Below are 57,671 nucleotides of genomic sequence, written 5' to 3'. Positions count from 1 at the left end.
TGATATGCCAGGAATAATACTTTTAAAAAATATAATTGATTATGGAATCAATAGGGAAGGTTTTGATGGTGATAGTTTTGTATTTGAACTAGCAGATGCAATTATTGGAGATAACTATCCAGTTCCAGATAGAATGTTAATTCATATAGAAAAAATCGTTCACGAATATTTAGTACAAGAATTGTGTTATAACAAACCTCCAGTGGGGAAATTTAATATTTTTGCTGTAGAGGGTGCTACGGCAGCAATGTGTTATGTTTTTGACAGCTTAATAGCTAATGAATTGTTACAAAAGAGAGATAAAGTTGCATTAATGGTTCCAGTTTTCACACCATATCTTGAAATACCGGAATTGCCACGTTACAATTTTGAGGTTGTACATATTAATGCTACAGAATTAACAAAAGAAGGAAATCATACTTGGCAATATCCAGAAACTGAGATTAATAAACTTAAAGATTCCAGTATAAAGGCATTATTTATCGTTAATCCTAGTAATCCTCCATCTGTTGCAATTAGACCAGAGACTGTTAAACAATTAGTAAATATAGTAGAAAAAGATAATCCAAATTTAATGATTATTTCAGATGATGTATATAGTACTTTTGTTGATAATTTTCGTTCTCTCATGGCTGATTTACCTTATAATACAATAGGAGTATATTCTTTTTCTAAATATTTTGGAGTGACTGGTTGGCGTTTAGGTACAATTTCACTTTATGAAAAAAATATTTTTGATAAATTATTAAAGGAATTACCAGAAGACAAAAAAAATGAGTTAAGGGAGCGTTATGAAGCGCTTTCTACTAAACCAGATAAGATACAATTTATAGATAGGATAGTAGCAGACAGTAGACAGGTTGCTCTTAATCATACAGCTGGTTTATCAACGCCTCAACAAGTTCAAATGGCCTTTTTTTGTGCATTTGCATTACTTGATAAAGAAAATAAATATAAAAATCAAACAAAATCTATTTGTAAACGTAGGCAGAAACTTTTATTTAAAGGGTTGGGTCTAGAATTAACAAATAATCCGTATGACGCTTCTTATTATACAGAATTTGATTTGCTAGAATGGGCTACATGTCATTATGGAAAAGAGTTTGGAGAATATTTGCAAAAAAAATACAAACCAGTAGACATTTTATATAGACTAGCTGAGGAGTCTTCTATAGTGTTATTAAGTGGTGGTGGATTTCAAGGTCCAGAATGGTCTATAAGAATATCTTTAGCAAATCTTAATGATGATGCTTATTCAAAAATTGGAGAAAAGCTTCATAAGATATTAGATGAATATGTAGACTCATGGAGAAGTTCATTATAATAAATAGTTAAAATTTTAATAGTTTGAATAAAGTAAAAAAAGGAATACACAAAATTAGGTGTATTCCTTTTGCCTATGAAGTAGTATCTAAAAACTTAGAACTGTTATTTGTTGAATTATTTAATACTTTTTGTAATAAGTCTGATATACCATTATTTGAATCTGTAGAACTTAAAGGATTAAGAGAATCTTGTAATTCTGTATCAGAATTTTCATCATCATCATTTCCAAAGTTTGTTGTTGCACTAGCTTTAGCAGACATTTGCATTATATCTAACATTTGAGCCAGCTTCTGAGGATTTAAAGATAAACTATCTAATCCATTTACAGTTTTAGATTCAAGGTTGATTTTATCAGAAGAATTTATGTTATTTGTTAAGGCCATATTATTAACATTGTTAATTGAGGCGGTATTATTAATCATGTCTTCATTCTTAATATTTTCAATCATTTCTTGTAGCATTAATTCAAATGAATTATTGCTATTAGTATTATTTGATTTGATGTCATTTACGTTAGGTTGCAATAATTGAGAAACTTTATTTATTTGCATAATGCTACTCCTTTAAAATTATTATTCAGTATAATGATTTTACTATTTATTAAGTTGTTTGTCTATGATTAGTATATACCAAAGCTTGAAAATTATATGAAAAAATTAAAATTAAAATAAAAGTTATAATATATATTTTTTATAGGGTAGTATAGATTTAAATTTAAATGAAAAATAAAAACTATTAGTTGAGAATTATGAGGATAATATTATATTAATAGCAAAGGTATAATATATTTTATAATTTTTTATATCAAAATAAATCTTTAAATAGTATTTTTGGTATAAGTTTTCATTAAATATGAATTTTATGCAATTTAATGATGGAAAAAATAGTTAATATTTATATGCCATAACATTAACAATTATTCATAATTAGCGTAAAATGTACTGTAAGTAATTATTAATGCAATTCTATTCATTGTCGTTTATATGAGTGCTCTTACAGAATCAGTTCACATTAGGAAAATTGAAATTCGAATTCTTACTTAAAGCAAAGTTAAAATACTTCCTCTATCCACAAGCTTACCTTCATTTAAATATATTGGAGTAACACCAGAGGATTCTAAAAACTCTTTTACTTGATTTCCATAAGTGTAATTATCTAGTGAACCGAAAAATGCCATTTTGGTTTTAGAAATTAATCCACAGGTTCCACCTATGAAGCCATAATCAAAACCTTCTAGAATTATATCGCCAGGGGGAAGAAGTAAAATGTTAAATCCTTTTTGAATTAAAGACTCATATATTTTTTTATCAGATGTAATTATTGAATTTTCATTAACTACTGCACAAGAACATTTAGTGTAACCTTGAGGTACATTAATTAAAGTTCTTTTTTGCATTTTATTTAATAAAATTTTATCTGTATATTTTAAGTTATGAACAAAAAAATTAGTAAATGATAATGCGTTTAATATTATGTTGTTTGGATATTTATTTTGCAGATAATTAGAACTTTCATAAATTTGCAACCCCATATCTTTTAAAGTAGATATAAAATCTGAATTTGTATTTTTAGCAACTATAATTTCTGAATTATTAATTATATGAAGCTGAATGTCTGGATGACCATTTATAGCAGTGTATAAATCATTACATTTTGGAACCTTTATAACTTTTAGACCATAGTTAGATAAGGTTCTTATATCATTAAATGGTGTTCTATAGTCTATAAAACAAGTCTTCATTTTGACCTCCTAAAAAATAATATAACATAATATTACAACAAAATTTAATTAGTTGTCGATTATTGAAGTTAAATTTTTGAATAGGTATAAAATTTTTATACATACTATAATTAGGAAGGAGTGAGACAGGATGCTTTTGATGAAATTGACTTACGATGGTGAGCAGAAATTTATTGAGGATATTCAAGAAATAAGGACATTATTAAAGGAAAAGAAAGTTAATGTTGGCATAGTGGAAAGTATAGAGGGGAATACTCACTTCGTTAAACTAATTTGTGATGATGATGTATATAGCAAAAAAGTAGAAAGTATAGTTGATATATATATAAGTAATATACTTTATAAGATTGTAATTGATAATTTTAGAAAACAAGAGATGTACGAATATTTAACGGATACTTATTTCTTTTTAAAACATGAAGAAATTATGGAAGTAGAAGAAAAATTAATGGAAGCACTTAGTTTTAAGGGAAGTATTTCAGATGAGACAAATATATATTGTATGAATAGAGTGAATAACATAGTAGAAAAGATAAAAGGTTGTTTAGAAGAAAATAGGGAAATAAATATAAACGGATTTCTCATATTTAGAATGAAGGATTTAGTAAATGATATAGAACTCATAATAGATAAAATAGTAGAAAAGTATATGGTAGAAAAGGAATACAAGGAATTTATTAAACTTTTACGATATTTTGTAGAAATTCAGGATAGCAAAATTGAAGAATTAAATATTATAATAAGCAAAACTGGATCTTACGAGATAACTGATAATCATGGAAAAGATATCTTTAAAGACTTTATAAGTGAATTAGCGGAATGTAAAATTGGAGATAGTATAAATATTGAAGATGTCATTATAAGTGGACTTATAACTAATGCACCCAAAAAAATTATAATTCATAAAAAAGAAAACTGTACAAATGAAGAATTTTTAGATACAATAATGAATGTATTTTGTGAAAGAGTTGAAATTTGTAATGATTGTACTCTTTGTACTACTAAAAAAATAAAAATATAAAAAGTATTGACATTGTAGAAGAACAATGGTAAAATATTTTTTGTCAAGTAGAAACAGCCGTTTCTCACCTTACAGCATTGCTAGTATGGTCATGTATGATTATTACAAAAAGATTTGTGGTAATAGAGGACGGCGAAAGCCGTCCTTTTATTATTTATATATGTTGGCTAAATTCTATCGGAGGTGAAAGATATTAATAAAAATTTTGCGGTAAATGAAGAAATCAGAGAAAAAGAAGTAAGACTTATAGGAGATGACGGTAGTCAGCTAGGAGTATTATCTTCAAGAGAAGCGCTAAAGTTAGCGGAAGAGAAGGAGTTAGATTTAGTGATGATATCACCAAATGCTAATCCTCCAGTTTGCAAAATAATGGACTTAGGAAAGTTTATTTATGAGCAATCAAAAAAAGAAAAAGAAGCAAAGAAAAAGCAAAAGGTTATCAATATTAAGGAAGTTAGATGTAGTCCAACTATTGAAGAACATGATATTAACATCAAGGCAAACAATGCCAAAAAATTCTTGCAAGAAGGGGACAAAGTCAAAATAACTGTAAGATTTAGAGGAAGAGAAGCAGATTATTCACATATTGGTGCAAAGATACTTGGAAAATTTGTAGCTTTGTTAGAAGAAGTATCTGTTATTGAAAAACCTGCTAAATTAGAAGGTAGAAACATGACGTTGATTTTGGCTCCTAAAAAAGCATAACTTGAGAGGAGGAAACGATTATGCCAAAAATGAAAACTCATAGAGGTGCAGCTAAAAGATTCAAAAAAACAGGAACAGGTAAGCTAAAGAGAGCTAAGGCTTTCAGAAAACATATCTTAACTAAGAAGAGCTCAAAGAGAAAAAGAAACTTAAGAAAAACTGCTTACGTTTCTACAACACAAGAAAAAGCAATGAAAAAATTATTACCATATCTATAATAGTTACGGAGTAGGAGGTTTACAAGATGGCAAGAGTTAAGAGAGCGGTTAATGCTCGTAAAAATCATAAAAAAGTATTAAAACTTGCAAAAGGTTATTACGGTGGAAAAAGCAAGTTATTCAGAACTGCTAATGAAACAGTAATCAGAGCATTAAGAAATGCTTATGTAGGTAGAAAATTAAAGAAGAGAGATTTCAGAAGATTATGGATAGCTAGAATAAATGCAGCTACAAGAATGAATGGTCTTTCTTATTCAAAATTCATGAATGGAATAAAATTAGCTGGCGTTGATATAAACAGAAAAATGCTTTCAGAAATCGCTATAAACGATCCAAAAGCATTCACTGAATTAGTTGAATTAGCTAAGAAAAGCTTAAACGCTTAATAAAGTGCGACTTTAGGGTCGCATTTTTTTCTATATCATAAGGTTTCTTTAATATGGTAAAGTGGGGGACGTGTTATGTATATTAACATAAATAAAAGAATAAAATTGAATCCTTTACAGATTTTAGCGCTCGGTTTTTTAATAGTAATTTTAGCGGGTGCAACAATATTAACACTACCTATATCATCAGCAAATGGGAGTACTACAAATTTTTTAGATAGTTTATTTACAGCTACTTCAGCTACCTGCGTAACGGGATTAGTTACTGTAGATACAGGGACACATTGGAGTTATTTTGGTAAAACGGTAATAATAATATTAATTCAAGTGGGAGGCTTAGGATTTATGTCCTTTGCTACTTTATTTGCATTATTGATTGGAAAAAAAATAACCTTAAAGGATAGATTATTATTACAAGAAGCTATGAACACTTTTGAAATTCAAGGTCTTGTAAGGCTTATGAAATATATTTTAGCATTTACTTTTACGGTTGAAGGAGTAGGAGCACTTATATATTCAACTAAATTTATACCTCAATTTGGTTGGGGAAAAGGAATATATTATAGTATTTGGCATGCTGTATCGTTTTTTTGTAATGCTGGTTTTGATCTTATGGGACATTTTAATAGTTTAACAGGATATTCTGATAATAAAATAGTAATACTTAATACAGCTATGTTAATAGTTATAGGCGGATTAGGTTTCGCTGTATCAAGTGAAGTCTATAATTATAGGAAAAGTAAAAGGAAATTCTCTCTACATTCTAAGGTTGTATTAACAGTTACATCAATACTTGTTTTTGGAGGAGCATTTGTAATATTTTTACTTGAATATAATAATCCGGGTACAATGAAAAATATGACCTTTATGGACAAGATTTGTAATTCGATTTTAGCTGCTGTTACACCTAGAACAGCTGGAGTTAACTCGGTATCTACTTCAGATATGGCGATGGCATCAAGAGTATTAACTATTATACTTATGTTTATAGGTGGATCACCAGGATCTACAGCAGGAGGAATTAAAACTACAACTTTTGGTGTTTTATTTTTAACTTTAAAATCTATGATAAAAGGCAGTGAAGATGTTGAAGTATATGGAAAGAGAATATCAAAAGATATAGTTTATAAATCATTTGCTTTATTTATGCTATGTTTTATGCTAGTAATTACAGTTTCAGGAATACTATCAATAACTGAAATTGGTGCTAGTTTTGAGTATATACTTTATGAAGTTGTATCAGCTTTTGGAACTGTTGGTCTTACTTTGGGACTTACAACAAAGTTAACAGCAGTAGGAAAATTTTTTATAATACTTACAATGTATTGTGGACGTGTTGGTCCTTTGACAGTTATATTAGCTTTAGCTAATATAAATAAAAAGAGTTCTATAAGATATCCAGAAGAAAAGATTTTAATAGGATAGATATATTTAAGGAGTAGTGAGATTATGTCAAAAAAACAATTTGCTATAATAGGTACAGGAAGATTTGGATCATCAGTTGCAAAAACTTTATATAATTTAGGTCATGATGTTTTAGCAATTGATATTGATGAAGAAATAGTTAATGAAATGGCTGATTATGTAACACATGCAGTACAATTGGATGCAACAGATGAAAATGCATTAAAAGCTATAGGTATAAGAAATTTTGATGTAGTAGTAGTAACTATTGGAGAAAATATACAATCAAGTATAATGACAACTCTTATAGTTAAAGAAACTGGAGTTAAGAAAATAATAGTTAAGGCAAATAGTGAGCTACATGAAAAAGTTTTATACAAAATTGGGGCAGATAGAGTTATATTACCAGAAAAAGAAATGGGAGTTAGGGTAGCTAATAATTTAGTTTCATCAAGTGTATTAGATTATATAGAATTATCTTCAGAATATAGTGTAGTAGAAATAGAAACATTAAAGGAGTGGCATAATAAGACTATTGGTGAATTAAGTCTTAGAAGTAAATATGGAATAAGTGTTATAGCTATTAAGAGAAATAATGAATTAAATATTTCACCATATGCTTCTGATATGTTTCAGCCAGGAGATATTATAGTTGCTCTTGGAAAAATTGCTCAGCTAAGTAAGTTAGATGGTAAGGTATCATACTAGTATAGAGGTGATATTTTGATAAAAATAGAAAGCAAAGAGAATACTTTATTTAAAGAGTTTAAAAAATTAAAAGAAAAAAAATATAGACAGCAAAAGCAAAGTTACATAGTAGAAGGATTTAGATTTGTAGAGGAAGCTATTAGAAGCTCAGCAAATATAGAATATATAGTTATAGATGAAAAAGTACTAGATAAAGCAGAAGAACTTTTAAATGAAAATAATATAAAAAGTATTAAAGTAATAGTTTTAGCTAGTAGTTTATTTAATCAACTTATATTTACAGAAACACCACAAGGTATTATTGCTATCACAAAGATGAAAGATTTTTCTTTAAGTGAAGGCGAAATATTCGTACTTGTAGATAAAGTACAGGATCCAGGGAATATGGGAACTATAATAAGAACAGCGCATGCAGTAAATGCAGCTGGTATTATATTAACTAAAGGTACGGTAGATGTATACAACGATAAAACGTTAAGGTCTACTATGGGATCGATATTTTATATGCCAATTATAGTTGATAATGATTTAAGTCTTATAAAAAAGCTTAAAGAAAAGAATTATAAACTTATAGTGAGTTCACTTCAAGGGAAAAATAACTTTTTTGAAGAAGATTTAAGTGGCAATATTATAATTGCAGTAGGCAATGAAGGTAGTGGAGTAAGTAAAGAAATAGAAGATTTAGCAGATATAAAGGTTAGGATACCAATGCCTGGTAATGCTGAATCTTTAAATGTTGCTGTGGCAACTTCTATTATGCTTTATGAGAAAATAAGACAAAATCTTATAAAATAGTATTGAATAATGCTTTCAATAAGGGTATAATTAGTTGTAATTTAATATAGAAAAGACTTTGATAGAGAGAGTAGTTATAATAAATACCTTTAAGGGAGAAAAAGCCATAGACTGTAAGCTTTTTTAAGGATTATATAATGAAGTTCACTCTGGAGTCCTAACTGTGAAATATTAGTAGTAGTTAGCGGTTATGCCGTTATATTTAAATCGAGTGAACAGTTTTGTTAACTAGGGTGGTACCGCGGAATACCCCGTCCCTTTTTTAGGGACGGGGTTTATATATTTTTATAAAGGAATATTGAAGAAATAATTAACTAATATAGAAGGTAAAAATATTATTTTTTCAATAAGACTAAGAGATGAAAGGAGTTATTAAAATGAAAGACAAATTGAATTTTATAAGAGAAGCTGCATTAAATGATTTAAAATCAGCTTTCAATAGTTCTGAAATTGAAAACATTAGAGTAAAGTACTTAGGTAAAAAGGGAGAACTTACTTCTATATTAAGAGGTATGGGGGGGCTAACATCAGAAGAAAGACCAATAGTTGGTAAGATAGCTAATGAGGTTAGAGCTTCTATAGAAAATGCTTTAGAAGAGCTAACTAAGGAAATAAAACATAAAGAAAAACAAGCTAAATTAAATAGTGAAGTAATAGATATTTCTATGCCAGGAAAGAAAAATTTAATAGGAAAAAGACATCCGTTAGATTTAACGTTAGAAAGCATGAAAGAAATATTTATATCAATGGGCTTTACAATTGAAGAAGGTCCAGAAGTTGAGCTTGACCATTATAATTTTGAAGCTTTAAATATTCCTAAAAATCATCCAGCTAGAAGTGAACAAGATACTTTCTATATTAATGATAATATAGTTTTAAGAACTCAAACTTCACCAGTTCAAATAAGAGTTATGGAAAATCAAAAACCACCAATAAAAATGATATCTCCAGGAAGAGTATTTAGATCAGATGCAGTAGATGCAACTCACTCACCAGTATTCTATCAAATGGAAGGGCTAGTAATAGATAAGAATATTACATTTGCGGATTTAAAAGGAACCTTAGAATTATTTGCAAAGAAGATGTTTGGAGATAAGGTTCAAACTAAGTTTAGGCCTCATCATTTTCCATTTACTGAACCATCAGCTGAAATGGATGCTACATGTTTTGTTTGTGAAGGTAAAGGCTGTAAAGTATGTAAAGGCAGTGGTTGGATAGAATTATTAGGATGTGGTATGGTACACCCTCAAGTACTAAGAAACTGTGGAATAGACCCAGAAGAATATAGTGGATTTGCTTTCGGTTTTGGTGTTGATAGAATGGTTATGCTTAAATATGGCATAGATGATATAAGACAATTATATGAAAGTGATATGAGATTTTTAAAACAATTTTAGGAGGGATTAGAGAATGAAAGTACCATTTAACTGGCTTAAAGATTATGTAAATATAGATGTTGAGGCTAAAGAGCTTGGCGATATGTTAACTCTTTCAGGATCACAATTAGAAGAAGTTATAACATCAGGAGATGGAATAGTAAATGTTGTTACAGGAAAAATAAATAAGATTGAACAACATCCGGATGCAGAAAAATTAGTTGTATGCGAAGTAAATATAGGAAAAGAAGAACCTATACAAATAGTTACAGCGGCTAAAAATATGAAGGAACAAGATGTAGTTCCAGTAGCACTTCATGGTGCAGTTTTAGCAGATGGAATGAAAATTAAAAAGGGTAAGCTTAGAGGTGTAGTTTCTAACGGAATGTTCTGTTCAGAAGAAGAGCTAGGTATAGCTGGAGATGAACCAGTACATGGCTTAATGATACTTCCACAAGATGCACCTTTAGGAATGGATATAGTTAAGTATTTAGATTTAAGTAAATCAGTTTTAGATTTTGAAATAACTTCAAATAGACCAGATTGTTTAAGTATGGTAGGAATGGCAAGGGAAGCAGCTGCAACTCTTGGAAGTAGCTACAAAATGCCAAACATTTCTTATAATGTAAAAGGAAATGGAAATATAACTGAAGAACTTAAAGTAGAAGTAAGGGATGCTCTTTGTAGAAGATATATGGCAAGAGGGGTTAAAAATGTTAAAGTAGAACCATCACCTAAGTGGATGCAAGAAAGACTTCTAGATGCAGGGGTTAGACCTATAAATAATATAGTAGATATAACTAATTTTGTTATGCTAGAGATTGGTCAGCCAATGCATGCTTTTGATAAAAGAGAATTAAAATCAGGCACTATAGTAGTAGAGAGAGCTAAAGATGGAGAAAAGTTCACAACATTAGATGAAATTGAGAGAGAATTAACTTCTGATGTTTTATGTATTAAAGACGGAAAAACTATTACTGCTTTAGCTGGAATTATGGGTGGATTAGAATCAGGAATTAAAGATGATACTACAGAGATAGTGTTTGAATCTGCTAACTTTGAAGGAGTAAATATAAGAGTTAATGCTAAGAAGTTAGGTATAAGAACAGAATCTTCTTCAAGATTTGAAAAAGACATAGATCCAAATTTAGCAGAGCTTGCTTTAAATAGAGCTTGCGCATTAATAGAAGAATTACAATGTGGTGAAATTATAAATGGAACTATAGATGTTTATAATGAAAAGAAAGAAGAAGGAAAATTAACAGTTTCTTCAATTTGGGTAAACAAATTCTTAGGAACAGATCTATCTCAAGAAGAAATGAAAAAATGTTTAGATAAATTAGATTTAAACACTGTAATTAATGGTGATAACTTAGAAATAACAGTTCCTACTTTTAGAGTAGACATAGCTATAAAAGAAGATATAGCTGAAGAAATAGCTAGAATCTATGGATATGACAATGTACCAGCAACAATAATAACTACAAATACTGAAAGAGAACCGAAAAGCAAAAAGCAAAGATTAGATGATTTGGTAATTGATACTATGATATCATCAGGATTAAATCAATCTATAAGCTACTCATTTGTAAGTCCTAAGGTTTTTGATCAAATTTCTTTACCACAGGATTCAGGTTTAAGAAATGTGGTTAAGATTAAGAACCCATTAGGTGAAGATTATAGTATAATGAGAACTACTACAATGCCTTCAATGATGGAGTGTTTAGCTAGAAATTATTCAAGAAGCAATGATATCTGCAGATTATTTGAAATGGGTAAAATATATATACCAAATGAAGATGAAAATAAATTACCTACAGAAACTAATATATTAACTATTGGTATTTATGGAGAAGTTGATTATTTTGATCTTAAAGGTGTAGTAGAAAATTTAATAGATGCTTTAGGTATTAAAAAGGTAAGTTTTGAAAGACTTACTACTAATGTAAGCTATCATCCAGGAAAGACTGCTGAGTTATTTGTAGGAAAGACTTCGGTTGGTACTTTAGGAGAAGTTCATCCAGATGTTACTGAAAATTACGGTATAGATGATTCTTGCTTTGTTGCAGAATTAAATTTAGACAAATTATATGAAGCAGCAGATACTATAAAAACTTATAAAGCTTTACCTAAGTTCCCAGCTGTTACAAGAGATATAGCTTTACTTGTAGACGATGAAGTATTAGTTCAAACTATAGAAGAGACTATTAAAAAGACAGGTGGAAATTATGTTGAAACTGTTAAATTATTTGATGTTTATAAAGGTAAGCAAATACCAGAAGGCAAAAAGAGTATAGCTTATGCAATAGTTTATAGAGATGCAACTAAAACTTTAGAAGATAAAGACATTAATAAAGTTCATGATAAAATATTAAAAGCTTTAGAATTTAAATTAGGCGCTCAGCTTAGATAAGATATATCTTGAAAAAATGATGAACCGATATGCTTTGGCATATTTGGTTCATTATTTTTTTTTACATATGGATAACAATTCTTTTATTATGTAGTACTTTATGATAAAATTAGAATAATGGAATAGTGTAAAATAAGTAAATAGAGGTGTTAATGATGGCTACAGTTACTGTTAAGATAAATGGAATCGAATATAATTTGAAAGGTGAGGCTAACGATGATTACCTTAAGCATGTGGCAGAGTATGTAGAAGGAAAGCTTAAGGATATTTCTAATAAAAATGCTAAGCTTAGTACTACAGCAGCAGCAGTTTTAACTGCTATAAATGTTGTTGATGAACTTTTTAAGGGAAATAAAGATTATAATGAACTTTTAAGTGATTATGATAATTTAAGAATTGAAAAAAAGTCATTGGTAAAGGATATAGAAGAGCTTAAATCAAAGCTTAAAGAACTAGAGGAAAGAGAAGAAATAGAAGCGTCTAAGGCTTTAGAAGAAGATGTTTCTAAGATTAATAATCTTGAAGAAGAAAATATTAAGTTTAAGGAGCAAATTGATTTATTAACAAAAGAATGTAAGGCTACAGTTGCAAAAAATAAAAGGCTTACAGAAAGTAATAAAGAGATGAAATTTAATAATCAGACACTAAAGTATAAAGTAATGGATTTGCAAAAGAAGTATGTAGACAGCCAAATAATTATAGCTAAAGAGAGAGTAAATAAAAATCCTTTATTAAATATAAATAAGGCGCAATAATAAAAACAACCAAATATTTGGTTGTTTTTTGTTTTAAAATCTAATAATGAAAAATTATAACAAAAATAATAAAAGTTATTATATATTAATTAATAAGGTGAATGATTTATTTTGTATATAAAATTAGTTTTCTAACATTAAAAGACAGCGATTTATTAAGTACTGTCTTTTAATATTAGAATTAGTTATTCTTAAACTATGATGCTTCAAAGTCAAGATCATTATCGCTTAAAAGTTCTTCAGAAGAAGTTTTAACTTTTCTTCTATTTATGATTTCATCAACTATCATTGCTATAGCACCATCACCACTAACGTTTGTAGCTGTTCCAAAACTATCTTGTGCGGCATGAAGTGCTATCATAATAGGCTTTTCCAAAGAACCAAAACCAAGCATAGCTTGTAAAAGTCCTAAGGCAGCCATAACACCACCACCAGGGATACCAGGTGCAGCAACCATAGTAATTCCAAGCATGAAGATGAAAGGGATAAATGTTCCAAATGTAGGTGTATTTCCGTTCATATACATAACACCCATAGAAGTTAAAACTAAGGTAATAGTATCACCAGCAAGATGAATAGTAGCAGTTAAAGGAATTACAAATTCTGCAATTTCTTCACTAACTTTATTATTTTTAGCTGATGCTAAAGTTACAGGTATAGTTGCTGCTGAGGATTGAGTTCCAACAGCAGTTAAAAAAGCTGGTATCATATTCTTAAATAACTTAAAGGGATTTTCACGTCTTAAAGCTCCTGCAATGCTATATTGAGCTAATATATATAGTGCTTGTAGACTAAAAAGAATTAAATATACTATTCCGAAAGCTTTTAAAGTTGAAAAAATCTCACCACTAAAGCTTAATTTAGCAAAAATACAAGCTATATAAAAGGGAACTACTGGGATCAATATGTTTTTTATAATCATTCCTACTATTAAACTAAATTCGTCCATAACTTTAAGCATAGAACTTTGTTTTATGCTAGATAGCCCGATACCTAAAATAAATGCAAATACTAATGCAGACATTACATCCATCATAGGAGGGATATCAATTTTGAAGATTGGAGAAACATCTACTTTATTTTGGTCTAATAAAATTCCTCCTTGTATAAGCTTAGGTAATAGCTTTGAACCAATTAAAAAGGTACAAAAACCAGCTGTGATAGTAGCTACATAAGCAATAATAGTTGTTAAAAGTAGAGTTTTACCAGATTTATTACCAAGTGATGCAATTCCAGGAACAATAAACCCTATAATTATTAACGGAATTACAAAAGATAAAAAACTTCCAAATAGGCTACTAAAGGTTGTTAGCATTTTTATAGGAAAGACTAAGTTAATGGATTTACAAACTAGTCCTAAGGTTATTCCTAATATAAGTGCGATAAATATTTTTGTGATTAATGATATTTTTTTCATGTGCCCCACCTCTTTGTCTTTTGTTAAAATACAAGTGTATTTTCTTTAAATACAATATACTATCTTCAGTGTATAAAGTCAAATGCTTTTTATAAATTTAATATTATTTTAAGGTTATTTTTATTAAAAAGATTATAAATAGAAAAAAGTAATTATAATGAATCTAGGGATATGTATTAACACGTATTATATATTTATAAATGAAGGGTACATTCTTGGTAAAGGTTTACTTAATCATGATGAATTGGTTTTTCTAGTATTTACATTTTAGGACAAATTATGATATACTAAAATAAAATTTTACTCCATATTGGTTAAAAATAACATATTTTAAAATCAAATATTAAATATTTGAAAAAATATATATTAAAATTTTAATTTTGTTTTAATAAAAAGCTTTTATAGAACTAATATTACGAAAGAGGTAAATATAATGAAAGAACAAAAGCAACAAGGATTTAATTTCAATTTGGTTAATAAAATTAATTTTTTAGTTATTACATCAATAATTCTAATATCTATAATATCAGCGTTTATTTTAGGTGGTAGTAAGGCGGGAACAGATGCTATTTATCAAGGGGTACCAGTGGAAGTAATTGCATTATTAATATTTAAGATAAATTTTAATAAAAATATAAAGGCTATATCTTTTGGAACTTTAGTACTTCTCTCAACCTTAGCTATTAGCTATTTTAATGAAAAGTTTGATTTATCAACATATTCTATTTTCTTTATTAGTTTCATTGTGGTAGCCCTTTATTTTGAAGAAAGATTAATATTGGCTCAAGGTGCTTTACTTAATATTAGTTGGATAGTTATATATATAATTGCTCCAGCTAAGCTTTTGGGTAGTAATTGGAATACTTTAATATTTATAAGTAATTTGATTATAGTAGATGGAATTATATTACTTCTGTTCTTTATGACAAAATGGGGGAATAATTTAGTTTTTTCTGTAAAACAGAAGGAAAAAGAAACCAATGACTTATTGAAGAGTTTACAAACGTCTATGGAGGTTGTTTCGGATACTTCTAACATATTAGATCAAAACATAAATATATTTAAAAATAGTTTGGATGGAGTTAAAAATAAGAGTAGATATATTACAAATTCTATTCATGATATGGCAAGTGGAACTGAAGAAGAAGCGGAAAGTGTTAATGAAATTGCAGGAGCTATACAAGATACTGTATTAAGTATGGAAAATATTCAGGGATTTTCAAAGGAAATTTCTCAAATAACTTTAGTTATGAATAGAGAAGTTGAAGAAGGTGCTAAAGATATTACTGATATGAACAGCAAAATGGCGACAGTAAATCAAGCAGTAGGAATTGCTTTATCTACTGTTATGAGGCTTCAAGATAATTTGAATGAAATAAATAGTTTTTTAGAAAGTATAACTCAAATCGCGAAACAAACAAATCTTTTGTCTTTAAATGCGGCTATTGAAGCGGCTAGGGCAGGAGAAGAAGGAAAAGGCTTTGCAGTTGTTGCTGATGAAATAAGAAAGCTAGCTGATAAAAGTACAAGCATCGTTGGTGATATTAATAAAATTATTGAGAATATAACTATTAATACTAATGATGCAGTAGATAAAGTTAAGGAAGGAGATTTAGCTGTTACTGAAGGAAGTAAAATTGTTAATAAAGTTTCAGAGAAGTTTAGTAAGATTCATGAATCCTTTGAAGAAACAAATGGATATATAATAAAACAAAATGAAACTATAAATATTGCTACAGGATTGTTTAAGAATATTGAATCCCAGGTAGATAATATTTCAGCTATATCAGAAGAACATGCAGCATCAACGGAAGAGATATTATCAAGTGCAGCTGAGCAAAATCAAGATATTTTAACTATGGTAGATTCCGTTAATGATATTTATGAATTAAGTCAAAAGTTGGTGGAAAATAAAATATAATTTCTAATACAAAAAGCTAGTTTAAACAAAGGATTAAACTAGTTTTTTATATTTATTAGGTGTGACCCCTTTATATTCCTTAAATTTTTTAATGAAATAGCTAAAATTATCAAAGCCAACTTCAAAACAAATGTCTAATATTCTTTTATCTTCTGTCTGAATTATCTTTACTGCTTTATTAATTCTATATTCATTAATATATTCTACAGGGGTTTTAGAAATATTATTTTTAAAGAATCTACAAAAGTATTGAGGATTCATATTTACTTCTTTGGCTAAATCCTCTATATATATTTTACTCATATAATTTTTATGGATGTAATTTAAAATTTTCTTTATAATATCTATTTTATTTCCTAGTTTAGAGGAGTCTAGGCCATCTTTAAAAGCAAGATTATTTTCTTTTATAAATATAGATAAGATTTTATAAATACTTATCTTTAGGTCTAATTCCCATGCAATTAGTTTATTATCATGAATATTAATTATTTCTTTTAGCTCACTTATAATTGATTTTCCCCAAGGATTTTCTTTATCTATTATCAAAGGAAATTTTAGTTCACCATCTAAAAGTGGTTTTATATATTTAGTTTGATAATAATCATCATAAGAGCTATTTAAAATATTTAAATCAAACAATATAGCATGATGTATGGATGGAACATCTTTAACACAATTTGCTGAATGTAAGCTACCACTATTTATAATTATAGCTTCACCTTCAGAAACTTTAATAGGTACGGTGTTAATATTGAAAATAATTTTCCCTTTTTCTACGTATATAAATTCAACTTCATTATGCCAATGAAGATATAAATTACAGTTAATCCAATTTTGTTTATAAACATAGAAGGGAATGGGTGAATTTTCACGAGAAACTGTTTCTCTTAAAGTATTTTTTTCAGTATTCATAGAAATCTCCTTAATACGTGAAAGTCAAAATAATGTTATTTTTAAGCTAAAATACAGCAAGTATTTAAATGCTTTAATATATATAATATTAATATAGTATTTAAATGAGAAATATACAATATAAATTTTAAGGAGTGATACTATGTTTGGAAAAATAATTAAGCGTAATATAGAAGGCAGCAAGGTGTTTTTTAAATTTGAAAATGGAGAAGGAAGGATTGAAGTAATAAATCCTTTTATCATAAATATTTTTTCAGGTTTAAAATATGATGATCATTATTCAAGAGCCATAGAAGATTTAAAGGTTGAAAATTGTGATTTTACAGTTCAAAATAAGGGGAATTATATTAAAATTAAAACTGATGAGTTAGAGGTTAGGGTTTATGATGAATTTAAAGTAGATTTTTATGACAAGAATGGAAAGGTTTTATGTGAGGATTATAAGGGTGAAAGAGATCCTTTCATTAGAAGAGGTAATGGAAGCATTGCTGAAGGGGAAGGGCATGCAGTAGAAGCTAATAAAGAAAAACATAAGATAGAAGTTGTTAAAAAGATATTTGGTGATGAAAAGTTTTATGGACTTGGAGATAAAACAGGACATTTAAACAAAAGGGGTTATGGTTATGAAATGTGGAATACAGACGATCCAAGTCCACATGTAGAAAGTCACAAATCACTTTATAAATCAATACCATTTTTTATAACTTTAAGAGAAGATTGTGTATTTGGTATGTTCTTTGATAATACTTTTAAATCATATTTTGATATGGCTAAGGAAAACTCAAATTATTATTATTTTGGAGCAGATGATGGTAATTTAGATTACTATTTTATAGGTGGAAATAATATTTGCGACATTTTAAGAAGATATACTGATTTAACAGGAAGAACTCCTCTTCCACAATTATGGACACTAGGATATCAACAAAGTAGATGGTCTTATGCACCAGAGACAAGAGTTAGAGAAATTGCTAAAAATTTTAGAGAAAATGATATTCCTTGTGATGTTATTCATTTAGATATAGATTATATGGATAATTATAAAGTATTTACTTGGGATAATGAAAAGTTTAAGGATGAAAAGAAAGCTTTAAAAGAGTTAAAAGAAGATGGTTTTAAGATAGTTACAATTATAGATCCAGGCGTTAAAAAAGAAAAAAATTATAATATTTATGAAGAAGGCTTAAAGAATGGTTACTTTGCGACAGATAAAGATGGAGTAACATATGTTAATAAGGTTTGGCCAGGAGATTCAGTATTTCCAGACTTTTCAGAAGAAGCTACTAGAAAATGGTGGGGAGAAAATCAAAAGATAATGTTAGATGCAGGAGTGTCTGGAATATGGAATGATATGAATGAGCCTGCTAGCTTTAATGGACCACTTCCAGATGATGTACAGTTTAAAAATGATGGAAGAAATTCAGATCATACAGAAATTCATAATATATATGGTCATCTTATGGCAAAAGCAACTTTTGAAGGAATTAAAAAACATAGTGGAAAGAGACCATATATTATAACAAGAGCTGCTTATGCAGGAATACAAAAATATTCAACAGTATGGACTGGAGATAACCAAAGCTTCTGGGAACATTTGAGAATGTCAGTACCTATGCTTTTAAATCTAGGTATGAGTGGGATGAGTTTCTGTGGAACTGATGTAGGAGGTTTTAGCTTTGATTGTACAGCAGAACTTTTATCAAGATGGGTTCAAGTAGGAACATTTACTCCTTTATTTAGAAATCATTCATGTATTCGTACTAGAGATCAAGAACCTTGGGCTTTTAATGGGGAAACTTTAAATATAAATAGAAAATATATTAAGCTTAGGTATAAATTACTTCCATATTTATATGATTTAATGTGGAAAGGAGAAAATACAGGATTACCAGTAATGAGACCGTTAGTTCTCCATTATTCAAATGATAAGAATGTTTATGAAATAAATGATCAATTCTTATTTGGTGAAAATATAATGGTAGCTCCAATCCTAGAACAAGGTAAGACTTATAGATCAGTATATATACCAGAAGGAACTTGGATTGATTATTGGACTAAAGAAAAAATAGAAGGTGGAAAAACTATATTAAAGAATGCCCCACTTGACACTTGTCCTATATACATTAAAGCAGGTAGCATAATACCAAACTATCCAGAACAAAACTATATAGGTGAAAAAGAAATAAAAGAATTAACTTTAGATATCTATAGTGGTAATGGAGAATATGAGCACTATATTGATGATGGTGAAAGCTTTAAATATAGAGATGGAGAATATACTTTATATAAGTTCTCTATAGAAGCTAAAGAAGAAACTATTATTAATGTAAGAAAAGTTAATGAAGGTTTTAAAGTTTATAAAAGTTTAAAGGTAGTTTATAATGATAATGCAAAAGAAGTATATTTTGGTAATAATAAGATAGAATTTGTAGAAAATAATAATGGTATAGAATTTAATATACCAGCAGAAGAAGGAACAATAGTGATAAAATAGGAGATGATATTTATGACAGAAAAAGAAAAAATGCTTTTAGGAATGATTTATAATCCTATGGATGAAGAACTTTTTAATGATAGAATAAGAGCTAAGAAACTATGTAAAAAATTTAATTCATTAGAGCCAGATGAATTTGAAGAAAGAGGGAGAGTATTAAAAGAACTTTTTAGAACAGAGAATACATGTCATATAGAACCAAATTTCTTTTGTGATTATGGATATAACATAGAAATAGGCAAAGACTTCTATGCTAATCATAATTGTACTATACTTGATGTTAACAAGGTTAAGATAGGAAATAATGTTTTATTTGCTCCTAACGTACAAGTTTATACAGCAACACATCCAGTAGAAGTAGAAAAGAGAGTTGATGGACAGGAAATGGGTTATGCCATTGAAATAGGAGATAATGTTTGGATAGGTGGGGGAGCAATTATTTGTCCAGGTGTAAAGATTGGAAAAAATACTGTAATAGGTGCAGGAAGCGTAGTTGCTAAGGATATTGAAGATAATGTTTTAGCAGTAGGAAATCCATGTAAAGTTATAAGAAAGATAAATTGTTGAATTACAAATTGTTGAATTTTTAGAGGGGAAGGATTTTAAAAATGATGTTTTCTAAGAAAAATTTATTTTGGATTAATGAGCCAAAAGAATATACAATTCTAAAAGAAAAAATTTCTATTGTTACTGAGCCTAGAACTGATTATTGGCAAAGAACTTATTATGGTTTTCGTAATGATAATGCACATACATTGCTTATAAAAAACAATGAAAAATTTTTTTCTTTTATAGTTAAAACTGAATTTAATAGTAAAAATCGTTTCGATCAATGTGGTGTTATAATATATCAAAATAGTGATAACTGGTTTAAGGCTTCTATTGAATATGAAAATGATAAAATTCAAAGACTTGGTAGCGTTGTTACAAACAATGGTTACTCTGATTGGGCTACCACTGATATTTCGGCATCAAACAAATCAATGTATTATAGACTTAGTCGTAGAGAAAGTGATTATTGTATTGAAAATTCTGAAGATGGAGTGAATTTTAAACAGATGAGAATTTTTCATTTGTTTGAGGGTAATGGTGAAATACAAATAGGGATTTATGCATGTAGTCCAGAGGAGTCTTCATTTACTGCAACTTTTACTGAATTTGAATTTACAAAATGTATATGGTTACCTCATAAATAGTTAAATAAATCATTTTCTATATAAAGACCATAAAATAAATATTTATTTTATGGTCTTCTTTCTTGTAATTCGAATTAAATCATATAGAATTTGAAATAATATAGAGATGATATATATTATTCAAAGTTCATTTTAATTTCAAAATATACGAGGAGGTTTAATATGTCAATAAAAAATCATTTGTGGAAATTCATAGGCATAGTTTTATTAGCGGTATTAATAAATTGTGGGATATGGTTCTATATGGGTAGCGAAAAAGCCTTAGAATTTTTGGGTGGATATATTATTGAACTTAGTCTTAGTGTAGATAATCTATTTTTATTTTTATTAATATTTACTAGCTTTGGAATTGAAAGTGCTTATCAAAAAAGGATATTAAAATATGGAATTATTGGTGCGATTATATTAAGACTTATTTTTGTTGTATTAGGAATAGCTATTGTTAATAAATTTAGATGGGTATTATATGTCTTTGGAATAGTTTTAATTATTAGTGGTATAAAGATAGTTAAGAACGAAGAAAAGGATGTGTCTTATGAAAATAGTAAGTTAATAAAACTATTAAAAAAGTTAATGCCAGTAACAGAAGAACTGCATGGAGAAAAATTTTTTGTAAGGAAGAATAATGTTCTTCATGCCACACCTTTATTTGCTCTGTTATTTTTAATAGAAGGTTCTGATGTTATATTTGCAATAGATTCAATTCCGGCTATATTTGCAATAACTACAGATCCATTTATAGTTTATAGTTCTAATATTCTTGCAATACTTGGTTTAAGAAATTTATATTTCTTATTAGAAAAATTACATAGTAGTTTTGAATATGTAAAGTATGGCGTAGGAGCTATACTTATATTTACAGGTATAAAAATAGGTATTTCATTTAAATATCATATACCTATACATATATCCATTCTTGTAATTATTTTTATATTAGTTATAAGTGTTATTGCATCTTTAATTATTAATAAGAAAAAGGAAAGTGTTAAATGATAGAATAGATTATTTGATTTTTATTAAATAAAAACGCTCAACATGTGTTTAAAATGTTGAGCATTTTATGTTATCCGTTTACAATAGCTAAAAGAGTTTCAGTTTCTGTTAAAAGATTTATATCTTTAGGCAGAGGAATATCTTTAGCGAATACTTTATCTTCATAATTTAAATTTGATATGTCAAATTCTATAAATTCAGGTATCTTTTCTACTTCACCTTGTAATTCAAGAAATGGAGTATATGTTTCTAAAACTAATCTTTTATTTTCTAAATTTTCTTGACCTAAATACTTTACAGGTATTTTCATTTTTATTACTTCATTATCCTTGACATATTGAAAGTCAATATGAATTAGATTTCCTAAATGATCTTTTTGAACGTCTTTCACAACACAGTTTCTAATTTTATTTTCTACATTTAATGGAATTATAGAACCATTAGAATTAGATTTTAATAATTTAGTAAGTATATTGTTTTTTACTTGTATAGGTATAGGTGTTTTTAAAAATTCACCATAGATAATACCTGGTATTTTACCTTCTTTTCTTATATTTTTAGGTTGTTGCTTCAATGAACGATTGTCAATCTTAAATGCTATTTCAGCCATAATAAATACCTCTTTTCCTTTTTAGAATAAATTTATCAAGTTTATTTAGCAGTTTAAGATGCTTGTACCATTAACATATTAGGACTAAGCAAATAACTGCTTATAGAGTTTGGATATCAAACTCCCCATATGCATCATCCTCCTTATAAATATAATATATTAATTATAACATACTTTTAGGAAAATATAATATAAATAATAATTATATTTGAATATAAGTAATCATATGTAATTTAGACAGAAATAAAAAAATATAATAAAAGCATTGACTTTTAAATAAATAAAACATATTATTTTTATATATAGCACTTTAGTTGCTATATATTTTTTAACAAAATACTTTGATTATCAAACTATTTTATTTAAAAGGAGATTAATTATGAAGATAAAATCATTAAGAATAGGTGAGCTTGTAAGTAGATTACCTATTATTCAAGGTGGAATGGGAGTGGGAATTTCATCATCTTCTTTAGCATCAGCTGTTGCAAGAGAGGGTGGTATTGGTATACTTTCATCTATTCAAATAGGCTTTAATGAAGAAGATTTTGAAACTAATCCTTTAGTTGCAAATTTAAGAGCATTAAGAAAACACATAAAAATAGCAAAAGAAAAAGCTTTAGGTGGTATAGTTGGAGTAAATATAATGGTAGCATCTAATAATTATGAGGATTATGTAAAAACGGCTTTGGAAGAGGGTGTCGACCTTATAATATCAGGAGCGGGACTTCCAACAAATTTACCTAAAATAGCACAAGGGTATAATACTAAGCTTTGCCCTATTGTATCATCAGCAAAAGCCACATCAGTAATATGTAAGCTTTGGAGTAGACATCATAAGGTAGCGCCTGATATGGTAGTATTTGAAGGGCCTAAAGCAGGTGGACATCTTGGATATTCAAAGGAACAACTAAAAGATATAGAATCATTTGACTATGATGAAGAACTTAAAAAAATAATAGCTGAAGTAAACAAGTATGAAAAAGAATATAACAAAGAAATTCCAGTAATAGCCGCTGGAGGAATATTTACAGGAGAGGATATCGGAAAATACTTATCTCTTGGAGCTAGTGGGGTTCAAATGGGAACTAGATTTGTAGCTACTGAAGAGTGTGATGCTCATATAAATTATAAAATGTCATATATAAATTCTAAAAAGGAGGATATAGATATAGTAACTAGTCCAGTAGGTATGCCAGGAAGAGCCATAAGAAATAAATTTATAAATAAAATTTCTTTAGATAGAGAACCAGTTACTAAGTGCTATAAATGTATAACTCATTGTAATCCTAAAGAAACACCTTATTGTATAAGTAAAGCATTATTAAATGCTGTAAAAGGTAATGTAGATGATGCACTTTTATTTTGTGGTGACAATGCTTATAGGATAGATAAAATTGTTACAGTTAAAGAATTGCTAGAAGAATTAGTAAATGGTATATTAGAATATAAGCCAGCATTTTAAATTAATAAGAAGGTACCTTAGATTTATTGTAATTTAGGGTACCTTTTTGTTTGTTAAATTTCTTTAAGTTGTGTATAATATTTATTTAGATGAGAAAGTTAGAATAATATAAGTTTCATTAAATAAAATACGCTTATTTATAAGTGAAAATTTAAAATTCTAATTTAGTTATTTGAACTTATAAAAATATAATTTGGTTAGAAATTGCCTTATAAGAACAAGTATTTAAATAGGTAAATAATTAAATAGCTATATAGTTAAATATTTGAATGTAGAAACAAACGTATATTAAATAAAACAATTAGGAGAGATGAAATTCTTATGGAAAGAGTCGAATTACTTGCTCCAAGCGGAAGCATGGAGAGTTTAATAGCTGCAATAAACAGAGGTGCAGATGCAATATATTTAGGTGGAGATAAATTTTCAGCTAGAGCTTATGCTTCCAATTTCGATAAAGAAACAATGGAAAAGGCAGTAGATTATGCACATCTTTATGGAGTAAAGGTATATGTAACCATAAATACATTAATAAAAGAAAATGAAATAAATGAAGCTTTAGATTATGTAAGTTTTTTATATAAAATAGGTGTTGATGCTTTAATTATTCAAGATGTTGGAGTGCTTCAAAGAATTAAGGAAGAATACGATGATTTTGAAATACATGCTTCAACTCAAATGACTGTACACAATGGTGATGGAGCATTATTTTTTCATGAACAAGGTTTTAAAAGAATTGTTTTATCTAGGGAGTTAACTTTTGAGGAAATAAAATATATATCAAAAGACTTAGGAATAGAAACTGAAATATTTATACATGGTGCTCTTTGCATCGCTTATTCAGGTCAATGCTTAATGAGTAGTATGATAGGTGGTAGAAGTGGAAATAGAGGAAGATGTGCTCAAAGTTGTAGACTTCCATATACTTTAATAAATGAAAATACTAATGAAGAAACTAAGGGATATCTTTTAAGTCCTAAAGATATATGTACAATTGAAGATGTTGAGGAATTAGTAGAATCAGGAACAGGTTCGCTTAAAATAGAAGGAAGAATGAAGAGACCTGAATATGTAGCAGGAGTAGTTGAAAGTTATAATAAAGCTCTTTCAGAGGTTTATGCCAAGAGAAAGCCACAGGTTGAGGAATCAAAAAGAGTGTTAATGAAATTATTTAACAGAGAAGGTTTTTCAAAGGCTTATCTATATAAAAACGTAGGAAAAGATATGATGGCTTATAAAACACCAAAAAATTCTGGTGTTTTCATAGGTGAAGTGGATAAAAATGGAGAAGTTACTTTACTTGATAATATATCTTTAAAGGATGGTATTAGAATAGGTGAAGAAGGCTTTCCTATAAGTAAGCTTATAGTTAATAATGTAGACGCAGTAACTGCTAATAAGGGTGAGAAGGTTAAAATATTCCCTAAGAAATATAAGAAGGGAGATAAACTTTATCAAATGTCAGATAACATACTTTTAGATACTCTAAAGGTAGCTTATAAGAACCCTTATGAAAGAAAAATAGCTTTAAATGCAAAAGTTAATTTTAAAGTAGGTGAAGAATTAACTATACATGTAAACTATAATGGCAAGACATATAGTGTAACTGGAGAGGTGGTTCAGACTGCTCTTAAAAAGCCTTTAGATAAGGAAAAGCTAGAGGAAAACTTAAAGAAATCAGGGGATATACCTTATAAGATAGAAAATTTAGAATTTATAAATTTTGAAGATGGGTTCTTACCTGTATCATCTATAAATAATTTAAGAAGAGATTTATTCCTTAAGATAGTAGAGCATGAAACTTCAAAATATAAGAGAGTTAATTGTAGTTATATAAAACCAGTTAATATAAATAAGAAAACTTGTGAAATTCCAGAAATAATGGTTAGTGTTTTTACTAAGGATCAATTAAGAGCTGCTATTGATAAAAAAGTAGAAGCTGTTATATTAAATATTTGGGGTAAAAATAAGAATGATTTAAATGAAGAAGACTTTAAATTAACTTTAAATAGTGGAGTTAAAACTTACATATATATTCCGTCTATAGTTAAAGAGGAATATAATTATATATGTAAGTTTATAGATAATAATATAGATAAAATAGAAGGAATAGTTACAGCAAATACAGGTTTAATTTATAAATATAGAGGAAGAACGAAGCTTATAGGTGATTATAAATTAAATATATTTAACAGCAGTGGACTTAAGTTCTATATGCAAAGTATAGATATAGCTAATTTAAGCTTAGAATTAAATAGAAAAGAAATTAAGAAACTTATGAGTAATACAGAATATACAGCACAGTACACTGTATATGGAAAAGTTGAAGCTATGATAAGTGAATATTGTCCTATAGGAAGTACCTTTGGAGGAAGAGATTCTAAAAATAATTGTAGCGCTCCCTGTAGAAATAATAGCTTTAAGCTAATAGATAGAATGAATGAAAGATTAACAGTAAAGACAGATAAATTCTGTAGATCACATATATATAATGCTGTAGCTTTAAACCTAATAAAGGAAATGTCAGAGCTTAAGGAAATGGGGATAAAATCCTTTAAGCTTGACTTTATAGATGAAACTTATGAAGAAGTAATAGATGTTTTAAGTAGTTTAAATGGAGAAACTTTAAAAACTAGTAAAGTATTTACAAAAGGACATTATAAAAGAGGAGTAGAATAAAAGGGGAGTAAAAATGAACGAAAAAGCGTTAAGAGTATTAGAATTTAATAAAATAAAAGAAGAATTAAAAAAATATTGTGTAACCTCTGGAGGAAAGCAACTAGTAGATGCTTTAAAACCTTATGATTCAGCTTATGAAGTAAAAGAGCATCTAAACGAAACTAGAGAAGCTTTAGCTTTATTAACTAAGAAAGGTAATCCACCTTTTGAAGGGTTACATGATACTACTGAGGCTGTAGTAAGAGCTGAAAAAGGAGGAAGTCTTAGTCCATCCCAGCTTTTAAGAATTGCTCAAATGCTTAGAGCATCAAGAAGATTTATAGAATATATATCAAGAAAAGATGATGAAGAGGAATTTTATCTAATCGAAAATTTAGCTTTAGGTTTAACTCCTATTAAAAAATTAGAAGATAACATATTTACTGCTATTATAAGTGAAGAGGAAATATCAGATAAGGCAAGTCAAGCGCTTTATGGTATAAGAAGAAGCTTAAAAGAAAAAAATTCTTCAGTTAGAGATAAGGTGAACTCAATAATAAGAAGTAATTCAAAATATCTTCAGGATAATCTTTATACTATGAGGGGAGATAGATATGTAATCCCTGTTAAGGCTGAGTATAAGTCTATGGTACCAGGGCTTGTTCATGACCAAAGTTCAACAGGAGCAACTCTTTTTATAGAACCAATGAGTCTTGTAAATTTAAATAATGAAATAAAGGAATTATTTTTAAAGGAAAAGGCAGAAATAGAAAGAATTTTACAAGAGTTATCTAGTGCTGTATATGGAAGCATAGTTAGTGTAAAGCAAAACTCAAAGATAATGTTAGAATTAGACTTTATCTTTGCTAAAGGTAAACATGGAAGTAGTATAGAAGGTATATGTCCTAATGTAAATGAAGAGGGAGCCTTTGACATAATACAAGGAAGACATCCTTTAATAGATAGAAAGAAAATAGTACCTTCAGATGTTTATTTAGGAAGAGAATTTACAAGCTTAGTAGTAACAGGACCTAACACAGGTGGTAAAACAGTAACATTAAAAACGGTAGGATTACTTCACATTATGGGTATGAGTGGACTTTTAATACCAGCTAAAGAAAACTCAACTATAAGCTTTTATGAAGAAGTATTTGTAGATATTGGAGACGAACAAAGTATAGAGCAAAGCTTATCGACCTTCTCTTCTCATATGACTAATATTGTTGAAATAATGAAGGTAGCTAGTAGTAAAAGCTTAGTTTTATTTGATGAATTAGGAGCTGGAACAGATCCAACAGAAGGAGCTGCTTTAGCTGTATCTATATTAGAAACTTTAAGAGAGAGAAGTTGTAAGATAGTAGCTACTACTCACTATAGTGAGCTTAAAGGATACGCATTAAGGACTCAAGGAGTAGAAAATGCTTCAGTAGAATTTGATGTAGAAACTTTAAGACCTACTTATAGACTTTTAATAGGTATACCAGGTAAGTCTAATGCTTTTGAAATATCAAGAAGATTAGGACTTACAAATGATATAATAGATAAAGCTAAGAATTTGATATCATCAGAAACACTAGAATTTGAAGATTTAATACAAAGCCTTCAAGATAAGAGCGTTAAAGCTGAAAAAGATGCGAGAGAAGCTGAAAGACTTAAATATGAAGCATTAAAGCTTAAAGAAAAATATAGCGATAAGATGGAAAAGATAGAAAGTGTAAGAGAAAAAGCTTATGCAGAAGCTAGAAGAGATGCAAAACAAATCCTTAGAGAAGCTAAGGAAGAGTCAGATGAAATCCTTAAGAATATGAGAGAACTTGAGCGTATGGGAATAAGTAGTGATGCTAGAAGAATGCTTGAGGAAGAAAGATCAAAACTAAGAAATAAGATGGATACTGCTGAATCAAAGCTTCAAAAGACAGTACAAAATAAAGGTGAAGAGATAACTAAGGTTACTCTTGGCATGGATGCTTTCCTTCCATCTTTAAATCAAAATGTTATTATTATTTCAATGCCAGATAATAAGGGTGAGGTCCAAGTGGAAGCTGGTATAATGAAAATTAAAGCTAAGCTTAAGGATTTAAGAGTGTCTAAATCTTATAAGGAAGAAAAGAAGAAGGCCAAAAGAGAAGTGAAATTAAATATGAAGCAAGTATCTTCTTCTGTAGATTTAAGAGGGTTAGATGCTGAAGAGGCTTGTTATGTAGTTGATAAGTATTTAGATGATGCTTATGTAGGTGGACTTGGTGAAGTTACAGTAATTCATGGAAATGGGACTGGAATCTTAAGAAAATCAATAAATGATATGTTAAAAAAGCATCCCCATGTAAAATCCTATAGATTAGGGGCTTATGGTGAAGGTGGTAGCGGAGTAACTATGGTAACGCTGAAGTAGAAATATATAGTTTTTACGTTAATTATAAAGTTGAGAATTGAAAGTTGAGAGTGGAGGATGTACTTTCCGTTCGTAAAAAATGGAAGTTAGCTCTCAACTCTCGGTTTTCATTTTTAATTATATAGAAGTAGGTATAAATATAGTGAAGAGAAGATAATGATTAAATAATCTCTTGAGAATATTTGTAAAAGGGTGTGTTTGAAATTATATTAGTAAGTGCATGCTTGTGTGGAATTAATTGTAAATATAATGGCCTTAATAATTTTAAAAAGCCTATATTGGAGCTGGTTAAAGAAGGAAATGCTATGTTAGTATGTCCAGAACAATTAGGTGGACTTGAAACTCCAAGACCACCTAGTGAAATTGTAAATGGAACAGGTAAGGAAGTGTTATTTGGCAATGCAAAAGTTTTGTCAAATGAAGGCATTGATGTAAGTAAGCAATTTATAAAAGGTGCTAATGAAGTCTTAAATTTAGCAAAGCTTACTAATACTGAGCTTGTAATACTTAAATCAAAAAGTCCATCTTGTGGTATAGGCAAAATATATGATGGTACTTTTAATGGTATTTTAAAAGAAGGTAATGGAGTTACAGCAGAGCTTTTAATCCAAAATGGATTTAAGGTTATAAATGAAGATGAGTTTGGGGGAGTATAAAATGGATTTCAAAGAAGTAAAAAAATTAGCTAAAGAAAATTTAAATGGTAGCTGTAGAGTTTGTAGAATTTGTGATGGTAAAGCATGCGCAGGAGAAGTTCCAGGAATGGGTGGAAAAGGAACAGGTGAAGCATTTACAGCAAATATAGAAGCACTTAGAGATGTTAAGATAAATATGCGGGTAATACATAATGCAAAAAATCCAGATACTAAAATAAATATCTTCGGTAAAGAAATGGATATGCCAGTATTTGCAGCCCCTATTACAGGAACTACTTTAAATATGGGAGGGAAATTCACAGAAGAAGAATATATAGATTGGGTAATAGATGGATGTTTAAAATCTAATATATATCCAATGGTTGGAGATACTGCAGTAGATTCATTTTTAATTACAAATCTTAAAAAGATTAAAGAATATGATGGCAAAGGAATAGTATTTATAAAGCCTTGGGAAAATGAAAATGTTATAAAGAAGATAAAACTTGCAGAAGAAGCTGGTGCATTTGCTGTAGGAATGGATATAGATGCAGCAGGTCTTATAACATTAGCTATGCATGGAAAGCCTGTAGCACCTAAGAGTGTAGAAGAAATAAAACAATTAGTTAACGCTACTAAGTTGCCGTTTATACTTAAGGGAATTATGACTGTAGAAGATGCTGAAATGGCAGTAGAAGCAGGGGTAGATGCTATAGTGGTAAGTAATCATGGTGGAAGAGTTTTAGATCAAACTCCAGGAGTTGCAGAAGTTTTACCTAGAATAGCTGAAAAGGTAAAGGGGAAAGTTAAAATTTTAGCTGATGGTGGAGTAAGAACTGGTGTAGATGTATTAAAGTTAATAGGCTTAGGTGCAGATGCAGTTCTTATAGGAAGGCCATTTATTACAGCATCTTTTGGAGGACAATCAGAAGGTATTGAAGAATATCTAAAAAATATTAAAGGCGAATTAAAATCAGCTATGGTTTTAACTGGTTGTAATTCTATAAAAGAGATAGATAGTAAGGTTATATTTAAAAAATAATAAAAAGTTATGCTGTAAATTTTGCGGTATACTTTTTAAATATAAGTACAAAAAAGCATTCTAATATATAAATTATATTTGGATGCTTTTTTGCTTGTATATGTTTTATTTGACTATATTTATATGTTCAACATTTGGATCTTCTGTACCTTGAACATAAAGGCCAACTTTTTTAAGTTCTTCTATATAATTTATTATTTCTTCTGTTATTGTTTCACCTGGACATAGTACTGGTATACCTGGAGGATAAGCAAGTAAGAACTCACCACTAATTTTACCTACTGATTCTTTAAGTAGAACTGTAGTTTTTTCAGAATAGAAAGCTTCTCTTGGATTAATACTTTTCTCAGGTATAGTAGGTATATCAAGAAAATCAGGTTTTGGAACAGCGCCTTCTAAATATTCATCAGATATTTCTCTTAAAGCTTTTAAAAGAGCGTCTATATTTTCTTTTGTATCTCCAAAAGAACCAACAGCTAATACGCTATAAAGGTCAGAAAGTTCCATTTGTATATGATATTTATTTGATAAAATCATATCTAATTCATAACCTGTAATACCTAAATCTCTACAAGTAATTGTAAGTTTAGTTGGATCTAGTGAACAAACACCAGGTCTATTTAATATCTCTTCACCAAAACAATAAAAACCAGGTATTTTATTTATTTCATTTCTAGCATAAGTACATAATTCTATGGCACCATCTAATAGAGTTTTTCCATTTAAGGCTATTTGTCTTCTAGCGCAATCTAAGCTAGCCATTAAAATATATGATGGTGAAGTAGTTTGAAGTAGGTTTAATATTTGTTGAACTCTTTTTGGACTAACATACTTAGATTTTACTTGAAGAAGTGAGCCTTGAGTAAGAGAGCCAATTATTTTATGAGTACTTTGAGCACAAATATCTGCACCAGCATTCATTGCTGACTGAGGTAATTTATCGTTAAAACCTAAATGAGGACCATGAGCTTCATCTACTATGAGTGGTATATCATAGCTGTGTACAATGTCAGCGATTTTCTTTATATCAGTTGCTACCCCATAGTAAGTAGGATTGATAATAAGTACAGCTTTAGTGTCTTTATTAGCTTCTAAAGTTTTCTTTACAGTTTCAGGTGTAACTCCATGGGCTATACCTAATCTTTTATCAAGCTCAGGTTGCATAAACACAGGAGTAGCACCGCTTAAAATAATTCCAGCTGTAACTGATTTATGAACATTCCTAGGAACTATGATTTTATCACCTTCATTAACTACTGACATTATCATAGCTTGAATTGCTCCAGATGTTCCATGAATTGAAAAAAATGCTGCATCTGAACCATAAGCATCTGCAGCTAATTCTTGAGCTTTTTTGATAGGTCCAGTTGGATGATGAAGACTATCAACAAGTTTGAATACTGTTACATCTATTTTGAATGGGTTTTCACCTATGAAATTTTTGAATTCAGTATCAATACCAACACCTTTTTTATGTCCAGGAACATGAAATGGAATAGTTTCTTTGTTAACGTATTCCATAAGGGCATTATATAATGGGGTTTCATTTTGATTAAGTTTGTACACTGTTATACACACCTTCTTTCATAATATAGGTTTTACAGAAAACAATAATATTATAAGTTAAACATTTATTCAATGCAATAATAAATAAAATTTCAATAAAAATAGTGCGTAATCAGTCTTTTTATTGAAATGTTAATGAATAATAGTAAATTTATTTGTCAATAATATGTGAAAAGAGGTAACATTTGTTACACTACTAAAATTAAAAATTTAAATTTCTTATAACAAATAGAAAAGGAGATATATATGGAAGAGTTGAGGGTTACAAAAAGAGTTAAGGAAGCACGTCATCAAGCTAAAAAATGTAGAAGGAACGGTAATGTTCCAGGAATATTATATGGAAAAGATATTAGAAATTTAATGTTTGAAATAGGAGAATTAGAATTAAATAGTTTAGTTAGTTCTTATGGAGAGCATAGTGTTATAGATTTGAATGTAGATGGAGAAAAGTATAAGACCTTAATGAAGGATGTTCAAAGGGATCCAGTTACAGGAAAGTTTATTCATGTTGATTTAGAAAGTGTAGATGGAACTAAACAAATAATTTCAAATATTCCTATTCATTTTGTAGGAGAAGAACTTGCCGGAAAAAGAGGAGCTATAATTCAAAAAGAAAAAAGTAGCGTAAAGGTAAAATGTACACCAGACAATTTACCAAGATATTTAGATGTGGATATATCTAAAGGGAGAGTTGGATCAACTTATAAACTTTCGGATGTAGAAATCGGAAGTGAAATATCTGTTTTAGATAATTTAGATTCAGTAATAGCGTCAATAAGTTATGAACAAAAAATTGTAGAAGCTGATGATCTGGAAGGGCAAGAGTAGAAATCTAATAAATGCATTGAAAGAGTGTCGACTTATCGACACTTTTTGATTTTAATGTTGAAAATCCAATTTATATAGAATATAATGAGTGGAAGCTTTTATAAATTGCATGGGAAATATATACATTACCATTAAACACTAAAGTTTTCAAAAAATTTACGAATATATAACTTGGAGTAAATACAAGTGTATGATTTGAAATAAATACAAAAAATATATGAGTAGAGGTATAGAAAAAAGGAGAAATTTATATGAGTTTAAAAGAAAAAAAAGAAATAAAGTTATTTAGATGTGAAATAATAGATGAAAATAAAGATTATTACATAGGAAAAGATGTATTTAAAAATAAATACTATATAAAAAAATGTAATCAAAATAAGAAGTATAAAGTAGGTATGGATGATACCTTTTATGCTGAAGTAATGAATGAAGGGATTATATTTAAAAGAACCGTCCTTTATCCAATAACATCAAAAGAATATGAAAAGATATTTGTTAAAGAATCTTATAATGAAATTATAGATAAAGATATATTAAACAAAATAAAACAAATGTAAAAATATAAAGAAATAATCACAATATTTTTATAAATAACAATATTTTTATAAATAACAATATTTTTATAAATAACAATATTAAAATACATATAAAAAGAATTTGTAATATTATTCCTTTTGGTAAAAAAAGTAAAAAATATAATTTCAGACATAAAACTGTTTTAAATTAAGGTAAAATTGTGTATAATAGTTATGTTAATGAAAAAGGAGGATTTCTAATATGAGTTATTTAGAGAAATATAATAAGTGGTTAAAATCAGAAACTATAAATGAAGAAATAAAAAAAGAGTTAAGTACAATTAAGGATAATATAGAAATAGAAGATAGATTTTATAAAGAATTAGAATTTGGAACTGGTGGATTAAGAGGAGTTATAGGTGCTGGAACTAATAGAATGAATATATATACTGTTGGAAAAGCTACTCAAGGGTTTGCAGATTATATAAATAAAACTTATACAGAAGATAAGTCTGTTGCGATAGCATATGATTCAAGAAATATGTCAAAAGAATTTTCTAAAGCTGCTGCATTAACGCTTTGTGCAAATGGAATCAAGGTATATTTATTTGAAAGTTTAAGACCTACACCAATGCTTTCTTTTGCAGTTAGGTATTTAAATTGCAAGGGTGGTATAGTTATGACCGCATCACATAATCCTAAACAATATAATGGATATAAGGTTTATGGTGATGATGGTTGTCAAGTTACTGATAAACCAGCGAAAGAAATAATAGGTTATGTGAATAAGATAGAAGATTATTCAGTTATAAAATCAATAAGTGAAGACGAAGCTCTTGCAAATGGTTTGTTAGAATATATTGGAGAAAAAGTAGATATAGCTTATATAAACGCTGTAAAAGACCTAACTATAAGAAAAGATTTGGTTAAGGCAAATGCAAAAGATCTTAAAGTTATATATACGCCAATACATGGTTCTGGTAATATGCCTGTAAGGAGAGTTTTAAAAGAGCTGGGCTATGAAAATGTTGCAGTGGTAAAAGAACAAGAGATGCCAGATGGTAACTTTCCAACTGCACCTTATCCTAATCCGGAAGAACCTAAAGTTTTTGAATTAGCGTTAGAGCTTGCAAAAAATATACAACCAGATATAATTTTTGGTACTGATCCAGATTGTGATAGAATAGGTGTTGTTGTAAAAAATAATATAGGTGAATATAAAGTATTAACAGGAAATCAAACAGGATTACTATTAACACATTATATTTTAAATTCATTAAAGGATTTAAATAAGTTACCTGAAAAAGCAGCTGTTATTAAAACTATTGTTACTACTGAAGGTGTTAGAAAAATATGTGCAGATTATAATGTTGAACTTTTAGATGTTTTAACTGGTTTTAAATATATAGGTGAAAAGATAAAAGAATTTAATGAAACAAATAGTAATAAGTACTTATTTGGTTTTGAAGAAAGCTATGGATATTTAGCAGGAGAATTTGTAAGAGATAAAGATGCTGTTATTGCAGCTACTCTTATTTCAGAGATGACTCTTTATTATAAGCAAAAAGGAATTACTTTATATGATGCATTAATAAATATTTATGAAGAATATGGTTATTTCAAGGAAATTTTAGTGTCTATAGAGCTTAAAGGAAAAGAAGGTCAAGAAAAAATCTCTAAATGTATAGATAGCTTAAGAAATTCAGATTTGAGTTCTGTAAATGGTATAAATATAGTTACTAAGTTTGATTATAAACTTAGTGAAGAGAAAAATTTAGATCAAGATACAATAAAATCGATACAATTACCTAAGTCAAATGTATTAAAATTTGTTTTAGAAGATGATTCATGGTTTGTTGTAAGACCATCAGGTACAGAACCTAAAATGAAGGTTTATTTAGCTATTAAAGGTAGTAACTTAGAAGATGCTGAAAATAAATTGAATATATTTGAAAATAAAGTAATGGAAATTATAAATGATAAATTAAAGTAGTTAAATATCAGTTGCTATCACTTGTGATAGCAACTGACTTTATGTTAAGCAAAGGAGTGAAAATTATTTTGAATTACAATTCCCAATTTAAGGAAAAGTTATCCAAAATGTTATTTTTAGAGATTGATAAAATTAATTTTCTGAAAAGTATTAATGCTAATGGATATTATGATTTTAAAAATAATGATTTATATATCCCTATAAGTATAGATTATATATCGTCAAATATAAAGGATGAATATAAACTTAAGAACTTACCTATATATTATTTGATTGAAGGAATGTTTTTTGCATTAGGAGCAGATAAAGATTTTAAGTTTAATGAGGATTATAAGTTTTTACTTAATAATATTAAAGATTCTATAGCTTGTGTTAAAAAAATAATATCAGACAAAGTAAAGGAAAATAACTTAGAGGATGCATTTATATTAACAAGAGGCTTAAGTCAAATTATTAAAGAAAAGGATGTTCATCAAAAATTATTGTCTTTGGGTGAGGCAATAAGAAGTTTAGATAATAATTTTATAGATGTACAACAAGAAGAAATTAAAGTTGCTATTGATTTGTTTGAAAATGAAAGTTTTCCGTATTTATATTTAGCTATTTTAAGTGAAGCAATTGGAGAAAATGCAAAAGCTTTTTGGAGTATAAATGAGTACATAAATAATGGTGGAGAAAAAAATGAATTTATAGATGAATTTTATTGTAATTTACAAGATCAAATAAATTATGAAAAAGGTAAGGAATTATTAATAAAATCACCAGAGGAAGCACTTAAAAAGTTATTACCATTAATTGAACGAGAACAGGATAATGCTTTATTGTATTATCATATAGGGGTAGCGTATAGAAAGCTTGGTAATCATGAAAAGGCAATATACTATTTGAATGAAAGTTTAAATTTAGATAGTGCTTATGTGGAGACTGTAAATGAGATTGGGATAAATTATGCTTGTGTAGGTTATTATGAAGAAGCTATAAAATATTTTAGAAAAGCGTTTGAAGTAACAAAAGACATAGAAATATGTACAAATTTAATAATGTGTTATATTAACGTAAATGATGTACAAAATGCCAAGTTACATGTTAAAATAGCAGAAGGAATAAATAAAGATGATGAAGTTCTAATGCAATTAAAAAGAATATTAGAAGGAGAATAAGATGGAGATAAAAGAATATTTTAAAATTTTAAACAAAAGAAAATTAATGGTTATAGCTATAACTCTTAGTTGTGCACTTTTAAGTGCTGTAGTTAGTTACTTTGTTATAAAGCCTGTCTATAAATCAGAAATAAAAGTTGCAATAGATGCTAATACAGCTAGTGATAAAACAGAAAAAAAGCAAGATTATCAAGATGTCATAATGTATCAAAAATTAGTTAAAAGTTATAGTAAGTATGCTACAAGTAGAGTGGTTATTAAAGATGTAATAAAAGAGTTAAATTTAAGTTTAACAGAAGACGAATTAATAAATATGATATCTGTAGCACCAGAAGGAGATACTGAGTTTTTGGCAATATCAGTAAAGTCTAAGGACAAATATGAAGTTTCAAAAATTACAGATCAATTAGCACTTTCATTAAAAAATGTTACTAAAAAAATAAAGAATGCTGATAATGTTCAATTAATAGATGCAGCAACTGTTCCAGCAAAACCAGATAGTCCTAAACCAGCTTTAAATATTGCAATAGCATTTGTTATAGGACTTATGTTATCGGTAGGTTTAGTATTTTTACTTGAATATTTAGATAATACAGTAAAAGATGAAGAGGAATTAAAAAAGATACTTGGATGTTCTGTACTTGGTGTAATTCCGGTATTTGAGGAAAAGTAGGAGGATATATGGATAAAAAAATAACTTCAATCATTAATTCAAAATCAAGAGAAGCTGAAGCGTTTAGAACTTTAAGAACTAACATACAATATTCATCACTAGATGAAGAGATTAAAACACTAGTAGTTACATCCTCAGCGCCATCAGAAGGAAAGAGTACTGTTATTAGTAACCTAGCTGTTTCTATGGCTCAGGCTGGGAAAAAGGTTCTTTTAGTAGATTGTGATTTTAGAAAGCCAACTATTCATAAGAAATTTGCATTATCTAATAATAATGGATTAACAAACATAATAATAGGTGATGCTAAAATAGAAGAGTGTTTAAAAGCAACAGAAACGGAAAGATTATATGTATTAACTTGTGGTACTATCCCGCCTAATCCTTCAGAAATGTTAGGAAGTAAAGCTATGAGAAAATACATAAATGATTTTAAAGAAATTTTTGATCTAATATTAATAGATGCACCACCTGTTCTAGCAGTAACAGATGCTCAACTTTTAGCTGTAAATGTTGATGGTGTAGTGCTAATTAGTAGTTATGGAAAGACAGAAAAGAAAGCAATTATAAAGTCAAAAGAACTTATAGAAAATGTAGGTGGTAAAGTTTTAGGGGTTGTTCTAAATATGGTGCCAACTAAAGCTAATGAATATTATTATAGTAAATATTATGGACACTATGGTAAGTAGGTGATTATAATGGTAGATTTTCATAGCCATATAGTTTTTAATGTGGACGATGGATCTTCTGACATAGCTATGTCTAAGAATATGATTTTAAATGCAATAGATGAGGGCACAAAATGTATTTGTGCATCTTCTCATTATATTCCTATTGAATTTGAGCAATCAAAAGAAGAGTTTTTTGAAAAGGTAGATGATCTTAGACAAATATTCTCTGAAAAGATAGATATAGTTCCAGCTTTAGAGGTTTATTTAACTCCAGATTTGATAGAACTTTACGAAGCAGGTAAGATATGGTGTATAAATGAGAAAAAATATATGTTAATAGAACTTCCGATGAGTGAGTTTCCTATGTATACAGAAGATGTATTTTATGAATTAAGATTAAAGGGAATAACCCCTATAATAGCCCATCCAGAGAGAAATATAAAAATAGCAGAAAATATAAATTTGTTGAAGAATCTCATTGAACAAGGTGTATTAGCACAGATGAATTCAGGGAGTATTTTGGGTTTTTATGGTAAAAGGGTGAAGGAAGTAGCTGAAACATTAATACAGATGAACCTAATACATGTTTTAGGTAGTGATGCACATAATGATGGAAAAAGAAATACTAACATAAAAACTGCTTTTAACAGGATTAATGAAATAAATCCTGATTTATATGAATGGATAATTGAAAATCAATTTTCAATTATAAATGGTGATGATGTAGAAGTGTTACCAATAAAAAAAATTAAAAAGGCTGGTTTTTTAGCTAGAATGTTTAAAAGGTAATTAATTTTTTAATTGCCTTTTAATTTTTAAATGTCTTTATATTAAATCTAAGTACTCTTGGATAAATTTTTAATAATTTGAGGAATTATTATATAATAAGAAAATTTATATAAGATTATTTTTTATTAGTAATATGATGTTTATAATTATTGAATAATTGACTTGATTTTATTATACGTGTAGAATGAATAGTAATAAAATGTAAAGCAATAGAAGTGATTAAGCTTAAGAAAAAGAAAAGAAATTTAAAAGAAGAGGGAAAAAATGTTTATAGAAATTTTAAATTATAAAGTATTTAGGGGAAGTAAAAACCAATGCATTGATTTGATAAGGTCAAGTGAAAAAATAAATATAATTTCAGGTAATCCAGAGATTTTATATAATGGTCTTCAAGATAGTGTTTTATTTAAAAGTTATACAGATAAAACAACTTTAATTATACCAGACGGTATTGGAACAATACTTTCAGCTAAAATATTAAGAACACCAGTAAGTGAAAAAATTGCTGGTATAGAGGTTATGGATGAGCTTATAAAGACAGCAATGTCTAATGGGGAAGGTATATATTTACTTGGTGCAAAACAAGAGACTGTAGTTAAATGTGCAGAAAATTTAAAGTTAAAATATAAAGAACTTAATGTTTTAGGATATCATAACGGTTATTTTGATATAGATAATTGTGAAGAATTAGTAACAGAAATAAAAGGGCTTAAGCCTAAGATGATTTTTGTGGCTATGGGGTGTCCAAGGCAAGAATTGTTTATTTCTAAATATATGGATATGTTGCCATGCAGTATATTTATGGGTGTAGGAGGTAGTTTTGATATTATAGCTGGGAATCTCCAAAGAGCACCTAAATGGATGATTAAATTAGGATTGGAATGGCTATATAGAGTTGTTAAAGAGCCATTTAGAATTAAAAGATTATTTGTGATACCTAAGTTTTTGTTAAAGGTTATTAAAGATAAGAGGAAGAAAAATGAGAAAAATAATTAAAAATTTTTTATCTATTGGCTTTGCTGGTATATTAGGACAACTAATAACATTTTTAGCTATGGCATATTATGCAAGGGTGCTTGGTAAAAGTATTTTTGGATATGTTACATTAGCTCAACAGATGATGCTCTATTTTACTACAATTGTTTTGTTTGGACTTCAGACTTATGGTATGAGAGAAATAGCAAAAAGTAAAGATAAGCTAGAAGAAATATTAGGAGATATTATAATTTTTAGATTAGTAGTAGCAGTATTTTCTTTTCTAGTGTTATTGTTATTAAGTTTTATAATAAAAAAGGGTGTAGATTTTCAAATTGTATTTTTACTATTTGGATTAATGTTATTTCCAACGGCATTAAATATAGATTGGTTTTTTAATGGAATAGAGGTTATGAAGCATAATGCTATATATACCTTAATAAAAAATATAATTCCAGCAATTATAATAGTTTTAGTTATAAATTATAATAGGAATGTATTTATAATTCCTATAGCTACTGTTATAGGGCTTTTTATAGGTTTTATATATCAATATTATATATTAATATATAAAATGAAAATTAAAATATCTATAAACACTAATTTTGAAAAGTTTAAAAAATATTTTTATATAGGAATTCCATTTCTAGCTTCTGCAATACTTAGTATGATTAATAATAACTGCGATAAAATAATTTTGGGTTTTACAGTAAGTGATGCCGAATTAGGCTTATACCAAGCAGCTTATACATTTATAAGTTTTTTTATAAATGTAGAAGGCCTTATATTTACACCTGTATTTCCTTCATTTTCAAAGTATTATTATGGAGAAAAGTTGAGAGAGTTAAATGAAATTTGTGATTTTACAGCTAAAACTATAATAATGGTAGTTATGCCGTTGCTAATAGGTGGCGTTTTATTATCAAGGGAGATAATAGTAAAATTTTATGGTGGAGATTTTGGAGATGCATATAAGCCATTTATAGTTTTATTGGTTTACATATTTATACTTTTTATAAGAGAAATCTATGCTTATGAGTTAAATGCATGGGGATTTGAAAAATATTATCTTAAAATAATATTTATATCATCTATGATGAACTTATTTTTAAATTTATTAATAACACCTAAATATGGATATATGGCAGCTGCGTTTATAACTACTATTACTGAAATAATAAACTTAGTATTCATGAGGATGAAAAGTAGAAGTATAATAAAAACAAAAGAAATGATTTATATGTTTAAGATATTACCATTTTCTATAAGTATGGGGATTTTAGTATTTATAATGAAAAGGTATAATATAAATCTTTTTGTAAATATAGCAATATCGTCTGTGTTCTATTTTGCACTAGTAATAAAATTTAAATACATTGATTTAAACTTCATAAAGAGACTCAGGGAATAGGAGGTTAAATATGAATTACTATATGCAATATTTAAAAACAGCAAATGTAAATTTAGTAAAAGACATGGGGATGATACCTTATAAACTATATGAAAACTATGGTTATAATTCTACTGTGGTAACATTTAAAAATGGAGAATATCCATATCTGAATAAAGAAGTTAAAGGACTAAATATTGAGTTTGTAGAAAATAAGTTTAATTCATATACAATAGATGGAGGACTATATTTGTTAAAAAACTCAAAAAAGATTGACTTTTTGCAAATATTTCATGTAACCTTGAGTTCTTTTGTATATGCTTATATATATAAGCATATACAAAAGAAGGGGAAATTGTATTTGAAATTAGATTCTAGTCACAAATTAGTAGAGAGGATAGATGGTCTAAACGGTTTCGCTAAAAAGATACTTAGATGTTTTTTTAATAAGGTGGATTATATAAGTATAGAGCAGGATCAGTTATATTTTGACTTGTTAGAAAGATTACCTTATATAAAAGAAAAATTTTTTGTTTTAAAAAATGGAGTTGATTTTAAAGCATTACAAGCTATGAAGTTAGATTATAATTATGATGAAAAAAAGAATATAATTTTAAGTGTAGCTAGAATTGGTACAGAAGAAAAAAATACTATGATGCTTATGGAGGCATTTGCAGCAATAAAAGATATAGAAAAAACAGATTGGGAATTACATTTAGTGGGACCTATAGAAGAATCTTTTAGTAAAGAAATAGAAGACTTTTTTACCAGATATAAAAAATTACAAGGAAAAGTTAAATTTCTAGGAAATATAGAAGATAGATATGAGTTGTATAAAAAATATAGGGAAGCTAAAATTTTTTCTTTAACTAGTGAATTTGAAAGCTTTGGTATAGCATTTATAGAGGCGGCAGCATTTGGAGATGTAATAGTATCTACTGATGTTGGAATAGTTAGAGAGCTTATAAAAAATAATAATGGTTCTGTAGTTAATATAGGAGATACTGAAGCTTTAACTAATAAACTTACAGAATATATAAGTAAAGAAAGTTTAAAAGAGGAATCCTTAAATACTTATAAATGTTGTCTAGAAAATTTTAATTGGGATAAAATAGTCAAAGATTTTTATGAAAAAATAAATATTTTTAATAATTAGGAGGTATAATTTTATGTTAAATAAACTTACTATAGAAGGATTTTTGAATGAATTAGCTTCTAGTGCTCCAGTTCCTGGAGGGGGAGGCGCAGCGGCCTTACTTACTTCAATAGCAGCAGCATTAAATGCAATGGTTTATAACTTGACATTAGGTAAAAAGGCATATGAAGATTTATCAGAAGAAAATAAAATAAAACTTGAAGAAAATCTAAAAAAATCTGAAGATATATATAAAGAAGCTTTGAAATATATGGATAAAGATAAAGAAGCGTTTTTAGAACTTATAATGTCATATAAACTTTCTAAGGATAGCGTAGAAAAAGAGAAAATTAGAAAAGAAGCAATACAATGTGCTAGTAAAAAATGCTTAAATACACCACTAGAGCTAGCAAAGATGTCGCTAAAGTTCTATGAAAATATAAAATTTGCTATGATATATGGAAATAAAAATTTAATTTCAGATGCAGGGGTTGCAGCAATAACTTTACATGCAGCTATAGAAAGTTCTCTTTTAAATGTAACTATAAATTTATCATCTATAAAAGATATTAAAGAAAAAGAAATATTAAAGGAAGAAATAGAGAGAATTAGAAAAGTATCTGTTACTAATAAAGAAGAAATTTCAGGGTATATTTATAATTATATTAATTAAGGATAAGGAATGCATTTTATGCATTCCTTATTTTTTTAAATCATTTAAGGATTTTAATTCATAGCCTTGATTTTTCCAAGATTTTAAAATATCATCTAATAGATTTGTATTAGTTTTAGATACTGCATGTAAAAGCATGATACCACCATTATGCGTTTTGCCTAAAATTTTCTCTTTAGCCTCAGAGGGAGAAGGTTGATTGTCTATAAGCCAATCTTTATAAGCAAAACTCCAAAATACACTACTATAACCTAAATCATCTGTATATTTCAAAGATAATTCGCTATATTTTCCCATAGGTGGTCTGAAAAATTTAGGCATATCTAAACCAGTTAAATTTTTATATTCTACTTCTACATCTGTAAATTCTTTATTAAAAGTATTTACATCTTTTATAGTTGCCATTGAAGGATGATGTGAAGTATGATTACAAACCAAATGGCCTTCATTTACCATTCTTTTTATTAAATCAGGGTTTTGTTTTATATAAGGTTTAGTTACAAAAAATGCAGCTGGAACTTTATTTTCCTTTAAAATATCTAAAATTTTAGATGTATTACCATTCTCATAGCCTTCATCAAAAGTTAAGAAAAGTTCCTTTTTTGAAGAATCACCTATATAAAAAACTTTGTGATTTTTTATAAATGGAGTTTCCTTTGGTGGAAGTGGAGAGGAATCTTTTTGAGGTATATAATACCAACTGTATTCCTTGCTACTTAGAGTGTCATTTAAAGTAAAAGAAAAAGCAGGAGTACAAAATAAATTTGTAAATACTAAAAATAAAGATACTATTTTTAATTTCATAAACATCACCTCAAATTTATTATTACCACTAGAGATGGTTTAATTAATAAGTATTGATGGATAGTTAGGAAAGAAAAGCTAAGAAAATATTAGGCGTCTATCTATTTGAAAATAGCTAAGCGGTTGAAATATATTTTAAGCTAGAGTATAATCTTAATGTTATGAGTTTTAATTAAGAAAGGAATGTACATAGATGAAGTTAGGAATAGTTGGGTTACCGAATGTAGGTAAAAGTACTTTATTTAATGCAATTACAAAAGCGGGAGCAGAATCAGCAAACTATCCATTTTGTACTATAGAGCCAAATGTAGGAGTAGTTAGCGTTCCAGATAAGAGATTAGATGTTTTAGAAAAAATGTACAATACAAAAAGAAAAGTTTATACAGCAGTAGAATTTTATGATATTGCAGGACTAGTTAAAGGTGCTAGTAAAGGTGAAGGATTAGGAAATAAATTCTTGTCTCATATAAGAGAAGTTGCAGCAATAGTGCATGTAGTTAGATGTTTTAATGATGAAAATGTTGTTCATGTTGAAGGTTCAGTAGATCCGATAAGGGATATTGAAACTATAAGTTTAGAACTTATATTTTCTGATTTAGAAGTATTAGAAAGAAGAATGGAAAGAACTTTAAAGCTTGTTAGATCAGGAGATAAAAAAGCTAAAAGCGAATATGAATTAATGGAAAGAATGAAAATTCATTTAGAAAATAATAAACCTATAAGAACCTTAGAATGTACTGAAGAAGAAGAAGAATTTATAAAATCTTTATTTTTAATAACTTCAAAGCCTGTTCTATATTGTTGTAATATATCAGAAGATGATATGATGTCTGGTAATTACGATAATGAGTATGTTCAAAAAGTAAAAGCTTTTGCTATAGAAGAGGAATCAGAAGTTATAGTAGTTTGTGCAAAGCTAGAAGAAGAGCTTTCAGGACTTGAAGAAGATGAGAAATTAGAAATGCTTAGTGAATATGGGTTATCTGAATCAGGTTTAGATAAACTTATTCATTCTAGTTATAAATTATTAGGATTAATGAGTTATTTAACAGCTGGAGTACAAGAAGTAAGAGCTTGGACTATAAAAGCAGGGACAAAGGCTCCACAGGCAGCTGGAAAGATACACTCTGATATAGAAAGAGGATTTATAAGAGCTGAAGTTGTTGGTTATGATGATTTAGTAGCTTGTGGTTCTGAATCAGCAGCAAAAGAAAAAGGTCTTTATAGATTAGAAGGAAAAGAATATGTTATGAAAGATGGCGATGTTGTAAACTTTAGGTTTAATGTTTAAGACATGGTGTGTTTAAAAAAGTCTCAATTTATTGGGGCTTTTTTTATTTTAGAAAATATTTATTTATGAGTAAGATTGGTTAATTTTAATAATAAAATATTTAATGTGAATAAAATTTTTATAAAATATGAGAAAAAAGAAGGTATTTAGCAAGTTATATAGAATAATATTACTAGAAAGTGGTGTAAAGTGGTGCAAAGTGGTTGCAAACACCATAGAAAATGGTGTAAATTATAAGAGGTGTATTATATTTTAGAGGTGAATTATGTTTATAGGAGAATATCAACACGGCTTAGATTCTAAAAACAGAATAATAATTCCATCTAAATTCAGAGATGAAATAGGAGACAAGTTTGTAATAACAAAGGGACTAGATGGTTGTCTTTATGTTTACACCATTAATGAATGGAAGGTACTTGAGGGAAAATTGAAGTCATTACCATTAACTAATAAAGATGCTAGAGCTTTTGTGAGATTTTTTTTCTCAGGAGCTAGTGAAATAGAGCTTGATAAACAAGGTAGAGGATTAATTCCTCAGAATTTGATTGAATATGCAGGAATTGAAAAGGAAATAGTAAGTATAGGCGTATTGACTAGAATAGAAATTTGGAGTAAGGCTAAGTGGCAAGAATATAATGAATCAAACATAGATTTTGATTCAATTGCAGAAAAAATGAGTGACTTAGGGATATAAGGAGTATTAGTATGGAATTTAAACATGTATCTGTATTACTTGATGAATGTATAGAGAATCTTAATATAAAGCCAGATGGCATATATGTGGATTGTACTTTAGGAGGTGCGGGACATTCTAGTGAAATAGTAAAAAGATTAAACGAAAAGGGTAGATTAATAGGGATAGACCAAGATAAAGATGCTTTAAAGGCCGCTGGAGAAAGATTAAAAGAATTTAAAAATGTAACTCTCGTACATAGTAATTTTCATGATATAAAAAATGTTCTTGAAAGTTTGGATATAGGAGAAGTCGATGGGATACTAATGGATTTAGGAGTATCATCCTATCAATTAGATACAGGAGACAGAGGGTTTAGTTATATGCAGGATGCTCCTTTAGATATGAGAATGAATAGGGAGATAGAGTTTTCAGCTTATGATATAGTAAATAACTATAGTGAAGAAGAAATTACAAGAGTTATAAAAGAATTTGGTGAAGAGAAATTTGCGAAAAGGATTTCAAAATTCATTTTAAATGCTAGAGAAACGAAGAATATAGAGACTACGTTAGAATTAGTAGACATAATAAAGGCTGCGATACCAGCAAAGGCTAGAAGAGAAGGTCCACATCCAGCAAAAAGAACTTTTCAGGCTATAAGAATAGAAGTTAATAAAGAACTAGATATTATAAATAAAACTATAATTGATGGGGTTTCAAAATTAAGTAAGGGTGGAAGAATGGCTATAATAACATTCCATTCTTTAGAGGATAGAATAGTTAAAAATTCTTATAGAGATTTGGAAAATCCATGTACATGTCCAAAGGAATTTCCGATATGTGTGTGTGGAAAAACAAAAAGCGTTAAAGTTTTAACTAGAAAACCTATAGAACCATCAAAAGAAGAGTTAGAGATAAATCCAAGAAGTAGAAGTGCTAAATTAAGAGTTTTAGAAAAAATTTAAAATTAAAGAATATTAGGATGAGGAAGTGAATAAATTGGTATTAAAGGATTATGATTATGTTAAGGGCAACACAGCATTACAACCTAAGAAAAAAGAGACTAATCACGAGGTTGACAAACAATATGAAAAGTTAAAAAAATCTAAGTTAGAGAGAAAAAATAGGCTTAAAAATCAAAGAAGAAAAACTAGAGCAGAGATATTGCAGATAGGAGCATTAATATTTGTCTTAGGTATGATTGCTATATGGAGAGATACTAATGTGTATTCAATGAGAAATAATCTTTCTAATACTAATAAGCAAATAAGTGAAGTGTCAAGTGATAATGAAGCTTTACGTGTTGAAATTCTAAAGGCCTCATCTTTAGGAAATGTTAAGAAGACATCAGAGAATGACTTAAATATGGTAATACCAACAAAGGAAAATATAGTTAAAGTAGATTTAACTAAAGATAATTTTAAAAAACAAGAAAATAAACCTGTAAAAGTTACGAATAACAAAAGTTTCATAATGAATATAAAGGATGCACTTTTAAAATAGGGTGCATCCCTAAATGTTTTTTAGGTTCCCATAGCAATGCCGATGGAGGGGTAATTGGTGAAAGAACGGATTTATAGAGATAAATCTACTATTAAAAGAAGAATGTATATTGTTATTTGTTGTCTCATAATCACCTTGTTTATACTAACTTTAAGATTATCATATATAATGATATTTAAAAGCACAGAATATGCTAAAATGGCAGCTGATCAGTGGACAAGTGAAGTAAAAATAGATGCTAGAAGAGGGAGAATCCTAGATCGAAATAATAAAGAATTAGCAGTTAGCGCTAATGTTTATAGAATAGACTTTGATTTAAATGCCATAAGATCATATTGTCAAAAAAACAATACCAATACAGATGAAATAGCTAATAAGATTTCTAAAGCAGTTGGAATTGATAAACCAGAAGTGCTTAAAAAATTAGAATTTAAGTTGCCATCAGGAGCTAATGCGGGGGCAGCTACACTTGTAAGAAGAATAGAAAAAGAAGATGCCGATAAAGTAAAAGAATTAAAAATTAATGGAGTATTGATATCGCCTGATACAAAAAGGTATTATCCTAATAATAACTTTTTAGCGCAAGTACTTGGTACCACCAATTCTGATGGTAAGGGACTTGGTGGGGTAGAATATGTTTATGATAAGGCTCTTTCAGGAACACCAGGACTTAGATTGACTGAAATAGATAGAAGAAGTGAAGAATTACCATATACGATATCAAGGTTTACAAGGCCAGTAGATGGAAAAGATGTTACTTTGACTGTAGATGAAAAAATACAAGGATTTGCTGAAAAAGCGGCTGAGATTGCTTTGAACGATAATAAGGCAAAAGCGGTTTCTGTTATAGTTATGAATCCTAAAACTGGTGAAGTATTAGCTATGGCAAATAAGCCAGATTTTAATCCTAATAAACCATATGAGGGAGCAGAAAATTTTGAAGGTTCTACGGCAAAAGATAAAATACAAAAAATGTGGAGAAACAGATGCGTTTCCGATACTTTTGAGCCAGGATCTATATTTAAGGTAATAACCTCTATAGGAGCGATGGAAGAAGGTATTGGAGGTGGTTCTGAGAAATATAATTGTGGTGGAAGTATAAAGGTTTTAAATAGAACAATTAAATGTTGGAAAAGAACAGGGCATGGAACTCAGCCTTTTCCAGATATAATTAAAAATTCATGTAATGTAGGTTTTGTAGAGCTTGGAAAAGCTATGGGTAAAGAAAAATTGAATGCGTATATTAAAAAATTTGGACTTGGAAAAGTTTCAGGTGTAGACTTGCCTGGAGAAGCAAAAGGAATTGTAAAGAAAACAGAAAATATAACCGATGTAGATTTAGCAACAATAGCATTTGGACAAACTAATACTGTTAATCCTGTTCAGTTTATGACTGCTTTTAATGCTATAGCTAATGGAGGTACGCTTATACAACCTCATGTAATGAAGGATATATCTCATGCAGATGATAATGGTAAAAGAATTTTAGATTATGCATTTAATCCTAAAACTGAAAGGGTAGTAAGTGAGGAAAAAACTAGGTTGTTAAGAACTTATCTAGAAAGAGTTGTTACTGAAGGATCAGCTAAAAGAACATTTATAGATGGATATCATATAGCTGGTAAAACAGGAACTGCTCAGAAAGTTATAAATGGAGTTTATGCTCCAGGAAAGTATATTTCATCTTTCATGGGAATGGCTCCTTGTGATGATCCAAAGGTTACAGTTATGGTATCTATAGACGAACCAAGCAATGGAGAATATTATGCAGGTCTTGTAACAACACCAGCAGCTAAAATATTATTTACAGATATTTTTAATTATTTAGATCCAGATAGCGTTAAGGATGAAGTAAATAAATCATTAGGAAATGATGTATTAATACCTGAAGTTAGAGGCAAGAATGTTAATGAAGTCAAGAAGATATTAAAAGACCTTAAACTAAATTTTGAAATTCAGGGTGAGGGCGAATATATAAATGATATTACGCCAAAACCAGGATGCACAGTTAAAGAAGGGGCTAAGATAAATCTTTACACAGGGGCTACAGCGACCTATAATAAAGAGGTAGTTGTGCCAGATGTTATAGGTTATACAAAAGAGGGCGCTATAAAAATATTTAATAAGCTTGGCATAAAAGCTAGCTTTGAAGGTGAAGGTTTAATTGAGGAAATGAGTTCAGAGCCAAATGAAGTTATTTCTAAGGATACTGAAGTTAAATGTAAGTTAGATACAGATTTGGATGATTAAAATTTTAAGCACAAGCATGTGGATTTTTCCGCATGCTAGTGTTTTGTTAGTAATTTACTAAAGTTTTGTAGCATATGATTTAAGGAGTGATTGACATGATATTAAAAAATTTACTTAAAGGTATAGACTTTGAAGTGATAAAAGGCAACTCTGAAATAGAAATTAATAATATTTGCTATGATAATAGAAAAGTTTCTAGTGGAGATGTTTTTGTTTGCATAAAAGGTTTTGTATCAGATGGGCATAAATATATAGATGGAGCTATAAAAAATGGAGCAACATCTATAATAGTGGAAGAGTTAGTAGAAATAGATGCAGAAGTTAACGTAATAAAGGTTAAAGATAGTAGAAAAGCTTTAGCTATTATGGGAGCTAATTATTATAATAATCCAGCTAATAAGCTTAATATAATAGGAATTACAGGAACCAATGGTAAAACGACAACAGCATTTATGATAAAGAGTATTTTGGAACAAGCTGGTCATAAAGTTGGATTAATAGGCACTATTGCAAATTATATAGGTAATAAACCTATAAAAACTGAAAGGACTACACCAGAATCCTTGGAGCTTCAAAAATTGTTTTATGATATGGTAAATGAGGAAGTTAAATATTGTGTTATGGAAGTATCGTCTCACTCTTTGGAGCTTGATAGAGTATATGGAGTTCAATTTGAGTCAGCTATATTTACAAATCTTACAAGAGATCATTTGGATTTCCATAAGACATTTGAAAATTATTATAAGGCTAAATTTAAATTATTTGAGAGGACTTGTACTAAGATTATAAATATAGATGATGAGTATGGAATTAGGGTTTTAAATGATTTAAAACAGCAAAAAGCAAGTGATATATATACAATAGCAACTAATAAAATTTCGGATTTTACAGCAAAAGAGATTAAAACTACTGAAAAAGGGTCAGAATTTAAAATAGTTTTAAATAATGTGCAGAGTGAATTTAAAGTAAATATACCAGGGTTATATAATGTTTATAATTCTTTAGGTGCTATAATAAGTTGTTATAAAATGGGGATATCTATTGAAGCTATAAAAAGTGGTTTGGAAAGATCTATTGTTCCAGGGAGATGTGAAAGGGTAGCTACAGATTTGAACCTTCCATACGAAATAATTATTGATTATGCACATAGTCCTGATGGGTTAGAGAATATAATAAATACAGTAAGAGCTTGTACTAAAAATAGAGTTATAACTGTATTTGGTTGTGGAGGAGATAGAGATACAGTTAAAAGACCTATTATGGGGAAAATAGCAAGTGATTTATCAGACATAGCTATAGTTACATCAGATAACCCAAGGAGTGAAGAACCTATTGCTATAATAAATGATATTTTAAAAGGCATTGAAAAGAAAAATTGTGAAGTTATAGAAAATAGATATATGGCTATAGAACATGCCTTAGATATAGCTAAAAATGGTGATGTTATTTTAATTGCAGGTAAGGGTCATGAAACTTATCAAATACTAAATACAGGTACTATACATTTTGATGAAAGAGAAGTTGTGTACGAAATTTTAAATAAATAGAGGTGAAAGTTATATGCTAGAATTGACTTTTAAAGAAATTGTTGAAGCAGTTAAAGGTGAAGTAATAAGAAAAGGAAATAGTGAAAAGTTTTTAAGAGTATCAACAGATACTAGAAAAATAGAAAAAGGTAGTGTGTTTATAGCTCTTAAAGGTGAAAACTTCAACGGAAATACGTATATAAATGAAGCATCAGAAAAAGGTGCGATAGTAGCTATAATAGACGAAAAACTTTATGATGAGAAAACTTTAAATGATGAAATAAATATAATCTTGGTTAATAATACTAGAGAAGCTTTATTAGATCTTGCAAAATATTATAGAAATAAACTTGATATTAAAGTAGTAGGAATTACTGGATCTACAGGAAAAACTTCAACCAAGGATTTAATAGCAGCAGTATTAAGTGAAGATTATAAAGTTTTTAAGACTAAGGGAAACTTCAACAATGAGATAGGTATGCCACTTATGATATTGGAATTAGATTCTAGCTATGATATAGCTGTGCTTGAAATGGGGATGAGTAACCTTTTAGAGATACACAATCTTGCTAGAGTAGCAACTCCAGATATAGCAGCAATTACTAATATTGGCATATCTCATATAGAGAATTTGAAGACTAAAGATAATATTTTAAAGGCGAAACTAGAAATAGTTGATTACTTTGAAAAAAATAATCTATTAGTTTTGAATGGTGATGATGATATGTTAGCTAAGGTTACGACAGATTCATATAGAATAATAAAAACAGGAATAAGTGAAGAAAATAATATATTTGCAAGTGAAATAAATTTATTTGAAAATAGTTCTAAATTTAAAATAAATGATGAGAATGATGTTGTGAATTTTGATTTGAATTTACCAGGGAAACATAATATTCAAAATTTACTATTAGCAATTGCTATAGCAAAAGAACTTAAAGTAAGTTATGAAAATATGCAAAAAGGTCTTTTGAATTTAGAGGCTACATCTATGAGATTAGATATTATAAAGTTAAAGGATTTTACTTTAATAAATGATTGCTATAACTCAAGTCCAGCTTCAGTAAAATCATCTATAGATGTTCAAAAAGCTCTTAATGGTAAAAGAAATATAGCAATAATAGGAACTATGAAAGAGTTAGGACATGAATCAGAAAATGCACATAGAGAAATTGGTGAATATGCAAAGATTAATGGAATTGATAAAATGTTATTGGTTGGAGAGTTCACTAAGTTTGCCAAAATTGGATTTGGTGAAGAGGCTAAGGTTTACGAATCTAAAAAAGAACTTATAAAAGATTTAAAATCTTTTATAAAAAAAGGAGATGTTATTTTAATAAAGGCATCTAGAAGCATGAAATTTGAAGAGATTACAAAAGAATTAGAAAAATTTAATTTATAATTTGGAGGTGAAGGCTACTTAAATGAAATTTAGTAGCGATATAATATGGATAAAATAGTGAATTTAATAAATCCAACAATGATAATAGCAGTAGTAGTAAGTTTTTTAATAGCTACAGCAATAGGGCCAGCACTTATACCAATGCTTAGAAGATTAAAGTTTGGACAAAATATTAGAGAAGATGGACCTAAAAGTCATTTGAAGAAGGCTGGAACTCCTACTATAGGAGGAGTGATATTTATAGTAGCTACAATGCTTACAATGTTAATAATGGTAAGAGATTTTTCAGATAAATCAATGGTAGCATTATATGCATTTATAGCATTTGGATTTATAGGATTTTTAGATGATATACTTAAGATAATACATAAAAATAATCTGGGTCTAAGGGCATGGCAAAAAATGGTGTTATTACTTATAGTCTCAACAATATTGGCTATTTATGCTAAAAATACATTAGGAACTCAAATAAAAATACCATTTTCTTCTGATACTTCATATTTATTTGATGTAGGTGCTTTTTATATACCATGCGTTATATTTTATTTTGCGGCAACTACAAATGCTGTAAATTTAACAGATGGATTAGATGGATTAGCAACATCAGTAACTGTTTTAGTAATGACATTTTTAGCTATAGTAAGTTTTAGAGCAGGAGAATATACGTTAGCAACTTTCTGTGTTGCATTATCAGGCGCATTACTTGGATTCTTAAGATTTAATGCTTTTCCAGCGAAAGTATTTATGGGAGATACAGGATCATTAGCATTAGGGGGAGCGGTAGGAGCTGTAGCATTACTTTTAAAAATGCCTATTTTAGTGGCAATAATAGGTTTGATTTATGTTATAGAAGCTTTATCAGTTATAATTCAAGTTACTTCATTTAAACTTACAGGTAAAAGAGTATTTAAAATGGCTCCGATACATCATCATTTTGAACAGTTAGGATGGAGTGAAGTAAAAATAGTATCAATATTTTCAGTTATTACAGTTTTACTATGTTTTATCGGTTTTATGTCTATTTAGTAATTATATGGAGGGTAGGGAATGAAAAAAGTAAAGCCTAAAATGGGGCAAATAGATTATGGCATATTTTATACTGTATTTTTACTTTTAGCTATTGGAGTTGTTATGGTTTATAGTGCTAGTTCTTACTGGGCTATGTTTATGGAACATGATAATATGGCGTATTTAAAAAAACAATTCGTTTATGCGATAATAGGTCTTGGAGCTATGTTTTTTATGATGAGGTATGATTATCATAAAATTAGAAAATGGACGAACACATTATTGCTTATATGTATACCGCTTCTGATTGCTACTTTCTTTTTTAAGGATGCAAAAGGTGCAACTAGATGGATAAGACTAGGACCACTTAGTTTTCAACCTTCAGATCTTGTAAAATATGTTGTAGTTTTATTTTTAGCTAGCAGTCTCTCTAGAAATGGCGAGAAAGTTAAAGACTTTTGGAAGGGAATTGTACCCTATCTTTGCATATCTGGTTTTTATGCAGGTATAATACTATTAGAAAAGAATCTAAGTATAGCCACAATTATAATGATAGTTACAATGATAATGCTTTTTGTAGCAGGAGGGAAAAAATTTCATTTATTTGGAATTGTAACACCAGCGCTTATAGCAGCAGCATCATTTTTTACATTAAGCACTCCTTATAGAAGAGCTAGACTTTTAAACTTTATAGATCCTTGGAAGACAGCAGATAAGGAAGGGTATCAATTGGTGCAATCATTTTATGCATTAGGTGCTGGTGGAATAACAGGACTTGGAATAGGGAAGTCAAGACAAAAAACGTTGTATATGCCAGAGCCTCATAATGACTTTATTTTTTCAATAATAGGAGAAGAGTTGGGTCTTGTTGGTTGTGTATTAATTATAATTTTGTTTATAATTTTTATATTTAGAGGTATAAGAGTGGCTATGAATGCTAAAGATGAATTTGGAACACTACTTGCTATAGGTATTACTTCAGTAATAGCAGTTCAAGTAATTATAAATGTAGCCGTTGTAACAGGGTCAATGCCGGTTACAGGAGTTCCACTTCCGTTTATAAGTTATGGTGGGTCAGCTTTGGTTATGAATATGATGGCTGTTGGAGTGCTTCTTAATATATCAAGGCAAACTAACAAAAAAGAATTTTAAAGGCGTATAAACGCCTTTTTTTAAGTGTATGAGAAGTTATAAAATTTGTTATAGCGATAAAGTTGATTTTAATATTTTAAGTTATAATTAATAATATATACGTTGTAATTTTACATTTACATTTATATTTATATTTATATTATATTGCTAAACACAAAATAAAGGTAACGCAAATTTAGTTTTGGGCAAGCATATTACAATGTATATATAATTTTTATAAGTTAAATCAGTAGAGGTAAGAAAAGAAACCTATAGTTCATAACGTTCTTTTATATATTACAAAAAAATTAAATTTAATAAAATATGGTGAAATAAATTAGTATAAATGGTATTATATATGTAGAATAATTTACATAATTTAATTTGGAGATTAATATGAATAAAGACTTGAATATAAATGAATACATTAAAAGTAAGAAAAGAAAAAAAAGGGTGAAAAAGGCTATACTTTCAATAATTCTTATAGCTGCAATATTAGTATTAATTTTGTTTAAAGCACCCATATTTAATATTAAAAATTTAGAAATACAAGGAAATAAAAGTGTAGATAAAAACAAAATAATAAAATTAGATACTGTTTTAAATAAAAATATATTTTATCTAGATCTTAAATCTATAAAAGAAACTATATTATTAAATCCATATATAAAAGAGGTAGAAATTGAAAAATCTTACCCGAATAAAATTATAGTAGCAGTAGAAGAAAGAAAGCCTAGCTTTTTTGTAAAAGATGGAGAAGGATTTTTAGTATTAAATGAAGAACTTAGGATTATGGAAAGGCTATCTTCTATAGATGGGTTAGATGTTACAGAAATAAGTGGTTTAAATATAGATAATAAAGATATAGGCTCTATAATAACAAAAGAATCAAAGAAGCAAAAAGTAGCTAATAGCTTAGCAGAACTTTTAAAACAAAATACAAGTAATGTTAAATTTAAATCTTTCGATATAACTAAAACTCAGGAGTTAAAGTTAACAGTAGGGGACATAATAATAAGCATAGGAAATGATGAAAATTTAAAGAATAAACTTAATTATGCAATAAACATAATAACAGATCAAAATTTGAATGGTAAAAAGGGTTATATAGATGTTAGTTTTGATGGGAATCCTGTCTTTAAGGTTGAATAGAATGGAGTGGTTTAAATGAAGAAAATAACTTCACAGATAGCTGTGGCATTGGTGTGTGCTTTATTAGGTTTTTTATTAGCATATCAATTTAAATTATTGAACAGCAAAGAGAAAGCTACAGTGGATAATTTTGATAAAAGCGATATCATAGCAGAAAATGAAAATTTGAGAAAAGAAAAAGAATCTTTAATAAGTAAAAACGAAAGTTTAACTGAAAATTTAAAGAAGATAGAGCAAGCAGCAGCAGCTAGAGGTGATGTTAATCAAGAAACAAAAAATGAATTGGATAAAACTAGAATGATGCTTGGTACTGAAGATGTTAAAGGCAAAGGAATAATTTTAACTCTTACGCCTAAAAATAATATGTTATCAGAAAAACCTAAGCTTAGTGAATTTGAAATTATTTATTTAATAAATATTCTAAATTTTGCAGGTGCTGAAGCTATATCGATAAATGATTATAGAATAACTCCTCAAACTGGAGTGGTTAGTGCAGCTGGAGATAAAATATGGATAGGAAATAATGATCCTATTTCTCCGACAGGTTCTTTAGAGATTAAAGCTATAGGCAATCAAGTTAATCTCAAAAAGCAAATTACTTTTCCAGGGTATATGAGCCAATTGAATTTGGGTAATTATTCCTATGAGATAAAAAATAAAGATGATATGTTAATAAAAAAGAGTAATCAAAATTTAGTTTCAGAATTTATAAAACCAGTTCAATAAAGAGGTGATTAGATGATAGCGTTTATAGGTTTATTAATAGGAATATTAATAGGAGCAATTTGGAAAATTAATATACCAGAAAAGTTTTCTCCATATATGTCAGTTGCAATATTAGCTTGTTTAGATTCAGTATTTGGAGCTGTTAGAGCAAGTTTATCTAAGAGTTTTCAAGCTGATATTTTTATATCCGGTTTTTTTGGAAATGCAGCACTTGCAGCAGGACTTGCGTATTTAGGAGATAAACTTGGAATACCAATACATTTTGCAGCTGTAATTGTTTTTGGTAGCAGAATATTTGATAATTTTGCTATAATAAGAAGATTACTAATAGAAAAAGCTAAGTCACGTTAAGAGGTGTTTTTATGAAAAACAAAGAGGTATCACTTTTTGTATTTATAGCTTCAATTATAATAGGCCTTCTTATTTCATTTAATATAAGCTTGAAGCCTTCTGCTCCAAAATCTCAACTAAGTGCAAAAGAATATCAAGAGGCTGTTAAGAAGAAAAATAGCTTGTATAATGATATAGCTAAACTTAGAGAAAATAATAAGAATATAAGCAATAAAATAAATGAATATAATTATTCTACTAAAAAGGAAGAAAATTTAGTAAAAGCTATAAATAGAGAATTGGAAGAAAATAAAGCTCTTACAGGATTAGGTGCAGCTCATGGAAAAGGAATAAGAATAATAATTAGTGATAGTGAACAGAAGATTGGTTCTGCAAATACAGATAATGATGAAGAACAAGCGCTTAAATTGGTTCATGATAATGATTTATTATTAATTATGAATGATATCCGCGTGGCACGTGGAGAGGCTATTGCTATAAATAATGAAAGACTTATGTTTAACTCAGAAATAATTTGTTATGGGGCATTTGTACGCTTTAATAAAACTACTAGATCTCCAGAACCATATTACATTGATGTTATAGGAGAACCAGAATTTTTAAAAAATGCTCTTTTAGCAGCTGGAAGTCATTTGAAATCACTTATACTTAGGGGTATAAGTGTAGAAATAGAGACACATGATGACATTAAGTTAGAGGCTTATAAGGGAAAGATTGATTTTAATAATATAATATTTCAAAAATAATCAGAGAAAATATAAAAAACATGATGATATTTTATATCAGGTTATATTGAAGAGGTTTTTAGTTATTTTTAATATTTTTAATATTTAATTAAAGTTTGTGAAGGAATTTTAGTTTTTATGAAGAATATATACTATCGTAGACATAAGAGAAAAGAGGTATTTAGCT

The 57,671-nt window shown here is 28.3% G+C and carries 52 protein-coding genes and 2 other annotated features (1 of these 54 running past the window's edge); of the genes, 45 read left to right on the top strand and 7 right to left on the bottom strand.

The window, feature by feature from the left end:
• Window positions 1–1,324, top strand: the 3' portion of a protein-coding gene (gene aspD / locus BUB01_RS11290) for an aspartate 4-decarboxylase (protein WP_072987458.1). Its footprint begins 305 nt before the window's first position; 1,324 of the gene's 1,629 nt are visible here — the last part of the coding sequence; its start codon lies off the left edge, out of view; it ends in the stop codon at window positions 1,322–1,324.
• Between the two features lie 73 nt (window positions 1,325–1,397).
• Here the strand turns inward: aspD and BUB01_RS11285 are convergent, their stop codons facing one another.
• A complete protein-coding gene (locus BUB01_RS11285) occupies window positions 1,398–1,877 on the bottom strand; it encodes a hypothetical protein (RefSeq protein WP_072987455.1) in 480 nt (159 codons plus the stop codon).
• Between the two features lie 488 nt (window positions 1,878–2,365).
• Window positions 2,366–3,067: a DUF6873 family GME fold protein gene (locus tag BUB01_RS11280; protein ID WP_072987453.1), complete on the bottom strand. Its 702-nt coding sequence runs from the start codon at window positions 3,065–3,067 to the stop codon at window positions 2,366–2,368.
• Window positions 3,068–3,197: 130 nt separating this feature from the next.
• On the opposite strand from BUB01_RS11280, the gene ytxC reads away from it, so the two are divergent.
• The 10 genes from ytxC (at window position 3,198) to BUB01_RS11230 (ending at window position 12,848) form a co-directional block, all read left to right on the top strand.
• Entirely contained in the window at window positions 3,198–4,088 is an 891-nt protein-coding gene (ytxC, locus tag BUB01_RS11275; protein WP_072987451.1) for a putative sporulation protein YtxC, read from the top strand.
• Window positions 4,089–4,127: 39 nt separating this feature from the next.
• Window positions 4,128–4,245 (top strand) — a sequence feature (ribosomal protein L20 leader region).
• A gap of 26 nt (window positions 4,246–4,271) precedes the next feature.
• Entirely contained in the window at window positions 4,272–4,793 is a 522-nt protein-coding gene (gene infC, locus BUB01_RS11270; protein WP_072987447.1) for a translation initiation factor IF-3, read from the top strand.
• Window positions 4,794–4,813: 20 nt separating this feature from the next.
• Entirely contained in the window at window positions 4,814–5,011 is a 198-nt protein-coding gene (gene rpmI, locus BUB01_RS11265) for a 50S ribosomal protein L35 (RefSeq protein ID WP_072987444.1), read from the top strand.
• Window positions 5,012–5,037: 26 nt separating this feature from the next.
• Entirely contained in the window at window positions 5,038–5,397 is a 360-nt protein-coding gene (gene rplT, locus BUB01_RS11260) for a 50S ribosomal protein L20 (RefSeq protein ID WP_072987441.1), read from the top strand.
• A 75-nt stretch (window positions 5,398–5,472) separates the two neighbouring features.
• Complete coding sequence (locus BUB01_RS11255; RefSeq protein ID WP_072987438.1) at window positions 5,473–6,822, top strand: TrkH family potassium uptake protein; 1,350 nt, start codon at window positions 5,473–5,475, stop codon at window positions 6,820–6,822.
• Window positions 6,823–6,846: 24 nt separating this feature from the next.
• On the top strand, window positions 6,847–7,509 hold the full coding sequence (locus BUB01_RS11250) for a potassium channel family protein (protein ID WP_072987435.1): 663 nt from the start codon (window positions 6,847–6,849) through the stop codon (window positions 7,507–7,509).
• A gap of 15 nt (window positions 7,510–7,524) precedes the next feature.
• Window positions 7,525–8,304, top strand: a complete 780-nt coding sequence (locus BUB01_RS11245; RefSeq protein WP_072987432.1) for a TrmH family RNA methyltransferase — start codon at window positions 7,525–7,527, stop codon at window positions 8,302–8,304.
• Between the two features lie 49 nt (window positions 8,305–8,353).
• Window positions 8,354–8,566 (top strand) — a binding site (T-box leader).
• A gap of 115 nt (window positions 8,567–8,681) precedes the next feature.
• Window positions 8,682–9,701 (top strand): phenylalanine--tRNA ligase subunit alpha, encoded by a 1,020-nt coding sequence (gene pheS, locus BUB01_RS11240; RefSeq protein ID WP_072987430.1) that lies wholly within the window; start codon window positions 8,682–8,684, stop codon window positions 9,699–9,701.
• 13 nt (window positions 9,702–9,714) lie between these two features.
• Window positions 9,715–12,093 (top strand): phenylalanine--tRNA ligase subunit beta, encoded by a 2,379-nt coding sequence (gene pheT, locus BUB01_RS11235; RefSeq protein ID WP_072987427.1) that lies wholly within the window; start codon window positions 9,715–9,717, stop codon window positions 12,091–12,093.
• A 155-nt stretch (window positions 12,094–12,248) separates the two neighbouring features.
• On the top strand, window positions 12,249–12,848 hold the full coding sequence (locus BUB01_RS11230; protein ID WP_072987425.1) for a cell division protein ZapA: 600 nt from the start codon (window positions 12,249–12,251) through the stop codon (window positions 12,846–12,848).
• 196 nt (window positions 12,849–13,044) lie between these two features.
• Here BUB01_RS11230 and BUB01_RS11225 read toward each other — a convergent pair whose 3' ends face one another.
• Window positions 13,045–14,265: a dicarboxylate/amino acid:cation symporter gene (locus BUB01_RS11225; RefSeq protein WP_072987423.1), complete on the bottom strand. Its 1,221-nt coding sequence runs from the start codon at window positions 14,263–14,265 to the stop codon at window positions 13,045–13,047.
• A 433-nt stretch (window positions 14,266–14,698) separates the two neighbouring features.
• Here BUB01_RS11225 and BUB01_RS11220 point away from each other — a divergent pair, with 433 nt between their 5' ends.
• Window positions 14,699–16,186 carry a methyl-accepting chemotaxis protein gene (locus BUB01_RS11220; protein WP_072987421.1) on the top strand — a complete coding sequence of 496 codons (1,488 nt, stop codon included), beginning with the start codon at window positions 14,699–14,701 and terminating at the stop codon, window positions 16,184–16,186.
• 33 nt (window positions 16,187–16,219) lie between these two features.
• Here BUB01_RS11220 and BUB01_RS11215 read toward each other — a convergent pair whose 3' ends face one another.
• Window positions 16,220–17,098: an AraC family transcriptional regulator gene (locus tag BUB01_RS11215; protein WP_072987419.1), complete on the bottom strand. Its 879-nt coding sequence runs from the start codon at window positions 17,096–17,098 to the stop codon at window positions 16,220–16,222.
• Window positions 17,099–17,240: 142 nt separating this feature from the next.
• On the opposite strand from BUB01_RS11215, the gene BUB01_RS11210 reads away from it, so the two are divergent.
• From BUB01_RS11210 to BUB01_RS11195, 4 genes are all read left to right on the top strand, one after another.
• Window positions 17,241–19,592, top strand: coding sequence for a glycoside hydrolase family 31 protein (locus tag BUB01_RS11210; protein ID WP_072987417.1), 2,352 nt, complete (start codon window positions 17,241–17,243; stop codon window positions 19,590–19,592).
• Between the two features lie 12 nt (window positions 19,593–19,604).
• The gene (locus BUB01_RS11205; RefSeq protein WP_072987414.1) at window positions 19,605–20,159 is read left to right on the top strand and encodes a sugar O-acetyltransferase; all 555 of its coding nucleotides are present in this window, start codon (window positions 19,605–19,607) and stop codon (window positions 20,157–20,159) included.
• Between the two features lie 41 nt (window positions 20,160–20,200).
• Window positions 20,201–20,788, top strand: a complete 588-nt coding sequence (locus BUB01_RS11200) for a DUF1349 domain-containing protein (RefSeq protein ID WP_072987412.1) — start codon at window positions 20,201–20,203, stop codon at window positions 20,786–20,788.
• Between the two features lie 162 nt (window positions 20,789–20,950).
• Window positions 20,951–21,781 (top strand): TerC/Alx family metal homeostasis membrane protein, encoded by an 831-nt coding sequence (locus BUB01_RS11195; protein ID WP_072987410.1) that lies wholly within the window; start codon window positions 20,951–20,953, stop codon window positions 21,779–21,781.
• A 70-nt stretch (window positions 21,782–21,851) separates the two neighbouring features.
• On the opposite strand, the gene BUB01_RS11190 is transcribed toward BUB01_RS11195, so the two are convergent.
• Window positions 21,852–22,391, bottom strand: coding sequence for a 50S ribosomal protein L25 (locus BUB01_RS11190; RefSeq protein ID WP_072987407.1), 540 nt, complete (start codon window positions 22,389–22,391; stop codon window positions 21,852–21,854).
• Window positions 22,392–22,770: 379 nt separating this feature from the next.
• On the opposite strand from BUB01_RS11190, the gene BUB01_RS11185 reads away from it, so the two are divergent.
• From BUB01_RS11185 to BUB01_RS11165, 5 genes are all read left to right on the top strand, one after another.
• Window positions 22,771–23,853, top strand: coding sequence for an NAD(P)H-dependent flavin oxidoreductase (locus tag BUB01_RS11185; RefSeq protein ID WP_072987404.1), 1,083 nt, complete (start codon window positions 22,771–22,773; stop codon window positions 23,851–23,853).
• Window positions 23,854–24,174: 321 nt separating this feature from the next.
• Complete coding sequence (locus tag BUB01_RS11180; RefSeq protein ID WP_072987401.1) at window positions 24,175–26,529, top strand: U32 family peptidase; 2,355 nt, start codon at window positions 24,175–24,177, stop codon at window positions 26,527–26,529.
• Window positions 26,530–26,542: 13 nt separating this feature from the next.
• On the top strand, window positions 26,543–28,900 hold the full coding sequence (locus tag BUB01_RS11175; RefSeq protein ID WP_072987398.1) for an endonuclease MutS2: 2,358 nt from the start codon (window positions 26,543–26,545) through the stop codon (window positions 28,898–28,900).
• A gap of 203 nt (window positions 28,901–29,103) precedes the next feature.
• Entirely contained in the window at window positions 29,104–29,556 is a 453-nt protein-coding gene (locus tag BUB01_RS11170; RefSeq protein ID WP_072987596.1) for a 2-thiouracil desulfurase family protein, read from the top strand.
• A gap of 1 nt (window position 29,557) precedes the next feature.
• A complete protein-coding gene (locus BUB01_RS11165) occupies window positions 29,558–30,577 on the top strand; it encodes an alpha-hydroxy-acid oxidizing protein (protein WP_072987395.1) in 1,020 nt (339 codons plus the stop codon).
• A gap of 105 nt (window positions 30,578–30,682) precedes the next feature.
• Here BUB01_RS11165 and BUB01_RS11160 read toward each other — a convergent pair whose 3' ends face one another.
• Window positions 30,683–32,143, bottom strand: coding sequence for an aminotransferase class I/II-fold pyridoxal phosphate-dependent enzyme (locus tag BUB01_RS11160; protein WP_072987391.1), 1,461 nt, complete (start codon window positions 32,141–32,143; stop codon window positions 30,683–30,685).
• A 246-nt stretch (window positions 32,144–32,389) separates the two neighbouring features.
• Between BUB01_RS11160 and BUB01_RS11155 the strand changes: the two genes are divergently transcribed.
• The 11 genes from BUB01_RS11155 to BUB01_RS11105 all read left to right on the top strand — a co-directional run bounded on the left by BUB01_RS11155 (window position 32,390) and on the right by BUB01_RS11105 (window position 42,942).
• Entirely contained in the window at window positions 32,390–32,971 is a 582-nt protein-coding gene (locus BUB01_RS11155) for a 50S ribosomal protein L25 (protein ID WP_072987388.1), read from the top strand.
• A 251-nt stretch (window positions 32,972–33,222) separates the two neighbouring features.
• Window positions 33,223–33,528, top strand: a complete 306-nt coding sequence (locus tag BUB01_RS11150) for a hypothetical protein (RefSeq protein WP_072987385.1) — start codon at window positions 33,223–33,225, stop codon at window positions 33,526–33,528.
• A 220-nt stretch (window positions 33,529–33,748) separates the two neighbouring features.
• Window positions 33,749–35,479: a phospho-sugar mutase gene (locus tag BUB01_RS11145; protein ID WP_072987382.1), complete on the top strand. Its 1,731-nt coding sequence runs from the start codon at window positions 33,749–33,751 to the stop codon at window positions 35,477–35,479.
• A gap of 68 nt (window positions 35,480–35,547) precedes the next feature.
• On the top strand, window positions 35,548–36,639 hold the full coding sequence (locus BUB01_RS11140; RefSeq protein WP_072987379.1) for a tetratricopeptide repeat protein: 1,092 nt from the start codon (window positions 35,548–35,550) through the stop codon (window positions 36,637–36,639).
• 1 nt (window position 36,640) lies between these two features.
• On the top strand, window positions 36,641–37,312 hold the full coding sequence (locus tag BUB01_RS11135) for a YveK family protein (protein ID WP_072987376.1): 672 nt from the start codon (window positions 36,641–36,643) through the stop codon (window positions 37,310–37,312).
• A gap of 8 nt (window positions 37,313–37,320) precedes the next feature.
• Window positions 37,321–37,998 (top strand): CpsD/CapB family tyrosine-protein kinase, encoded by a 678-nt coding sequence (locus BUB01_RS11130; RefSeq protein ID WP_072987374.1) that lies wholly within the window; start codon window positions 37,321–37,323, stop codon window positions 37,996–37,998.
• A gap of 9 nt (window positions 37,999–38,007) precedes the next feature.
• Window positions 38,008–38,769, top strand: a complete 762-nt coding sequence (locus BUB01_RS11125) for a tyrosine-protein phosphatase (protein WP_072987372.1) — start codon at window positions 38,008–38,010, stop codon at window positions 38,767–38,769.
• A 264-nt stretch (window positions 38,770–39,033) separates the two neighbouring features.
• Window positions 39,034–39,765 (top strand): WecB/TagA/CpsF family glycosyltransferase, encoded by a 732-nt coding sequence (locus BUB01_RS11120; RefSeq protein WP_072987370.1) that lies wholly within the window; start codon window positions 39,034–39,036, stop codon window positions 39,763–39,765.
• Window positions 39,749–41,155: a flippase gene (locus BUB01_RS11115; protein WP_072987368.1), complete on the top strand. Its 1,407-nt coding sequence runs from the start codon at window positions 39,749–39,751 to the stop codon at window positions 41,153–41,155. Before BUB01_RS11120 ends, BUB01_RS11115 begins: the two co-directional genes overlap by 17 nt.
• Before the next feature lie 10 nt (window positions 41,156–41,165).
• A complete protein-coding gene (locus tag BUB01_RS11110) occupies window positions 41,166–42,290 on the top strand; it encodes a glycosyltransferase family 4 protein (protein WP_072987366.1) in 1,125 nt (374 codons plus the stop codon).
• 13 nt (window positions 42,291–42,303) lie between these two features.
• Window positions 42,304–42,942 (top strand): cyclodeaminase/cyclohydrolase family protein, encoded by a 639-nt coding sequence (locus BUB01_RS11105; protein ID WP_072987364.1) that lies wholly within the window; start codon window positions 42,304–42,306, stop codon window positions 42,940–42,942.
• A 27-nt stretch (window positions 42,943–42,969) separates the two neighbouring features.
• Here BUB01_RS11105 and pdaA read toward each other — a convergent pair whose 3' ends face one another.
• Complete coding sequence (gene pdaA / locus BUB01_RS11100) at window positions 42,970–43,746, bottom strand: delta-lactam-biosynthetic de-N-acetylase (protein ID WP_072987362.1); 777 nt, start codon at window positions 43,744–43,746, stop codon at window positions 42,970–42,972.
• Window positions 43,747–43,939: 193 nt separating this feature from the next.
• Between pdaA and ychF the strand changes: the two genes are divergently transcribed.
• The 13 genes from ychF (at window position 43,940) to BUB01_RS11035 (ending at window position 57,505) form a co-directional block, all read left to right on the top strand.
• On the top strand, window positions 43,940–45,037 hold the full coding sequence (ychF, locus tag BUB01_RS11095) for a redox-regulated ATPase YchF (RefSeq protein ID WP_072987359.1): 1,098 nt from the start codon (window positions 43,940–43,942) through the stop codon (window positions 45,035–45,037).
• Between the two features lie 265 nt (window positions 45,038–45,302).
• A complete protein-coding gene (gene mraZ, locus BUB01_RS11090) occupies window positions 45,303–45,731 on the top strand; it encodes a division/cell wall cluster transcriptional repressor MraZ (protein WP_072987356.1) in 429 nt (142 codons plus the stop codon).
• A gap of 11 nt (window positions 45,732–45,742) precedes the next feature.
• On the top strand, window positions 45,743–46,675 hold the full coding sequence (rsmH, locus tag BUB01_RS11085) for a 16S rRNA (cytosine(1402)-N(4))-methyltransferase RsmH (protein WP_072987353.1): 933 nt from the start codon (window positions 45,743–45,745) through the stop codon (window positions 46,673–46,675).
• A gap of 25 nt (window positions 46,676–46,700) precedes the next feature.
• On the top strand, window positions 46,701–47,213 hold the full coding sequence (locus BUB01_RS11080) for a cell division protein FtsL (protein WP_143152486.1): 513 nt from the start codon (window positions 46,701–46,703) through the stop codon (window positions 47,211–47,213).
• A gap of 57 nt (window positions 47,214–47,270) precedes the next feature.
• A complete protein-coding gene (locus BUB01_RS11075) occupies window positions 47,271–49,463 on the top strand; it encodes a stage V sporulation protein D (protein ID WP_072987347.1) in 2,193 nt (730 codons plus the stop codon).
• A gap of 95 nt (window positions 49,464–49,558) precedes the next feature.
• Window positions 49,559–51,010: a UDP-N-acetylmuramoyl-L-alanyl-D-glutamate--2,6-diaminopimelate ligase gene (locus BUB01_RS11070; protein ID WP_072987345.1), complete on the top strand. Its 1,452-nt coding sequence runs from the start codon at window positions 49,559–49,561 to the stop codon at window positions 51,008–51,010.
• A gap of 13 nt (window positions 51,011–51,023) precedes the next feature.
• A complete protein-coding gene (locus tag BUB01_RS11065) occupies window positions 51,024–52,391 on the top strand; it encodes a UDP-N-acetylmuramoyl-tripeptide--D-alanyl-D-alanine ligase (RefSeq protein ID WP_072987342.1) in 1,368 nt (455 codons plus the stop codon).
• 45 nt (window positions 52,392–52,436) lie between these two features.
• A complete protein-coding gene (mraY, locus tag BUB01_RS11060; RefSeq protein WP_072987338.1) occupies window positions 52,437–53,417 on the top strand; it encodes a phospho-N-acetylmuramoyl-pentapeptide-transferase in 981 nt (326 codons plus the stop codon).
• Window positions 53,418–53,438: 21 nt separating this feature from the next.
• A complete protein-coding gene (spoVE, locus tag BUB01_RS11055; protein ID WP_072987335.1) occupies window positions 53,439–54,551 on the top strand; it encodes a stage V sporulation protein E in 1,113 nt (370 codons plus the stop codon).
• A 375-nt stretch (window positions 54,552–54,926) separates the two neighbouring features.
• Entirely contained in the window at window positions 54,927–55,682 is a 756-nt protein-coding gene (locus BUB01_RS11050) for a cell division protein FtsQ/DivIB (protein ID WP_072987332.1), read from the top strand.
• A 15-nt stretch (window positions 55,683–55,697) separates the two neighbouring features.
• The gene (locus BUB01_RS11045; RefSeq protein WP_072987329.1) at window positions 55,698–56,408 is read left to right on the top strand and encodes a DUF881 domain-containing protein; all 711 of its coding nucleotides are present in this window, start codon (window positions 55,698–55,700) and stop codon (window positions 56,406–56,408) included.
• A 12-nt stretch (window positions 56,409–56,420) separates the two neighbouring features.
• Window positions 56,421–56,759, top strand: a complete 339-nt coding sequence (locus BUB01_RS11040) for a small basic family protein (RefSeq protein WP_072987326.1) — start codon at window positions 56,421–56,423, stop codon at window positions 56,757–56,759.
• An 11-nt stretch (window positions 56,760–56,770) separates the two neighbouring features.
• On the top strand, window positions 56,771–57,505 hold the full coding sequence (locus BUB01_RS11035) for a DUF881 domain-containing protein (RefSeq protein WP_072987323.1): 735 nt from the start codon (window positions 56,771–56,773) through the stop codon (window positions 57,503–57,505).
• Window positions 57,506–57,671 lie beyond the last annotated feature (166 nt).

Source organism: Clostridium cavendishii DSM 21758 (genome assembly GCF_900141845.1).
GTDB classification, from domain to species: domain Bacteria; phylum Bacillota; class Clostridia; order Clostridiales; family Clostridiaceae; genus Clostridium_AG; species Clostridium_AG cavendishii.
This window is presented reverse-complemented; position numbering and strand designations above follow the sequence as displayed.

What these genes read in the sequence shown, in the direction of transcription:
- BUB01_RS11285 (WP_072987455.1), bottom strand. Translation starts at nt 1,877, where the DNA reads ATGCAAATAAATAAAGTTTCTCAATTATTGCAACCTAACGTAAATGAC.
- BUB01_RS11280 (WP_072987453.1), bottom strand. Translation starts at nt 3,067, where the DNA reads ATGAAGACTTGTTTTATAGACTATAGAACACCATTTAATGATATAAGA.
- ytxC (WP_072987451.1), top strand. Translation starts at nt 3,198, where the DNA reads ATGCTTTTGATGAAATTGACTTACGATGGTGAGCAGAAATTTATTGAG.
- rpmI (WP_072987444.1), top strand. Translation starts at nt 4,814, where the DNA reads ATGCCAAAAATGAAAACTCATAGAGGTGCAGCTAAAAGATTCAAAAAA.
- rplT (WP_072987441.1), top strand. Translation starts at nt 5,038, where the DNA reads ATGGCAAGAGTTAAGAGAGCGGTTAATGCTCGTAAAAATCATAAAAAA.
- BUB01_RS11255 (WP_072987438.1), top strand. Translation starts at nt 5,473, where the DNA reads ATGTATATTAACATAAATAAAAGAATAAAATTGAATCCTTTACAGATT.
- BUB01_RS11250 (WP_072987435.1), top strand. Translation starts at nt 6,847, where the DNA reads ATGTCAAAAAAACAATTTGCTATAATAGGTACAGGAAGATTTGGATCA.
- pheS (WP_072987430.1), top strand. Translation starts at nt 8,682, where the DNA reads ATGAAAGACAAATTGAATTTTATAAGAGAAGCTGCATTAAATGATTTA.
- pheT (WP_072987427.1), top strand. Translation starts at nt 9,715, where the DNA reads ATGAAAGTACCATTTAACTGGCTTAAAGATTATGTAAATATAGATGTT.
- BUB01_RS11230 (WP_072987425.1), top strand. Translation starts at nt 12,249, where the DNA reads ATGGCTACAGTTACTGTTAAGATAAATGGAATCGAATATAATTTGAAA.
- BUB01_RS11225 (WP_072987423.1), bottom strand. Translation starts at nt 14,265, where the DNA reads ATGAAAAAAATATCATTAATCACAAAAATATTTATCGCACTTATATTA.
- BUB01_RS11220 (WP_072987421.1), top strand. Translation starts at nt 14,699, where the DNA reads ATGAAAGAACAAAAGCAACAAGGATTTAATTTCAATTTGGTTAATAAA.
- BUB01_RS11215 (WP_072987419.1), bottom strand. Translation starts at nt 17,098, where the DNA reads ATGAATACTGAAAAAAATACTTTAAGAGAAACAGTTTCTCGTGAAAAT.
- BUB01_RS11210 (WP_072987417.1), top strand. Translation starts at nt 17,241, where the DNA reads ATGTTTGGAAAAATAATTAAGCGTAATATAGAAGGCAGCAAGGTGTTT.
- BUB01_RS11205 (WP_072987414.1), top strand. Translation starts at nt 19,605, where the DNA reads ATGACAGAAAAAGAAAAAATGCTTTTAGGAATGATTTATAATCCTATG.
- BUB01_RS11200 (WP_072987412.1), top strand. Translation starts at nt 20,201, where the DNA reads ATGATGTTTTCTAAGAAAAATTTATTTTGGATTAATGAGCCAAAAGAA.
- BUB01_RS11195 (WP_072987410.1), top strand. Translation starts at nt 20,951, where the DNA reads ATGTCAATAAAAAATCATTTGTGGAAATTCATAGGCATAGTTTTATTA.
- BUB01_RS11190 (WP_072987407.1), bottom strand. Translation starts at nt 22,391, where the DNA reads ATGGCTGAAATAGCATTTAAGATTGACAATCGTTCATTGAAGCAACAA.
- BUB01_RS11185 (WP_072987404.1), top strand. Translation starts at nt 22,771, where the DNA reads ATGAAGATAAAATCATTAAGAATAGGTGAGCTTGTAAGTAGATTACCT.
- BUB01_RS11180 (WP_072987401.1), top strand. Translation starts at nt 24,175, where the DNA reads ATGGAAAGAGTCGAATTACTTGCTCCAAGCGGAAGCATGGAGAGTTTA.
- BUB01_RS11175 (WP_072987398.1), top strand. Translation starts at nt 26,543, where the DNA reads ATGAACGAAAAAGCGTTAAGAGTATTAGAATTTAATAAAATAAAAGAA.
- BUB01_RS11165 (WP_072987395.1), top strand. Translation starts at nt 29,558, where the DNA reads ATGGATTTCAAAGAAGTAAAAAAATTAGCTAAAGAAAATTTAAATGGT.
- BUB01_RS11155 (WP_072987388.1), top strand. Translation starts at nt 32,390, where the DNA reads ATGGAAGAGTTGAGGGTTACAAAAAGAGTTAAGGAAGCACGTCATCAA.
- BUB01_RS11150 (WP_072987385.1), top strand. Translation starts at nt 33,223, where the DNA reads ATGAGTTTAAAAGAAAAAAAAGAAATAAAGTTATTTAGATGTGAAATA.
- BUB01_RS11145 (WP_072987382.1), top strand. Translation starts at nt 33,749, where the DNA reads ATGAGTTATTTAGAGAAATATAATAAGTGGTTAAAATCAGAAACTATA.
- BUB01_RS11135 (WP_072987376.1), top strand. Translation starts at nt 36,641, where the DNA reads ATGGAGATAAAAGAATATTTTAAAATTTTAAACAAAAGAAAATTAATG.
- BUB01_RS11130 (WP_072987374.1), top strand. Translation starts at nt 37,321, where the DNA reads ATGGATAAAAAAATAACTTCAATCATTAATTCAAAATCAAGAGAAGCT.
- BUB01_RS11125 (WP_072987372.1), top strand. Translation starts at nt 38,008, where the DNA reads ATGGTAGATTTTCATAGCCATATAGTTTTTAATGTGGACGATGGATCT.
- BUB01_RS11120 (WP_072987370.1), top strand. Translation starts at nt 39,034, where the DNA reads ATGTTTATAGAAATTTTAAATTATAAAGTATTTAGGGGAAGTAAAAAC.
- BUB01_RS11115 (WP_072987368.1), top strand. Translation starts at nt 39,749, where the DNA reads ATGAGAAAAATAATTAAAAATTTTTTATCTATTGGCTTTGCTGGTATA.
- BUB01_RS11110 (WP_072987366.1), top strand. Translation starts at nt 41,166, where the DNA reads ATGAATTACTATATGCAATATTTAAAAACAGCAAATGTAAATTTAGTA.
- BUB01_RS11105 (WP_072987364.1), top strand. Translation starts at nt 42,304, where the DNA reads ATGTTAAATAAACTTACTATAGAAGGATTTTTGAATGAATTAGCTTCT.
- pdaA (WP_072987362.1), bottom strand. Translation starts at nt 43,746, where the DNA reads ATGAAATTAAAAATAGTATCTTTATTTTTAGTATTTACAAATTTATTT.
- ychF (WP_072987359.1), top strand. Translation starts at nt 43,940, where the DNA reads ATGAAGTTAGGAATAGTTGGGTTACCGAATGTAGGTAAAAGTACTTTA.
- mraZ (WP_072987356.1), top strand. Translation starts at nt 45,303, where the DNA reads ATGTTTATAGGAGAATATCAACACGGCTTAGATTCTAAAAACAGAATA.
- rsmH (WP_072987353.1), top strand. Translation starts at nt 45,743, where the DNA reads ATGGAATTTAAACATGTATCTGTATTACTTGATGAATGTATAGAGAAT.
- BUB01_RS11070 (WP_072987345.1), top strand. Translation starts at nt 49,559, where the DNA reads ATGATATTAAAAAATTTACTTAAAGGTATAGACTTTGAAGTGATAAAA.
- BUB01_RS11065 (WP_072987342.1), top strand. Translation starts at nt 51,024, where the DNA reads ATGCTAGAATTGACTTTTAAAGAAATTGTTGAAGCAGTTAAAGGTGAA.
- mraY (WP_072987338.1), top strand. Translation starts at nt 52,437, where the DNA reads ATGGATAAAATAGTGAATTTAATAAATCCAACAATGATAATAGCAGTA.
- spoVE (WP_072987335.1), top strand. Translation starts at nt 53,439, where the DNA reads ATGAAAAAAGTAAAGCCTAAAATGGGGCAAATAGATTATGGCATATTT.
- BUB01_RS11050 (WP_072987332.1), top strand. Translation starts at nt 54,927, where the DNA reads ATGAATAAAGACTTGAATATAAATGAATACATTAAAAGTAAGAAAAGA.
- BUB01_RS11045 (WP_072987329.1), top strand. Translation starts at nt 55,698, where the DNA reads ATGAAGAAAATAACTTCACAGATAGCTGTGGCATTGGTGTGTGCTTTA.
- BUB01_RS11040 (WP_072987326.1), top strand. Translation starts at nt 56,421, where the DNA reads ATGATAGCGTTTATAGGTTTATTAATAGGAATATTAATAGGAGCAATT.
- BUB01_RS11035 (WP_072987323.1), top strand. Translation starts at nt 56,771, where the DNA reads ATGAAAAACAAAGAGGTATCACTTTTTGTATTTATAGCTTCAATTATA.